This window comes from Streptomyces sp. AC550_RSS872, assembly GCF_019049285.1.
Taxonomy (GTDB): domain Bacteria; phylum Actinomycetota; class Actinomycetes; order Streptomycetales; family Streptomycetaceae; genus Streptomyces.
The window spans coordinates 1-56,492 of the sequence record NZ_JAGMUL010000140.1 but is presented as its reverse complement, the minus strand read 5'-3'; the positions used below and the strand labels follow the sequence as shown (position 1 = coordinate 56,492).

Genomic DNA, 56,492 nt, shown 5'->3' with positions numbered 1-56,492 from the left:
CTCCTCGCCTCGGTGGACTTGGTGTCGTCCGCCTTCGGTCGCGACGTCGAAGAGGGCGCGCTGCTCCCCCTGGAGGGCCACCACTGGTGGCACGTCCTGCTCGCACCCTTGTCGCTGGGGGCCCTGGCGCTGACCGTGGTCGGCTCGGGTCACCTCATCACCGCCCTCGCCCACCGCCTCCTGGGCCCCTCCCCCGCCGAGCGACTCGCCGCCTTGGAGGAGCGCACCGAGCAGCTCCTGGAACGCACCCGTATCGCCCGTGAACTCCACGACTCCATCGGCCACGCCCTGACCGTCGCCGTCGTCCAGGCGGGCGCCGCCCGCGCCGCCGGCGATCCCGCCTTCACCGACCGTGCCCTGGAGGCCATTGAGGAGACCGGGCGGGCCGCCCTGGAGGATCTGGAGCGGGTCCTCGGCGTCCTGCGAGAGTCCGGCCGGCCGGTCAGCAGCCGGCCGACGCTCACGGACGCGGACCGGCTGCTGGAGTCCGCGCGGGCCTCCGGCACCAAGGTCGACATCGACATGACCGGGCCGTTGGACACGGTGCCCGGGCCGGTATCCCGGGAGGGCTATCGCATCCTGCAAGAGTCGCTGACCAACGTGCTGCGGCACGCGGACTGCGCCCCGGCACGCGTCCGTGTCGCCGTCGCGGACGGCACGCTCACCCTGGAGGTCCGCAATCCGCTCGCCGATGACATACCCGGGCCCGGCAGAGGCAGCGGTCTGCGCGGGATCCGCGAGCGCGCGGCACTGCTGGGCGGACACGCGCGAACCGGCCCCGACCAAGGGGACTGGCAGGTGCATGTCGAGCTGCCATTGAGTTGATCTAGGCTGGCCGGATGCCGGTCACCGTTCTCCTCGTCGACGACGAACCCCTCGTACGCGCGGGTCTGCGGGCCGTGTTGGAGGCGCAGCCGGACATCGAGGTGGTCGGTGAGGCGGCCGACGGGGCGGCGGTGATTCCGCTGGTACGGCAACTGCGGCCCGACGTCGTGGCCATGGACGTACGGATGCCGCTGCTGGACGGGATCGAGGCCACGCGCGCGGTGCTGCGGACGGTCGACGCACCGCCGAAGATCGTCGTCGTCACGACCTTCGAGAACGACGAGTACGTGTACGAGGCGCTGCGGGCCGGCGCCGACGGCTTTCTGCTGAAGCGGGCCCGGCCGGCCGAGATCGTGCACGCCGTGCGACTGGTCGCCGAGGGTGAGTCGCTGTTGTTCCCGGCGTCGGTGCGGCAGCTCGCCGCTCAGTACGGCGACGACGGCGGGAACAGGGCGGCGCGGGCGGTCCTGGACCGGGCCAGGCTGACCGACCGGGAGGCCGAAGTGCTGCGGCTGATGGCAGGCGGCCTGTCGAACGCGGAGATCGCCGCCCGGCTGGTGGTCGGGACCGAGACGGTGAAGTCCCATGTGAGCGCCGTTCTGGCGAAGCTGGGGGCGCGGGACCGCACGCAGGCGGTGATCACGGCATACGAGTCGGGGTTCGTGACGCCGGGGTGACAGCCGGCGGGGACAGGCCGGCCGGACCGACCAGTAGGTCGTCGGGGTGCCCGCCTCTCGCCGGGGTGCGCCGCGGCGAGTACCATCCGCCCAACATGCGCACGAGCTGGGAGGACGGACGTTGGGGCAGCTGACCGGCGGGGACCCCTCGCTGCTGCGAAGGATCAACTCCGCGGTGGTGCTGCACGCGCTGCGTGCCACGGACGCCGCCACACTGACGGAGATCACCCGGGTGACCGGACTGTCCCGGCCGACCGTCGAGGGCGTCGTCGAAGGGCTCATCGAGGCGGGGTACGTCGTCGAGAAGGCGGCCGACGAGAGTGTCGTGCGGCGGCAGGGCCGGCCCGCGCGGCGGTTCCGGTTCCGGGCCGAGGCGGGTCATCTGCTGGGGGTGGACATCGGCGCGCATCGGGTCGCCGCGCTCCTCGCCGACCTGGACGGCCGGGTGCTGGGCGCCATCGACAAGGACGTCGACGAGACGGCTCCGGCCGACGAGCGGCTGGAGCGGGTGCGTACGGCGGTCGCCGAACTGCTGCGCCGGGCGGGTGTGGCACGCGGCTCGCTGCGGGCCGTCGGCGTCGCGACGCCGGGCATCGTCGAGGCCGACGGGACCGTGCGGCTGGGCGCCGCGCTGCCCGAGTGGACGGGGCTACGGCTGGGCGAGCGGCTGAGCCGTTCCTTCAAGTGCCCGGTCCTGGTGGAGAACGACGCCAACGCGGCGGCCGTCGCCGAGCACTGGAAGGGATCCGCCACCGAGTCCGACGACGTGGTGTTCGTCCTGGCCGGGCTGAGCCCGGGTGCCGGTTCGCTGATCGGCGGACAACTGCACCGGGGGTTCGGCGGCGCGGCCGGCGAGATCGGCGCGCTGCACCTCCTGGGCCGCGAGGCGACACCGGAGACCCTGCTGTCCACCACGGACGAGCCACTGCGCCCTCTCGACGAGCGCGCGGTCGCCGAGGTCTTCGCCCAGGCCCGCAAGGGCGACCAGCGTGCCCTCGCGGCCGTCGACCGCTTCATCCAGCGCCTCGTCCACGACGTGGCCGCGCTCGTCCTCGCCCTCGACCCCGAGCTGGTCGTCGTCGGTGGCTGGGCCGCCGGCCTGGACGGCGTACTGGAGCCGCTGCGGCGCGAACTGGCCCGCTACTGTCTGCGCCCGCCGAAGGTCGCCCTGTCCCTCCTCGGCGAGGCGGCCGTGGCGACGGGCGCGCTGCGGCTCGCCCTCGACCATGTGGAGGAGCAGCTGTTCGCGGTGGAGGGGACGGTGACGGGGCGGCGCTGACGACGCACCGTCCGTGCCGGTGAACGCGACGCGCCCCGGAGTGGCTCCGGGGCGCGGCATGTGCGGGTACGGCGGTCAGGACGCCTGGCGCTCCGGGTCCTGGCGGATCTCCACGCGGCCGGAGTCACCGAAGGTCAGCCGGCAGGTGTCCGCGCGGTACGTGGCGACGGAGAGCGCGGCGGTGCGGCCCTCGGCGATGTAGCGGGTGGTGACGACGAGGACGGGGGCCCCGGGGAGGCGGTCCAGCTCCTTGGCGTCGTCCGCGCGGGCCGAGCCCAGCTCGACGGCGCTCTCCTGGCCCTCCAGTTCCATGCGCTGAAGCTCACGCAGCACGGCACGCGCGCGTGCCGCTCCGCACGGGGCGTCGATGGCGGAGAGGTCGGGCACCGACGACTCCGGGATGTAGAGCAACTCGGCGGCCACGGGCTGGCCGTGCGTCACGCGGGAGCGGCGCACGGTGTGCACGGGCTCGTCCCGGCCGCTGTCCAGGGCGGCGGCCACGGACGCGGGCGGCACCGCCTGCGTGCAGTCCACGGGCTGCCAGACGTCGTCCGGCGCTCCCGGCCAGGCGTGCTGCTCGCTGCCGACGGACACACCCACGCGCGGCGGGGCGACGGTCGTACCGACGCCGCGGCGGCGCTGGAGCCTGCCCTCCAGTTCGAGCTGTTCCAGGGCCTGGCGGAGCGTGGCCCTGGCGACGCCGAAGCGGGCGGCCAGGTCGCGTTCGTTGGGCAGAATCTCGCCCACGGTGAATTCGGAGTCCAGTGCTTCACTGAGCACGGTCCTCAGGTGCCAGTACTTCGGTTCCGGCACCGATTCCAGCTGCGTGGTCCCCACCCTGTCCTCCGCAATCGCCGTGGCCCAGCGGCGTTTTAGCGCCCTTGTTTATTAAAGGTTGTTGCACTTATCAGCGACCATAGGGCGGCCCTCACCCTTGGTCAATACCAATCCGGGAACGTTCACGGGCCGGCTCGGGCCGCCGCGCCCATGACGCGGCGGCGGGAGCTACGCCGTTGCCAGCGAGGTGAGCTTGTCGGGGTTGCGGATGATGTAGACCGCCTGGATCCGGCCGTCCAGGACGTCCAGCTGGAAGACGCTGTCGGGCTTGTCGCCGGAGTGCACCAGCACCGCGGGGCCGCCGTTGACCTCCAGGAACCGGAAGGACACGTCGGCGGCGCCCTTCTGCGCGGCGCCGATGAGGAAGCGGCCCACCTTGTCGGCGGTCTCCAGGACCCGCACCGGCGCCTTGGCCTTGCCGCCGCTGTCGCCGACGAGGCGGACGTCCGGGGCCAGCAGGGACATGAGCCCCTCCAGGTCGCCCTCCGCCGCCGCGGCCAGGAACCGTTCGGTGAGATCGCGCCGCTGGACGGGGTCGACCTCGTACCGAGGCCGCCGCTCGTCGACGTGCTTGCGGGCCCGTCCGGCGAGCTGGCGCACGGCCGCCTCGCCGCGGTCGAGCATGGCGGCGATCTCGGTGTACGGGTAGCCGAAGGCCTCCCTGAGGACGAACACCGCCCGCTCCAGCGGCGACAGCGACTCCAGGACGACGAGGACGGCGAGGGAGACGGAGTCGGCGAGGACGGCCCGCTCGGCGGTGTCCGGGACGGCGTCCCCGAAGTCGGTGACGTACGGCTCCGGCAGCCAGGGGCCGACATAGGTCTCGCCCCGCGCCTTGACCTGGCGCAAGCGGTCGATGGCGAGCCGCGTCGTGACGCGCACCAGGTAGGCGCGCGGTTCGCGCACCTCGGACCGGTCGGCGTTGGACCAGCGCAGCCAGGTCTCCTGTACCACGTCCTCCGCGTCGGCCACGCGGCCGAGCATGCGGTAGGCGACTCCCAGGAGGACGGGGCGATGCTCTTCGAAGACGTCGGTCTCGGTGTAGGTGGTCACTGTTCCATCCCATCCGACGCGTCCGGCGGTGTCCAGGCGAAATCGGCGCCACGGGCGCGGTCGTTCAACCATGAGGCGGGGATGGCACGTTGCGGGTCACACCTCCCCGAGGATCACCGGCCGCCAGGGTCTACCCGCCGGTAGCAATTGCTGACAAGCTGTCTACGGCCGTCCGTCGGCGTGTCCCAGACTCCGTCAGCGTGTCCCAGACGAGGAGCACCCCATGTCCGCCACCGTCTCCTTCCAGGTCGACTCCCCGCACGGCCCGCAGAGTGTGAGCGTCGACTACGCGCGCGTGGGAAGCGGTGAACCGCTGCTCCTACTGCACGGGATCGGGCACCACCGGCAGGTCTGGGACCCGGTGGTGGACATCCTCGCGACCGAGCGCGACGTCATCTCCGTGGACCTGCCCGGCTTCGGGACGTCCCCGGGCCTGCCCGACGGCCTCGCCTACGACCTGGCCACGACGACGGCCGTGTTCGGCGCCTTCTGCGAGGCGATGGAGCTCGAACGGCCGCATGTGGTGGGCAACTCTCTGGGTGGTCTGATCGCGCTGGAACTCGGCCGCGAGAAGCTGGCGCGGTCCGTGACCGCCCTCTCCCCGGCCGGCTTCTGGTCCGAGGCCGAGCGCCGCTACGCCTTCGGTGTGCTCCTCGCGATGCGGCGCATCGCGCGGCGGCTGCCGCTGCCCCTGGTGGAGCACCTTTCCCGGTCGGCGGCCGGCCGTACGCTCCTGACCAGCACGATCTACGCGCGCCCCGGCCGCCGGTCACCCGATGCCGTGGTCGCCGAGACGCTGGCCCTTGCGCGGGCCACGGGCTTCGACCAGACCCTCGGCGCCGGTCGGGCCGTCCAGTTCACCGACGACATCCCGGGGATCCCGGTCACCGTGGCCTGGGGCAGCAGGGACCGGCTGCTCGTGCGCCGCCAGGGTGTGCGCGCCAAGCAGATCATCCCCCGGGCCCGCCTCGTCCGGCTGCCCGGTTGCGGCCACTGCCCCATGAACGACGACCCTGCCCTGGTCGCGCGCGTCATCCTCGACGGCAGCCGCTGACTCGCGCGGGGTACGCACGCGTGCGGTGAGCCCGCGCGGGGTGCGCGTCAACGCGCCGGAGCCCAGGGCGACTCCGGCGCCGACCAGGGCACTGCCGAGGGCCTGGACGGCGCCGTAGGAGCCGGTTCCGACGAGCGGGGCGGTGCAGGCGGCGGCGACCGGGATGAGGCCGGAGAAGAGGGTGGCGCGCTCGGCGCCGATCCGCTGCATCCCGATGTACCAGCACACGAAGCCGACGACGGTCACGATCACGGCCTGCCACAGGAGAGCCAGGGTCTCGGTGGTGTCGGGCCGGCGCAGCCACGCGGTGCCGTCGAGGAGCAGGCCCGCCGTCGCGGACTCCACGGCAGCGATCCCGCACACCACGGCGGACAGCAGCCGCGGGCCCAGCGGGCGCAGGACGGGCACGGCCAGGACCGCGAAACCGACCTCGCCGATCAGCGCGCACACGGAGAAGGCGATGCCGACGCCGTCCGTGCGACCCCAGCCCTGCACGGTGAACGCGCCGACCGCGACGAGTGACGCCCCGTACAGGACCGTCCGTTGCGGTCGTCGCCGCCCGTCCAGCAAGGGCACGACCACGGCAACCACCACCGGAGCGCAGCCGACGAAGACGCCGGGGACGGCCGGTTCGGCGGTGCGCTCGGCGGCGATGACGGCCAGGTTGAAGCCGACCATGCCGACCGCGGCGAGGACGACGAGGCGAGCCCACTGACGCGCGGTGAGCGCGCGCAGCCGGGCCGCGGCGCCCCGCCCGGCGAGGGGGACGAGCAGGAGACAGGCGAGGCCGTAGCGCACGAACTGGCCGCCGGCGTACGGGTAGTCGCCGAGGAGGCTGTTGGCGGTGAAGGATCCTCCGACGAGGACGCAGGCGAGCGCGGCGAGGAGGGCTCCGCGCATGGTGGTCGTGTTCATGGGAGCGACGCTAGGAACCGGTGCGGTCCGCATTAAGGTCCACTTTCATGACGTCATCCAAGGCCAATCCGGCCGACGGCCCGGAGCGGCAGGTGGGCTCCGCCGCCTGGGAGTTGCTTCTGCCGGCCGCTTCGGCGCCCGCACGCACGCGTGGACGTTCGTTGCAGGCGGCGCTGCGTGAGGCGGTGCGGTCGGGGCGGCTGGCGCCGGACACGCGGCTGCCGTCGAGCCGGGACCTCGCGGCCGACCTCGGTGTGTCCCGCGGGTTGATCACCGAGGCGTACGAGCAGCTGACGGCGGAGGGCTATCTGCGCAGCGGCCGGGGTGCCGGGACCTGGGTGGGCGGTGCCGTACGGTCGGCCCGGCCACGCGCACGTGACCTCGCTCCGCGGGCCACCGGCGCCCTGGCCGACTTCGTCCCCGGTACGCCGGACCTGTCGATGTTCCCGCGCGCCGCGTGGGCGGCCGCGCAGCGCGGGGTGCTGGCCGGGCTGCCGCACCACGAGCTCGGCTATCCCGACCCGCGCGGCCTGCCCCGGCTGCGTACGGCGCTCGCCGAGCTGCTGGCACGCCGTCGGGGGGTGGTCGCTGATCCCGAGCGCCTGGTGGTCGTCTCCGGCGTGGCACAGGCGACCACGCTGCTCGGTTTCGTACTGCACGCGCGCGGCCTGCGCGAGGTCGGTGTGGAGAACCCCGGAAGCCCGCAACACGACGCCCTCTACGCGGCCGCGGGCGTCGCCACGGTGCCGCTGCCGCTCGACGACGAGGGGCTCGTCATGGGTCCGTTGCGGGAGTCGGGCGTACGCTCCGTCGTCACGACGCCGGCCCACCAGTTCCCCACCGGAATCGCCTATTCGGCCCGCCGCCGTACCGAGCTGCTCGACTGGGCGCGCTCCGTCGACGGATTCGTTCTGGAGGACGACTACGACGGCGACTTCCGGTACGACCGGGCGCCCTTCGGCGCGCTCCAGGGCCTCGACCCGGAGCGCGTCGCCTACGCGGGGTCGGTCAGCAAGTCCCTCGCTCCGGGGCTGCGGCTCGGCTGGCTGCTCGTACCGGAGGCACTGGCCGAGGACGTCGTCGAGCGCAAGCGGACCATGGACCTCGGGCACCCCACCCTCGACCAGGCGCTGTTCGCCAGGTTCGTGGAGCGCGGCGACTACGACCGCCAGCTGCGGCGGTGCCAGCGCGCGTACCGGGAGCGTCGCGACGCCCTCGTCTCCGCGCTGGAGGAGCACTTTCCTGGCGCGGAGGTGACCGGGATCGCCGCGGGTCTGCACGTCATCGCCGCGTTGCCGGAACGGTACGGGCCTCAGGAGCGGTTCCTCGCGCGTGTGGCCGCGGCCGGTGTGGCGGTGCGTCCGGTGACGGAGTACGCGCACGCGAACCACGCGTTCGGGGGCCACGCACCCGCGCGTGCCGGGGAGGGCGGGCAGCCGGGTGTGCGGCTGGTTCTGGGATACGCGCACCTGCCGCCGACACGGATCCGGGCGGGCGTACGGCTCATGGCCGAGGCGACCGCCACGCGCCGCCGCTGAGCACGACGCGCCCCGGACGCGCCGGTTCCCTCCCGGATGCGGTCAGTTGTTCACTTGTGGTTTCCGTGTGCGCTGCGGCGCACCAGTAGTTGTGGCACTGCACACTGGCCGGATCCCGCCCCTGGAGGCTTCTCCATGTCACACCGTTCGTTCCCGGGCCGTCGCAGCGTTCTGCGCGGCTCGCTCGCCGCTTCGGCGGCGCTCACGCTGCCCGCGGCGCTCGGCTCGGCACCGGCGTTCGCCCTGTCGGGGCGGCCCAGGGCGGGATGGGGCGTCCAGACGGGCGACGTGACCTGCGACTCGGGGCTGGTGTGGGTGCGGTCGGACCGTCCGGCCCGGATGGTCGTGGAGACGTCCGCGACCGAGTCGTTCCGCAATCCGCGCAGATGGCACGGCCCGCTGCTCGGCGCCGACACGGACTTCACCGGCACGACCCGGCTGCGCGGCCTGCCGTCCGGCGAGCAGATCCACTACCGCGTGCTGCTCGCCGACCCGGACGACCCGCGCCGCACGGGTGAGCCGGTCACCGGCACCTTCCGTACGGCCTCGGCGCGGCGGCGCGACGGGGTGCGGTTCGTGTGGTCGGGCGACCTCGCCGGTCAGGGCTGGGGCATCAACCCGGACTTCGGCGGCTACCGGATCTACAACGCGATGGCCGCGCTGGACCCGGATTTCTTCCTGTGCAGCGGTGACAACATCTACGCCGACGGCCCGATCTCGGCCTCGGTCGCGCTGCCCGACGGCAGCACCTGGCGGAACATCACCACCGAGGAGAAGTCCAAGGTCGCCGAGACCCTGGCCGAGTTCCGCGGCAACTTCCGCTACAACCTGCTCGACGACAACCTCAAGCGGTTCAACGCCCAGGTCCCGTCCATCATCCAGTGGGACGACCACGAGGTGACCAACAACTGGTACCCCGGCGAGATCCTGGCCGACGCCCGCTACACCGAGAAGAACGTCGACGTCCTGGCCTCGCGCGCCCGGCAGGCGTTCTCGGAGTACTTCCCCATCTCGACGCTGCGCCGCCCCGACGGCAGGGTCTACCGCGTGGTCAACCACGGCCCGCTGCTGGACGTGTTCGTGCTGGACATGCGCACCTACCGCAACGCCAACTCGCCGGACGAACAGCCCACCGACGCGCAGGGCATCCTCGGCGCCGAGCAGCTGCGGTGGCTCAAGCGCGAGCTCGCCCGCTCCCGGGCGGTGTGGAAGGTGATCGCCTCGGACATGCCGCTCGGCCTGGTGGTACCGGACACCGGCGACGGCAAGCCGAACGTCGAGGCCGTCGCGCAGGGTGACCCGGGTGCGCCGCTGGGGCGGGAGCTACAGATCGCGGAGCTGCTGCGGTTCATCAAGCACCGCGGTATCACGGGCACGGTGTGGCTGACCGCCGACGTGCACTACACCTCGGCCCAGCACTACCAGCCGTCACGGGCGGCCTTCACCGACTTCGAGCCGTTCTGGGAGTTCGTCTCCGGCCCGCTCAACGCGGGCGCGTTCCCGGCGAACACGCTGGACAACACCTTCGGTCCGGACCGGGTGTTCATCAAGGCGCCGACGACCGCGAACGTCTCGCCGGCCGGCGGCTACCAGTTCTTCGGCGAGGTCGACATCGACGGCGACAGCGGCGAACTGACGGTCCGGCTGCGCGAGTCCGACGGCACCGTGCTGTTCACCCAGGTCCTGCAACCGGGCCGGGTCGGTCAGTAACTCCCGTAGCCTGGACCTCGTGCCGCGCACCGGTGTCATCCCACGGTGCGCGGCACGATCGTACCCGGCCTGCCGAACTCCCCGTTCGCGAGCCCGTTTTCGCTGGTCAGAGCGATTGTCAGTGGTCGCCTCTACGGTTTTTCCATGACGCGATCCTTGCAGGCCGTGGCCTACTGCCGACCCTCCGTGCCGGAGTCCGCGGCGGACGGACAGCGCCTGGGGCTCGAGACCTCCCGGGGTGCGACGCCCTCGGGCGTCGAGGACCATCCGCGGTTCTTCGCGGGCTTCCTGACGTTTCCTCAGGTGGCCTCGGCCGGACTGCTCGCGGTGGCCGACGTGGCGGCCACCAGCGGCAGCTGCGGGCCTCCCTCGACCCGGTCGTGACGGGCAACGGCGACCGGCTGCGCTTCGAGTCGTTCTCCGGCTGCTGCGGGGTGTACGCCCGTCTGGATGTGCTGGAGCCGGGCCTGGACGGCGGTGAGGTGGGGCACGGCACGACGAACGTCGACGTCAACAACCCTCTGCGCGAGGCCCTGTCCAGGATCGGCGCGGACGATCCGCTGCATCTGCGCGTGGGACCGGAGGAGCCGGCGGTGACCACGCTGGACGGCCCGGTCGTGGAGAAGAACGTGCCGCTCCCGGACCGCTGGCTGCGGGGCTTCGCGGAGGCGCAGGTCATAGCGGCGGGCTTCGATCTGCGGGCCGAGCTGTCGGCCGCCGAAGCCGTGCGGTTCCTGCGGGCGCTGCCGCGCGGTGGGGCGCGCGGCACGTCGGTGGGCGCACGGTGGGTGGTGCCGTCGGGCAGCGGCGGGCTGCGGCCGACCACGCGTGCGGTGCCCGGTGCGGTGTGTCTGGCCCGGCCCGGAGCGGCTGGCCGCGCTCCAGCGGGTGCTGCGGCATGCCACCGCCCTGCGGGTGTACGGCCCCGCGGTCACCGGCGGCGCGGCCGCTACGGCCAGTGCCTGGGAGGTGGTGCTGCCGAGCATGCGGCTGACGCTGACCCTGTCGCCCGACGCCTCGCGTGGCTTCTCCGGCGAGGGCGGCGTCCTCGACGCGCTCGCCACCGACGAGGCCGCCGAGGACGCGGAGCTGATCGCGGTGCTCCTGGCATGGGAGCCCCGTGTCGACGTGGCCGACCTGGCAGCCGCCTCGGGCCTCACGCCCGAGGGCGTGCGGGCGGCCCTGGTCCGCCTGGGCACGTCGGGGCGGGTCGGGGCGGGTCGGATACGACACGGCGGAGGCGGCGTACTTCCACCGGGAGCTGCCGTACGACGCCGAGCGCGTGGAGCGGCACAACCCGCGGTTGCGTTCGGCCCGGGCGCTGGTGGCGGCGGGCGCGGTGACGCTGGACGGCGCCGTCGGGACTGTGACGGCGCAGGACGGGCATGTGCACCGGGTGCGCGACGAGGCGGACGTGCTCCGTTGCAGCTGCCTGTGGTGGGCGAAGTACCGGGGCGGGCGCGGGCCGTGCAAGCACGCCCTGGCGGTACGGATGGTGCGGCGCGGCATCGCCGCGGCGGAGCGGGACATGGCACGAGTCGACGGGGGTGCGCGATGGGTTCACTGATGGAAGCGGTACGGGCCGGGCGGACGGCCGAGGCGGTGAGCCTGCTGGACGGCATGACGGACGCCGAACGACGGGCGTGCTTCCCCGAGTTGAGGGCACTGCGCAAGGAGCTGAGGGCGGACCAGTGGACGGCGCAGGCCCGCCGCGCCTGTCCCACCCTGCATGCGGCGGGGACCGCGTGTCAGACCGGTGCGGCCGGCGTGGCGAGCTGGCTCGCGGCCTCCGACATGCGCTGGTGGCCCGCGTCGCCGGGGGTGCTGATCCACCTCCTGGGCGACCGGGCTCCCGGCTGGCTCGGCGACGTGGTGCACCGACTGGCCGAGCGTCCGCTCAGCTCACGGTCGGCCGCTTCGGCCCGGTGGCTCGGGGATCTCCTGGCCGTCGCCGCGGAGTGCGCCGAACGCACGGGGCACGGGGCACAGGGGGAGATACCACACCTGGCGATGACAGCGGACCGCCGTGGCTCGTCCCGGCTGGTGGCCCAGGCCCGGCGGCTGCGCAGCGCGCCGGCGGAGGGCGTGGCCGCCTGACGAGACCCGCCACCGCCCCGGCCGATCACCCTCGGAGCCCCACCCCGCACCGCACTACGTTATTGAATAGGCGACAAACCCGGCATAAGCCTTCTTTACCGCCCGGTCACAATGCGTTCGTGATCACGCAACACCCGTCCTTCACAGTGGCTGCATGAGTCGAGACATGTCTGATGTGACGCGGACGAGGCACGGGCGCCCCGTGCACCACTGGCGACGCAACGTCATCCACCTGGCCGCACTCCTCACGGCGGTGGCCGTGATCGACGGCATCACGCACCTGAGCGGGAAGGGCCCCGGCGGACCGGCGTTGCTGCTGGTTCCGGCGACGGTGCTGGTCGCCGCGGCCGGGTTCCGCTCATGGTGGTCACGCCGCCACGGTCACGCTCCGCCGACGCGCGATACCGGTGCCCGGCCGCCCTCCGCGGAGCAGGCCGGGTCGTCGGAGCAGTCGCGGGAGACGTCCGCGACGGTGTCCGAGGAGAGCGCGTTGTGGCGAATGCGGACGACGGTGAGGGACGCACCGGGGTCGCTCGCGGCGCTGTGCACGGCGCTCGCCGGGCTGCGGGTGGACATCCTCAGCCTCCAGACCCATCCGCTGGCCGAGGGCACGGTGGACGAGTTCCTGCTCCGTGCGCCCGGTGGGCTCGCGTCGGCCGAGATCACCGAGGAGGTCTCGGTGGCCGGCGGTACCGGGACCTGGATCGAGCGGGCCGACGCCCATGACCTGGTGGACGCGCCGACCCGGGTACTGGGTCTCGCCACCCGCACCGCCCTGGACGCGGCGGAACTCCCGCTGGCGCTGCGGCAGTTGCTGGGCCGGTGCACCATCCGTTCGCTGCCTGTCGCGCCGGCCGGTGGCGGCCGGGGACCGAAGGCGGTGCCGGTGGAGGGGGCTCTCGAGGACACCGTGATGCGGCTGCGGGCGCCGGAAGGCGGAGTGATCACCGTGGAGCGGCCGTATCTGCCGTTCACGCCGACCGAGTTCGCGCGGGCGCGGGCCCTGGTGGAGCTGGACGCCCGGCTCGGTCCGCGCGTGCCGCGCAGCCAGGACGTGCTGACGCTGCCCGAGGGCAATGACATCACCGTGCGCCGGGCGGACACCGGTGACCTGCGGGCCGCGAAGGAGATGCACGAGCGGTGCTCCGCACGGACGCTCGGGATGCGGTACCACGGGCCGGTCGGTGACGCCGACCGCTATCTCGGTCACCTGCTCAGTCCGCGGTTCGGGCGGACGATCGCCGTGCAGACCGCATCGGGGCGCATCGTCGGGCTCGGTCATCTGCTGTGGGACGGGGACGAGACGGAGGTCGCGCTGCTGGTCGAGGACGCGTGGCAGCGGCGTGGGATCGGCGCCGAGCTGCTGCGCAGGCTGGTGGGGATGGCGGTGGAGGCGCGGTGCGCGAGTGTGTACGCCGTGACGCAGTCGTCCAACACCGGGATGGTCGCGGCGATGCGCGGGTTGGGGCTCCCCCTCGACTATCAGATCGAGGAGGGGACCCTCGTCATCACGGCCCGTCTGGATACGGCGGTGGAGGAGCCAGTCACGGAACGGCTGTCCCGTGCGGGTGAGTGGGGGAAGGCCTGAGCGCCGTTCGGGCTAGGGCCTGGCGGCGGCTGCGGCGGGTTCGTTGTGGCTGGTCGCGCAGTTCCCCGCGCCCCTTTCGGGGCGCGGCCGCACTCCCAGTGCCGCATCCAGGTCGGCCCACAGATCGTCGGCGTCCTCCAGCCCCACCGACATCCGCAGCAAACGGTCGCTGACCCCGGCGCCCCGCCTGTCGTCCGCGTCGACTATGCGGTGGCTGATGGAGGCCGGGTGCTGGATGAGGGTGTCGACGCTGCCGAGGCTCACGGCGGGCGTGATCAGACGGACGCCCGCGATGACCTCGTGCGGGTCCCCGTGGACCTCGAAGGCGATCATGGCGCCGCCGATGCGGGGGTAGTGGACGCGGGCGACGCGCGGGTCGGCGGTGAGGCGGCGGGCGAGTTCGGCGGCGGTCTCCGCGGCGGCCCGGACGCGGACGGGAAGGGTGGAGAGGCCGCGCAGCAGGAGGTAGCCGGCCAGCGGATGCAGGACGCCGCCCGTGGCGAACCGTACCTGCCGGAGCCGTCCGGCGAACTCCTCGTCGCAGGCCACCACGCCCGCCATCACGTCCCCGTGTCCGCCGAGGTACTTGGTGGCGCTGTGCAGCACCAGCCGTGCACCGTGTTCGGCGGGCCGCTGGAGCACGGGCGTGGCGAAGGTGTTGTCCGCGAGCAGCGGGACGGATCCGCAGGCGTGCGCCACCGCACGCAGGTCCACCTCGGCGAGCGTGGGGTTGGCCGGGGACTCGACCATCACCAGGCCGGTGTCCGGACGCAGTGCCTCCGCGATGCCGGCCGGGTCGGTCCAGGTCACCTCCGAGCCCAGCAGCCCGGCGGTGAGCAGATGGTCGCTACAGCCGTACAGGGGACGTACGGCGACGACGTGGCGCAGGCCCATCGAGGCCCGTACGAGAAGAACCGCGGTCAGGGCCGCCATCCCGCTGGCGAAGGCGACCGCCGCCTCGGTGCCCTCCAGGCGGGCGAGGGCGGTCTCGAAGCGGGCGACGGTCGGGTTGCCGAGACGGCCGTAGACGGGCGGGCCGTCCGGTTCGGCGCCGGTGGTCGCGAAGGCGTCGATGCGGGCGGCCTCGCCGCGGCTGTCGTAGGAGGGGTAGGTGGTGGACAGGTCGATCGGCGGGGCGTGCAGTCCCTGCCGGGCGAGGTCGTCGCGGCCGGCGTGGACGGCCTCGGTGGCGAGTGCTCTGGATGCGGTGCGTACCTCGTCGTACCCGTGCATACCGGCGTATGCCTCCCTGCTCGCTGAGTCCATGGAGCGGAAGACTGAACAGCGGGCGGGCTCCATGGGTGGAACCCCGTGTTACGTTCGGCACATGGCCGAATCTGTCGCACTGGATCCGGTCGATCTGCATCTGCTGCGGCTGTTGCAGAACGACGCCCGGACCACGTATCGCGACCTCGCCGAGCAGGTCGGGGTGGCGCCGTCGACGTGTCTGGACCGGGTCACGCGGCTGCGGCGTTCGGGCGTGATTCTCGGCCATCAGCTCAGGCTGGACCCGGCCAAGCTGGGCCGCGGGCTTCAGGCGCTGCTGTCCGTGCAGGTCAGGCCCCATCGGCGGGAGTTGGTGGGGCCGTTCGTGGAGCGGATCCGGGCGCTGCCGGAGTCGCTGACCGTGTTCCATCTGACCGGGCCGGACGACTATCTCGTCCATGTCGCGGTCGCGGACATGGCGGATCTCCAGCGGCTGGTGCTCGACGAGTTCACCTCCCAGCGCGAAGTGGCGCGGGTGGAGACGCGGTTGATCTTCCAGCAGTGGGACTGCGGGCCGCTGCTGCCACCCGGCGCCCCGGAGAACAAGCCCTCAGCGAAATCCGTCTGACGCGGGCAGGCACCGGCGAAACCGGGCTGACGCGGCGGCGGTCGCCGTACGAGGATGGCCCGTATGTCTGATACCCACAGCCCGCTGCCCCGTGAGGTCGCCGACGCGTATGTCGACGCGCTCATCGCCCTCGACCCGATCACCGGTACGTATCTCGGTGTGAAGGAGAGTTCGAGCCGGCTCCCCGACCTCTCGCCCGCGGGCCAGGAGGCACTCGCGGAGCTCCAGCGGGCCACCCTCGCGCGACTCGACGAGGCCGAGCGCGCGCCCGCCGCGGACAGTGACAGCGAACGCCGGTGCGGGCGCCTGCTGCGCGAGCGGCTCACCGCGGAACTCGCCGTGCACGAGGCCGACGAGGGCCTGCGCTGGGTCGGCAACATGGCCACACCCGCCCACTCGGTCCGTGAGGTCTTCACCGTCACGCCGAGCGGGACCGACGAGGACTGGGCCGCCATCGCCGAACGGCTGCGGGCGGTGCCGACCGCGTACGCGGGGTACCGCGAATCGCTCGCACAGGGGCTGGAGCGCAAGCTGTACGCGGCCCCGCGGCCGACCGCCACGTTCGTCGACCAGCTCACCGAGTGGTCCGACACGGGCGAGGGCCGCGGTTGGTTCGAGGACTTCGCCTCGGCCGGTCCCGAGGCGCTGCGCGCGGAGCTGGACGAGGCCGCCCGCGGTGCGACGGCCGCCGTGGTGGAGCTGCGGGACTGGATGCGCGACGTGTACACGCCGGCGATCGAGGGCGCGCCGAACACGGTGGGCCGCGAGCGGTACGCCCGCTGGGCGCGCTACTTCAACGGCACGGACCTCGACCTCGACGAGGCGTACGCCTACGGCTGGGCCGAGTACCACCGTCTGCTCGGCGAGATGAAGCAGGAGGCGGAGCGGATCCTTCCGGGCGCCGCGACACCGTGGGTGGCGCTGGCACACCTCGATGAGCACGGCAAGCACATCGAGGGCGTCGACGAGGTCCGTGACTGGCTTCAGGGCCTGATGGACGAGGCGATCGAGAAGCTGGACGGCACGCACTTCGAACTCGCCGAGCGGGTACGGAAGGTGGAGTCGTGCATCGCCCCGCCCGGCGGCGCGGCGGCGCCGTACTACACGCCCCCGACCGAGGACTTCTCACGTCCGGGCCGTACCTGGCTGCCGACGATGGGGCTGACCCGGTTCCCGGTCTACGACCTCGTCTCGACCTGGTACCACGAGGGCGTGCCGGGCCATCACCTCCAGCTCGCGCAGTGGGCGCACGTCGCGCAGGACCTCTCCCGCTACCAGGCCACCGTCGGCCATGTCAGCGCCAACTGCGAGGGCTGGGCGCTGTACGCGGAGCGGCTGATGGACGAGCTCGGCTTCCTCACGGACCCGGAGCACCGGCTGGGCTACCTCGACGCGCAGATGATGCGGGCGGCCCGCGTCATCGTCGACATCGGCATGCACCTGGAGCTGGAGATCCCGGCCGACTCGCCGTTCCACCCGGGTGAGCGCTGGACTCCGGAGCTGGCGCAGGAGTTCTTCGGCTCGCACAGCAGCCGTCCGGCGGACTTCGTGGAGAGCGAGCTGACCCGGTATCTGACGATCCCGGGCCAGGCCATCGGCTACAAGCTCGGCGAGCGGGCGTGGCTGCTGGGCCGCGAGCAGGCGCGCGAGCGGCACGGCGACGCCTTCGACCTCAAGACGTGGCACATGGCGGCCCTGTCCCAGGGTTCGCTGGGCCTGGACGACCTGGTCGACGAGCTGTCCGCGCTCTGATCAGCGCCGGAAGCCGCCCTCGGAGTTGATGACCTCACCGGTGATCCAGCCCGCCTCGTCCGTCGCCAGCCAGGCGATGAGGCGGGCCGGGTCGTCCGGCATGCCCCACCGGCCGGCGGGGAAGGCGGCCGCCACGGCCTCGTACGCCTCGCCGGTCAGGTAGCCCGTGTCCACGGGGCCGGGGTTGACGGTGTTCACCGTGATCCCCTGTTCGGCGAGCGTGGTCGACAGGGAGCGGGTGATCGAGGCGAGGGCGCCCTTCTGAAGGGCGTACGCGATCTCGCCGGGCATGCCGCCCGCGATGTCCTGGCCGGAGGTCATCATCACGACGCGTCCGCCAGGGCCGGCCGGTCTGAGCCGGGCGTGCGCCTGGACGAGGAGCAGTACCGCGCGGGTGTCGACCGCCCAGTGCGTGTCGAGCATCTGGGCGTCGATCTCGTCGAGGGTGCCGTCGGAGCCGCTGACGGCATGGTTGGCGATCAGGATGTCGAGCCGTCCGCCGAGCTCCGAGGCGGCCGTGGCGATCAGTTCGGCGGGCGCGGCCGGGTCGGAGAGGTCACCCGGTCCCGCGAGGACCTGGGCATCGGGGTCACCGAGCGCCGCGCGGACGGAGGCGAGGACCTCCTCGGGTCGGTCGGCTCCCCAGGGCATGGCGTCGTCGTGCGGCACATGGTGGTGCAGATAGACGCTCGCCCCGTACGCGGCGAGCCGCCGGGCCACGGCATGCCCGATGCCGGCGCGTCTGCTGGCCCCCGTGACGAGAGCGGTCCGGCCACGCAGGGGCAGCGGGTCGCGGCGCAGGTCTTCGGGGGCGGGGTGGGGGAATCGAGGCATGACAGATCATCATGGGGAACGGCCGGCCTTGGCGCACCTGGTTATTCGGGGTGCGGCAACCGCTCGAGCCGTACGAGCCCCAGCCACGTCTCCGGTCCGGGCTGCACCTGCGCGGCGCACACGGCGTACGCCCCCGGTTCCAGGGCCACCCGCAGATGGTCGGTCCGTTCGGTCTCGGGGCCCGGCCAGGCGGAGTCGAAGACGACCACCGCACCTGGCACCTTCCAGCGCACCTCGGGTTCCCAGACGGCCGTGCTGAGGGCGGCCGGGACCCGGGCCAGCAGGTCCGCTTCGGAATCGGCCGCGCACCAGCGTACGAAGACACCATGGTCGGGCAGATAGGCGGTGGAGGCGGGCTCGTCGCCCAGTACCAGGGCCGCGCTGTCGCCCACGGGCAGAAGGCCGACGGACCCGTCGACCTCGCAGGCCCGGTCGTAGTCCGAGGCGGTCTCGTCGCCGTCGGCGCCCGCCCAGAACGGCAGCACCGCCTCCGGTATCGCTATCAGGGGGCCGCCGCCCGACTCCACCCACTCCACCGCGCCCGGTTCCGCGTATCGCACCATGGCAGCAGAACCTACACGCACAGTGGGCTCACCGGCCGGCGTGCCCAACTCGCGGATCAGCAGCCGCAGTTCTCCGCGTCCACCGGAGCCGTCAGCGGGTCGGCGGCACGCCGCTCGCGGCCCTCCCAGGTCTCGTACGCGAAGCCCTCGCGCGCCCAGTACTCGAAGCCGCCGAGCATCTCCTTGACCTGGTAGCCGAGTTCGGCGAGGGCGAGGGCGGCGCGGGTCGCGCCGTTGCAGCCGGGGCCCCAGCAGTACGTCACGACGGGCACGGACCTGTCGAGGATTTGCCCGGCCTGCTCGGGGATCAGGGCGGTGGGGAGATGGATCGCGCCCGGGATGTGGCCCTGGTCCCAGGACTCGGTGGAACGGGAGTCCAGGACGACGAAGCCGGGGTCGCCCTCGGCCGCGAGGGCGGCGGCGACGTCGGAGACGTCGGCGTGGAAGACGAGGCTCGCGCGGAAGTGGGCGGCGGCCTCGGCCGGGCTGGCGGGAGCGACACGTAGAACAGGGTTGGCGGTCGTGGTGGCAGCGTTCGTCATACCCACCAACCTATGACCGATGATCCACTTCCAGAAGGCGCAATCCCCGGCACTCCTCTTGATCCACCGGGGATTCCCCTGCTACTTCTCCCCCATGACCACGTTTTCCCCGGACGCCACCGACTGGCGCATCCTCGACGTCCTCCAGCGCGAGGGCCGCGCGAGCTTCGCCGAACTGGCGCGTGCCGTGTCCATGTCCGCGAGCGCGGTCACGGAGCGGGTGCGCCGCCTCGAGGAGGCGGGCGTCATCCAGGGGTACGCCGCCGTGGTCGACCCCGAGCGGCTGGGGCTGCCGATCCTCGCCTTCGTACGCCTTCGGTATCCGAACGGCAACTACAAGCCCTTCCACGACCTGGTCGCGGCGACGCCCGAGATCCTGGAGGCCCACCACGTCACGGGCGACGACTGCTTCGTCATCAAGGTCGCGGCCCGCTCGATGCGGCACCTGGAGGAGGTGTCCGGGAAGATCGGCACACTGGGCTCGGTGACGACGAGCGTGGTCTACTCGTCCCCCCTGCCCAGGCGCCCGCTCGGCCAGTGACCCCGCCGATGTCGACCGCCAGGACCAGCCGTCGAGCAGGGGACGCGGCTGAACGACCGGAGATCGAGGACCGAGCCGTACGTCACCCGGCGGGTTCGATACGAAGGACAGCGGCGGCGGCGAGGACCTCGACGACCTCGAGGCTCATGGCGTCGTTGATGGTCGCGGCTGTCCCCTCGTCGCAGCGCAACCCGACACCGCCGCTGCCCTTCGAGGACACGCCGCCGCCACCGGAACAGCCCGCGACGCTGTAGCCCGACCCCGTCAGCGGCGCGACCATCTCGACCGAGCGTCCGGTGATCGCCGTCACCTCGATCGGCCCGAGGCCGTACGTTTCCGGCACCGTCACGACGTCCCCCACCGCGACCTCGATCTCGCACGTCCCGTCGGCGCATGGCCCGGTCGGCGAGGGCGACGGCGTGGGGTCGGGCGCCGGTGACCCGGAACCGGACACGCCGGGCCGGCCCTCGGCGGGAGACCCGTCCGGGGAATCCGAGGAACACGACGGGAGAGCGGCGACCACGAAAGCGACCACAGCGGCGACGACGGCGGTGGATGACGTTCTACGCATCATGCTCGCCAGGGAACTCCTCCCCCGCCGGGACCGGTCCCGGCGGGCACGGCCGCGCGGCGGGTGGGGAGCCTTACGCGTCCCGCTGCCGCAGCACCGACCCCGATCTCCCCTTCACGACCTCCAGCTGCGCGTGGATCCGCCGCCGCAGATCGGCGACATGGCTGACGATCCCGACGCTGCGGTCGCGCTCGCGCAGGGAGTCGAGGACGTCGAGCACCTCGTCGAGGGTCTGGTCGTCGAGGCTGCCGAAGCCCTCGTCGATGAAGAGGGTGTCGAGACGGACACCGCCGGCCTCGTCGGTGACGACGTCCGCGAGGCCGAGGGCGAGGGCCAGCGAGGCGAAGAACGTCTCCCCGCCGGACAGTGTCGCCGTGTCCCGCTCGCGCCCGGTCCAGGCGTCGACGACGTGCAGCCCGAGCCCGCTGCGGCCACGGCCGGCCCGGTCGTCGGAGTGCACGAGGGTGTAGCGGCCGGACGACATGCGCTTCAGACGTACGGTAGCGGCGGCGGCGACCTGTTCGAGACGCGCCGCCAGCACATACGACTCCAGGCGCATCTTGCGTTCGTTGTCCGCCGAGGTGCCCGCGGTGAGGGCGGCGAGGCGGGCCACGCGGTCGTACTCCTCGCGCAGTGGGGCGAGTTGGCGTACGGCGGCGGTCGCGCGCGCGGACAGCCGGTCGAGTTCGGTGCAGCGCCGGGCGGCCGCGTCGTGCGCGGAGGCGGCGTCGCGGGCCCGTCGGACCGCGGCGGAAGCGGCCCGCTCGGCGGCCATGACGTCGGCGGGCGCCTGCTGGGCGGCGGCCGCGGTGTCGGCCTCGGCGAGGACGGCCCGTACGGCGGCCTCCTCCGACTGCCAGGCGTCCAGCCGCCGCCTGAGTTCGCGGTGCGCGGCGTCGTCGAGGATCGCGGCGGCCGCGGCCCGCGGGGTGTCGAACCCGGCGCGGAAGGCGGCGTCCGCGAGGCGGGCGTCGGCGTCCTTGAGCCGCTGGGCGGCGTCCTCGGCGGCGCGCACGGTGTCGGCGGCGTCGGTGAGCAGCTGGGCCCGCCGCTGAAGTTGGGCGGCGCGCGCGGCCACGCTGTCGGCGGCGCCCCGGGCCTGGGCCAACTCCGCCTCCAGAGCGGCCCTTTCCCGGTCCAGCCGCTCGCGGTGTCCCACCCGGGAGGCCACCCTGACGGCCGCCTGCTGCCGGTCGGCGGTCCGTCGCTCGTACTCCGCCTCGGCTCGGCGCAGCTCCTCGTGCGCCGGGTGCAGCGCGGACGCGTCCCGGCGGGCCTGCGCGTAGAGACGCTCCAACTCGTCGCAGTACGCGGTGAGTTGCTCGGTCGGCGTGTCTCCGGCCTCGGCGGTGGCGGCGGCGAGTGCCTCGCGTACGACGCCCAGGTGCCGTTCCTTCTCGGTGTGCCGCTCCTCCGCCTGCTGGTAGGCGGTCAGCGCGCGCTCCTCCGCCTCCCGGTCCACGTGTCCGGCGTCCTTGCGGGCGGGGGCGGGGTGGTCGGTGGCGCCGCAGACCGCGCAAGGCGCGCCGTCCTCGAGCTGGGCGGCCAGTTCGGCGGCGATGCCGTTCAGCCGCCGCTCCTTGACGTCGAGCCAGTGGGCCTTGGCCTCCAGGACCTGCTCCTGGGCGAGTCGGGCCTGGTCGGCGGCCGCGTCCGTGTCGCCGGCCAGCTGGTCGCGCAGCCGGGCGGCGCCGAGCCGCTGCTGGGCGGGCTCGCGCTGTACGGCGAGCTGCTCGGCGCGGGTCGCGGCCTGCTGGGCGGTGTCCATACGGGTCTGGAGCGCGACGCGGCTCTCCTCCCACCCGGAGAGCCAGTCCTCGGCGTCCTGAAGCAGGCCCTCGTCGGCCCGTTCCTGTCGGTCCAGCTCGTCGCGCTCGTCGGCGAGGTCGGCCAGCCGCTGCTCGGCGCGGCGGGCCGACTCCAGTCCGCCCAGTTCCTCGGCGGCCCGGCGCGCGGCGGCGGCGAGTCCGGCGGCGCCGGCGTCGGCGAGGGTCTCCGGCAGCAGTCCACGCGCGCGTGCCTCGGCCCCGACCGCCCGTCGGTGCTCCGTCTCGGTGGCCTCGCGCAGTTCCAGCGCGGGTGCCACGGCCGCCGCCTTGCGGGCCCGCTCCATCCGGTCCTGCGCCTGCCGATGGCCGTCGGCCCGCTCCTCGAGCACCCGGGCCCGCTCCCGCGCGTCGGCGAACCGCCGCTGGAGCCGGGCCACCTCGCGTACGTCGCCCAGGAGGCGGTCGGCGGCGGCCTGAGCGGATTCGGCGGCGAGGAGGCGGCAGTGGGCGACGGTGAGCTCCTCGCGGGCGGTGCTGCGGGCGACGGCCGCGGCGCCGAGGACGGCGTCCGCCAGGCCCGGCTCGCCCGGTGCGAGGTCGGGCAGCGCCATGGCGTCGCCCGCCGCCTGCTGCATCCGGTGCGCGTCGGCGAGCAGCGCGGCGTCGCCGTCCCGTACCTGGGCCTCGGCGGCGCGTCGGCGCTCGGCCAGGCGCTTTTCGACCTCGGCGAAGCGGCGGGTGTCGAAGAGGCGGCCCAGCAGCCTGCCGCGGGCCTCGGCGTCGGCGCGCAGGAAGCGGGCGAAGTCGCCCTGGGGCAGCAGGACGACCTGGCAGAACTGCTCGCGGCTCATGCCGAGGAGCTGGGTGATCTCCTCGCCGATCTCCTGGTGCGAGCGGCTGAGGTCCTTCCAGGTCCCGGCCTGTGGGTCGTACTCGCGCAGCCAGCTCTGCGCCTTGTCGAGCGTCGTACCCGAGCCGCGCTTCTTGGGGCGCTCCCAGGGCGGCTGTCGCGTAATCTCCAACCGGCGTCCGGCGACGGTGAGTTCGAGGCGGACCTCCGTGCGCGTGCCGGCCGCGGCGTGGTCACTGCGCAGGGCCATGCCCTGGCCGCTCTGGCGGGCGCCCGGCACGGAGCCGTAGAGCGCGTAGCAGACGGCGTCCAGGACGGAGGTCTTGCCGGCGCCGGTCGGTCCGTGCAGCAGGAAGAGCCCGGCCGCCGACAGCGCGTCGAAGTCGACGCGCTGAGAGCCGCCGAAGGGCCCGAAGGCCGTCACATCGAGGCGATGCAGCCTCATCGCGCCACCTCCCGCACGGCCTCGTCGGCCCGCACCGCGTCGAAGGCGTCCCGCAGCACGCCCTGTTCGTCCTCGTCGGGCCCGGCCCCGCGCACATGCGCGACGAAGTCCTCCGCGATCTCCTGCTCGCTGCGGCCCGCGAGCCGCTGCGCATAGGACACCTCGGGATCGTCCGGCGCCCGATCGGGGTCGAAGACGAGGCTGAGCGTGTGCGGGAAGCGCTCGGCGAGACGGGCCATCGGGTCGGCCGGGCGCACCGTGTCCGTGAGTGTCGCCTCGACCCATGCCTCCTCGTGCGGGGTGAGCCCGGGGTCGGCGAGCAGTTCCTCCAGCGTCCCGCGGATCCGGGCCAGCGCGCGCGGCACCGGGCAGTCGACGCGCTCGGCGGTGACCGTGCCGTCGGCGTCCAGGTCGACGAGCCACATGCTCTTGCGGTGATCGGCCTCCGAGAAGGAGTACGGCAGGGGCGAGCCGGAGTAACGGACGCGTTCGGTGATCGCCTGGCAGCCGTGCAGATGGCCCAGCGCCGCGTAGTCGACGCCGTCGAAGACCCCGGCGGGCACCGCGGCCACCCCGCCGACGGTGATGTCCCGCTCGCTGTCGCTGGCCTCGCCTCCGGTGACGAAGGCGTGCGCGAGGACGACCGACCGGGTGCCACGCGCGCGTGCGGCGAGATCGGCGCGCACTCGGTCCATGGCGGCGGCGAGCACGGCCTCGTGTCCGGGTTTGTCCACGCCGAACTCGTCCTTCACCAGGGCGGGTTCCAGATAGGGCAGCCCGTAGAAGGCCACGTCACCGAAGTCGTCCCGCAGCACGACCGGCGTACCGCACGCCGCCGGTTCGGTCCGCAGATGAACCCCCGCACGGCCGATCAGCCCTGCTCCGACGCCGAGCCTGCGCGCCGAGTCGTGGTTCCCGGAGATCATCACCGTCGGCACACCCAGGTCGGCGAGCCGGTGCAGCGCGTCGTCGAACAGCTCGACCGCGGCGAGCGGCGGCACCGCCCGGTCGTACACGTCCCCCGACACGACCACCGCGTCCACGCCGCGCTCCCGCACGGTCGTGACCAGGTGACCGATGAACCCGGCCTGGGCACCGAGCATGTTCACCCGGTGGAACGCCCGGCCCAGATGCCAGTCGGAAGTGTGCAGGATTCTCAAGACGCCGCTCCGACCTGCATGTTTCCCCCCACTACGCCCCTGGACCCAGCACCGAACCAGCACCGTCCTCGCTATCAGTACCGACCACGCTAACGCCTGTCAGTACCTGATCCATCACGGACCTCAGTCTGCCGTCGGCATCCGACCGTCAGATGGCCGTAGACGTCCGCGGTGATCTGGATGGGTGCGTGGCCGAGCCACCGCGACACTTAAAGGAGGGAGACACCTCCCGGCGATGGCGCTACTGGCAAAGAAATGACGCAGCGCATAGCGCGAGCCGCGCACGGTCTTGCCGTCCACCGCAATCGCGCGCAGCACCGGGCGCGTGCCCTCGGTGGCGGGCCCGACAGCACGGGCCGTCAAGAAGGCGCCGCTCGCCTCGTCCAGGGCATCGCCGTCGAGGCGGGCGAGCAGGCGCCGCACAGTGGCCTGGTGCGGCACGGCAACGCTCCCGGTCAGGGTGTCGGGTGCGAAACCCAGGGCGAGCAGTGCCCACCGGGGTGCGTCCGCGATCCACTCGCCGATCGCGGCCAGGGAGCGAGCGCCGGCAGGCACGCTGGCAGCCGCCGCGCACAGCAGCGCAGACAGCGGGTAACGACGGCCGCGCCGGCCGCGCGGCTCCTCGGGCAGACCACCGCGCCCCACACCACCGGTGGCTCAGAGGATCTTGGTCGCGCCTATGCTGACCCCGCCAGGGTTGTTGGGCCAGGTGCAGGCGGTCCACTTGTTGATCGGCGTAGCGGGCGCCCACTCTCCGTCCCTGTACCTGGCAATGCTCGGCGTCACCAAATGCACAACCTGGCTCTCATCAGATAACCCACGCCCCATACGGGACGAGGGGCGGCATCCGTTGGGTACTGGAACGACACCGTGTTGTTGCCCGCCTTAACGAAATCTACACCGTAGATGACTACGTTCTGCTGGCCCGCGTTCTCAAAGCAGAGTATTCCGGCGTCGGCCCAGAATTCGAAGAAACTATACCTGCCAGGGTCGCATTCTGTCCTGTTGAGGGCATGCGCGGAAGTGGAAGTTGCAACTACAGCCGTCATGGCCCCCAGTACGGTGGCAATAGCGGCAGCTTCCACATTACCCTGGCGTCCCGAGTTCTACGGGACGACTACTCCCCGTCGGCGAACCTCCAGGCGTAATCCGCGGATTCATCCAAGCTGGCTTGGGTGTATACATCATCTGCACCCTGGATGGGACGGTACTGCAAAGCCTTACCGGTTATCCAGCTACTTACGAGGAAGTAGCCATTGCCCGCGTCCCTATACTCCCACTTCTGGTAGTCGCCGCCGTTGCACTCCATCCAGTACACGTCCCCATTGAAGTCGCTGTCGAGGCACTGATTCGTGTACGCCCGCTTGATCTGCGACCCCACCCGGCTCCACAATTGTGCTCCCTTGCCCCAGTCGCAGGGCGCGGCCCACACCTTGTCCGCGTTGTTATTGGCCTCGAGGCAGCGACCGGATTTACTGCCCCGGATCCAGGTGTTACCGGCGGCACTTGCACTCGTTGAGAGCAGTCCCACGTTGAGTCCCGCGACAACTGCTGCTGCAAGCGTGACCTGGAGCGTGCGTTTGAATGCTCGGTTCATCGTTTCCTCTTTCGTGTGGTCGTTGTTGGTGAATCTAAATCGGGAGAGCCGGCAAGTGGCTGGAGGAGTTGCTTGCCGGTCACAGTTCAGTTCTCTTCCGCCGGGCGGTGCAGTCGGCCGGTCATCAAGTTACATGCCTACTCGCCTACCGCTGGCAAATCGAATGCCGATTCAGTGGATCTACTAATGCCGCGATAACGCCCACCGGGGGCGCGCCTACTTGACGAAGTCGTTGGTCACTCGAGGTGGCCAGATCTCGGCTTTCATCATGCGACTTGCGTAGGTGCAAATTCATTTTCTCCACCTCAATCAGTCATTCATGGCAGCAGGACTGCAATTGGCCAGTGAGCAGTGAACGTCGGCCGCATTCACAGTCCAGGACCTTTTGAAGCCCTGTCAAGGTGTTCGGTCATTTTCTGCCTTTTTGCGGAAACGGGCTGACTTGGGATTTTATGAATGAGCCATGGACCGGCAATTGCGCGACAAGGATTCGACAACTCTCATCCTGTTCCGGACATGCTGAACGGCTCACTCGCCGCGCAGGGAGTCAGGACCGTCCGACTGCGTACACGTCCGACCCTAGGCAGCGAACGTGCCCGGCATCCTGCTCTCCACGTGTCAGCCCCTGGCCATGGCAGGGAGCGGCCAACGCTGTCGGGGGTTTACAGCCAGCCGCGTCGGACCGCCTCGGCGCCCGCCTGGAACCGGCTCTGCACCCCGAGCCGCTTCTGGAGGTCGGCTGTGTTGCGGCGGACCGTGCGCAGGGAGACGCCCATCTTGCGGGCGATGCCCTCGTCGGTGAGGCCGTCCGCGAGCATCCGCAGCAGAGCCGCCTCCCGGATGGTGGGCGCGTCCTCGGGGGCGTTCTGCGGTCCCGCGCCGAGCGGGACCGCGCTCGCCCAGACGATGTCGAACAGCTCCACCAGCGCCCGCACCATGCTCGGATACCGGATCAGCAGGGCGCCCTGCCGGCTGTCGTCGGCGTGGATGGGGATCACGGCTGCGGAGTGGTCGGAGAGGATCATGCGCATCGGCAGGGTGGGGGCGGTGCGTATCTCGCCTCCGCGAGATACGACCCAGGTCGCGTATTCGACGGTCACGGGGTCGTTGCGGACGCTGTCCAGGTAGACGGTGCGCATCTCCACCCCGCGCGCGAGGCTCTGCTTGGTCAAGGGGCGGCCTGCCTTCAGCGCGGCCGCGCTGAGCGCCCCGCCGGGCATGAAGGCGCATACCTCGACGCGCGCCTGGTGCTCCAGCTCAATCAGCCGCACCCGTACGGCGTCGACGTCTTCGAGCCGCTCCACCCCGCTGTCAGCGCGGCAAGCGGCAAGCGCCGCGTATTCGGAGCTGAGGGCGGCCAGCGCGACCCGCTCCTGCGACAGCCGGGCCCGCTGCTCGTCGAGTTCGGCCTCCTTGCGTAGCAGCAGCGGGGAAAGGACGGCCTCGGGGCTGGCAGGGACGAACCGGTGGTCGGCGGCCTCGTGCAGCAGCGAGAGCTGGGTGAGCCGGTCGAGTGCGGAACGGACGGCGGCGGCGGGCAAGCCGGTATCGAGGGCGATGTCATCGAGTGTCCGCTGCGGATTCAGCAATACGGATCGGTAGACGTCATGGGTCGAACAGTCGAGGCCGAGCGTCTCCAGCAATGGTTCCCCCCGCGAGGCTGGGTGACTGATGTCGACGGTATCCCACCGATCCCTGTCACCCCTCGGACTCACCTGACGAACCCGGACAGACCGCATTCATGCAAAGACCCTGGGTAGGGACCATGGCGCAAGACACGGGACGAAGGTCGACGGCCGAAACTGCTGTCACCCGCCCTGCAAGGGCGTCTCTGACCGGGTGTTTTCCAGGGAAGTTGTACGTTGACATGGCCTCCCCGGGTGGTTCCAGCCCTTTGGCGCTCTTTCCCGTCTGCCGTCGGCGAATCCCGTCATCGGACCCGTGTGTTAAGAAAGCGTCAATGCCCGGGCAGCAACGAACCCAGGCGTTCTGCTGTCGCGGCGATCTGAACCAGCGAACCAGGACGGTCGTTGAGCCAGCGCCCACAGAACCCGGACTTGCTCGGACAACGCTCGTGATCACCGCCTCGTTTGGCCGGGATCTTCTCCACTGGCAGCTCATGAGCTCGCTCGACCCACCTACGGCCAGCGGGATTTCGGCTCCGGCATCCCCCTGCCCGCCGGGGTGGCGTCTACCCATCGCGCGCCTCGGGTTCATCAGGTGGCATTTGACTCCGCATGAGCAGAAGCGCTTGCTGATCCATGTCGCGGCCGACGTTGCACAGCAGGATCACGGCCGGCGCGGGGATGAGCACCATGTCGGGTAACACGCCGAGCAGCAAGCCGCCCAGGGCGGCTCCGGCGATCGAGCCCGCGACCATGACCAGGGTGCAGCGTCGGTTGGCGCCGAGGACTGCGAAGCTGCCGTCGCGGCCGCAGCGGGCGAAGGCGACCAGCATGGTCGGCAGGGTGGCTTTGTCCATGAGAACGGGCTCTGGCCCACTTTTTGGGCTCTGTCGCTGATTTGGGGGTGCGTGACGATCAAGAGCAGGTGGGCATCACCTGTGCGTGGGGATGTCGTTCGCCTCGCCGACCTTCTTCTTCCGAGGGGCGGGGTGGCGGTAGAAAGAGTGGTTCTTGGCGACACTGAGGTCCGGCCTACTGTGCGGTCCACGGTCGGATCGGCTGCCTGCCCGGGATGCGGATGGAGATCCTCGCGTGTGCGCTGCTATTACTGGCGGTCTCTGTCGGACCATCCCGTTGCCGGACAACAGGTGCGGCTCGATCTGCGGTCACGTCGGGGCGCCGGCCCTGACCGCGGACGCGGTCGCCCTGGAGGCCCGGAAGGCGGCCGAAGCCGACGAGGTCGCGACTCCTGTCGTGTCTGCGGAGCCGGAACGGACGAACGTGACCTCACTGACCGCGCGGCGGCTGGACCAGCTGCCACCCGACGCCCGGCCGCTGCCCTCGGTCGCGGCCTACGAGCAGCTGCTGCGAGCCCGGCGGCCGGCCGCTCGCCCCGCCATCCAGAAAGAGATGCCGTGACCCTCAAACGACACCGCGGGCTGACCGAACAGGCCGCTGACGCCGCCGTCGACCAGGCGTGCCGCATGCTCCGGCTGCCCACCATCCGGCCCCAGTTCCCCGAACTGGCCGAAGCCACCGCCCGCGACCAGATGTCCTTTCGCGGCTTCCTCGCCGAACTGCTGATGGCCGAGTGCGACGACCGGGCCCGCCGCCGCTCCGAACGGCGCATCAAGGCGGCACAGTTCCCGCGGGAGATATCGCTGCGGGCCTTCGACTTCGACGCCAACCCGAACATCGACGCAGCCGTCATCCACACCCTGGCCACCTGCGAATGGGTCAAGAAGGGACTGCCACTCTGCCTGATCGGCGACTCCGGCACCGGCAAGTCCCACCTGCTGATCGTGCTCGGCACCGAGGCCGCCATAGCCGGCTTCCGCGTCCGCTGCACACTCGCCACCGAACTGGTCAACGAGCTGGTCGACGAGTTGGTCGACGCCGCGGACGAGAAGATCCTGACCAAGACCATCGCCCGCTACCGACGCGTCGATCTGCTCTGCATAGACGAACTTGGCTACATGGAGCTGGACCGCCGCGGCGCCGAGCTGCTGTTCCAGGTGCTGACGGAGCGGGGGGAGAAGAACTGCGTCGCCATCGCCTCCAACGAGTCGTTTGGAGGGTGGACAAAAACATTCACCGATCCGCGGCTTTGCGCGGCCATCGTCGACCGCCTCACCTTCGGCGGGAACATCATCGAGACCGGCACCGATTCCTACCGGCTCGCCCGCACCCGGGCCGCCCGGGCGCAGAGCGCAGCCTCAGGCTGACCCGTCCGAGCCTCAGAAACCGGCCAGAGACCGTGTTCAACGCTGTCCGTGCCACGACCGAGTGCGCGTGCGCTGAACACGCTAAGCCGGGCGGGGGAGCGAGTTGAGGCCGCCGATCGCGATGTCGGTGGCCCTTTGAACGGCTTTGTAGGTCTGCTCCGGCCTGTTGCCCCGCCTTTGGCATGCGGCGACGACGACCTTGATCGCCCCGACCAGCGATCCCACCGCCGCGGCGGCCTCGACGAGGTCCAGCTCGGGGCAAGCGAGGTGGAGCGCTTCGGTCAGCTGTAGTTGGATGTCGAACAGCAGGTGCAGTTCGCGCGCCTGAAGTGCCGGGACCGACGCGATCAGCCGGGTCCGAGCTGGGCCGACCTTCCGTGCCAACTCCGAGTCCGTGTCAGCGAAAACACTCTGGTCGATGACGCGCCGCAGGAGGTCGGCCACCGGTTCGCCGGGCTGCCGTTCTCCGATGATCTCGACCGCGCGCTCCAGCCGCGACCTGTCGTCGAAGAAGACGATGTCGTCCTTGCTGTCGAAGTAGCTGAAGAAGGTCCGTGTCGCGATGTCTGCGGTGGCCGCGATCTCCGCCACGGTTGTCTGGTCGTAACCCTTCTCGGCGAACAATCGCAGGGCGCCTTCGACGAGCGCTTGCCTCGTGCGCATCTTCTTCCGCTGGCGCAGCCCTGGGTCGCTGGTCACGACAGCACCTTACCGCACGTGCTGTAATTTTGCATTCATTGACGTTTTGCATTGAGTGCTGTTTTATCGGGAGGTCCGTACCGACCGAGGAGCGGCCGATGGAGAGCACGTCCCCGGCAGTAGTCATGCCCACGGCCCGCCAGAACCCGTTCGATCCGCCCGAGGAACTGCGCCGCCGGCAGGGGCTCGGCCCAATCCATCGGATGACCTACGTCGACGGTGGTCAGGGGTGGTTGGTGACCGGCTTCGCCGCAGCGCGGGCGATCCTGGCAGATCCCCGATTCAGCGCCCGCCCGGACCACATGCGCTCACCGATTGCCCAGCCGGCAACGGCGCCCGTGCCGCCGGGATTCTTCCTCCGCATGGACCCGCCCGAGCACGACCACTATCGGCGGTTGCTCACCGGTGACTTCACGGTGCGCCGGATAAAGCTCCTCGAACCGGAGATCGAAGCGATCGTCAATGACCAGTTGAACGCGATGGAGCTCACCGGGGGCCCGGCCGACCTGTTCAAGGCATTCGCGCTGCCGATCCCGTCACAAGTGATCGGCGAACTGCTCGGGGTGCCCTACTCCGACAGGCAGGGGTTCCAGCGGAACGCCGCCACGCTCTTGAACGTCGACCTCACACCGGAACGCAGGCAAGAGGCGGTCAGGGAGCTCATGGCATATCTACGGGACCTGCTGCGCCACAAGCGTTCCTGGCCAGAGGAAGATGTGCTCAGCGGGCTCGCTGCGCACGAGGGACTTACTGCGGACGAGAGGGCCGGACTGGCGCTCCTGCTCCTGATAACCGGGCATGAGACGACGGCGAACATGCTTGCGCTGGGCACTTTCGCTCTGCTGGCCAATCCCGCGCAGTTAGCCGAGGTCCGTGACAAGGAGGAAGACGCCCCTGCGGTGGTCGAGGAGCTGCTGCGTTATCTCACGATCATCCATCACGTGGTCCGCGTCGCGCTCGAGGACATCGAGCTCCACGGCTGTCTGATCAAGGCCGGCGAGTCCGTCACCGTCGCACTTTCCGCGGCGAATCGGGACGCTGACCATTTCGCCGACCCGGACGCGCTTGACCACACCCGCTCCACGGCCGGACACCTCGCGTTCGGTCACGGCCTCCACCGGTGCCTCGGGCAGCGACTGGCCCGAGCGGAAATGCGCATCGCCCTCCCCGCACTGTTTCGCCGCTTCCCGGCACTACGTCTCACTGTCGCGCCCGAGGAAGTACCACTGCGGTCGGCCATGACGGTCTGCGGCGTGCGTGAACTTCCGGTCACCTGGTAGGCAGATCAAGGTCGAGAAGAACGACGTGTGCTCGGCGACTTGCAGCGCGACGTCTGCGAGTTTGAGCAATGCCCCTTCACTGCCGGCTCCCCACCGCCCTCCGGCCCTTCAAGCACCGCCCGCCTCACCGCCCCCAGAGACCTCCCCGACCAACACGTCCAGCGGATACCCGCATCGGACCACGATCGTCTGGATCAGCCTCACCCAGGCGCACGGGATGGATCAGCATCCTGAACGCGGCGGATTATGGAGTGCCGCAGACGAGGCGGCGGGCGATCCTGCTCGCCTCCCGTACCCGCACCGCCGAGCCGCCGAGCCGCCGAGCCGCCGAGCCGCCGCCCACGCATACCAGGGTCGCCGAGCCTGAGTGGACCGGTGACCGGGAGACCCTGGCAGCGATCATTTTCGTGGCCACCTCCGGCTGCACCTGGCGGCAGTTGCCGCCGGTGTTCGGGCCGGCCTGGCCCACGGTCTACCGGCGCTTCGCCCAGTGGAGCCGGGCCAGGGTGTGGGCCAGGCTCCACCGAGTCATTCTCGACGAACTCGGCTCCAGAGGAGAGCTGGACTGGTCCCGGTGCGCGATCGACTCCGTCAGCGTCCGGGCGGTAAAAGGGGGCCACTGACCGGACCGAATCCGACCGACCGCGGCAAGAGCGGATCGAAAATCCACCTGATCACGGACCGGAACGGATTGCCCCTGTCGCCGGGCATCTCCGGTGCCAACGTGCACGACAGCCTCGGCCTGAAGCCACTGGCGCGGGGGATCCCGCCCGTCCGCTCCCGACGCGGCCCGCGCCGTCGGCGCCCAGCCAAGCTCCATGCGGACAAGGGCTACGACTACGACCACCTGCGCAGATGGCTCCGTAAGAGGGGCATCCGTCACCGCATTGCCCGTAAGGGCATCGAGCCCTCCACACGACTGGGCCGCCACCGCTGGGTCGTCGAGAGGACGGTCTCCTGGCTGGCTGGATGCCGGCGGCTGCATCGCCGCTACGAACGCAAGGCCGAGCACTTCCTCGCCTTCGTCGGTATAGCCGCAGCACTCATCAACTACCGCCGACTCACTTCGTAGACAACAGCGACTAGGATCTACCGGGACATCGCGTGTCGATCACCGGCTGGGTGAGGCATGGAGGTGTCGGGAGGTGCCTTCGGAGGCATTCCTTGTCAGTTGAGTTGAACCACACGATCGTCCACGCCCGGGACAACCGGGAGTCCGCGCAGTTCTTCGCGGGCCTGCTGGGCCTTGAGATCACCGCGGAATGGGGCCCGTTCATCGCGGTCGCCCTGAGCAACGGCGTCACGCTGGACTTCGCCACGATCCCCGCGGACCACATCGCCATGCAGCACTACGCCTTCCTGATCTCCGAGGAGGAGTTCGACGCGGCGTACGCGCGGATCAGCGAGCGCGGCATCGAGCACTACGCTGACCCGCACCGGCAACAGCCCGGCACGATCAACCACAACGACGGTGGCCGCGGGGTGTACTTCATGGACCCGGCGGGCCATGCCATGGAGCTGATCACCGTGCCATACGGCGGCTGGACCTCGTAAGCACATGCGCCGATCGCCGCACCCCAGCCCGGGGTGCGGCCCTCAATCGCTGCTTGTGCCCGATGTGCTCGCGGCCGGCGCCCTGCGATTACCTGAGCCACCGCCAGGCAGGGAACTTGCCCTCCGCGGTTGGCACCGAACGCTGACAGAGGACCCATAAGCCATCACCGGCACCAAAGGAAACGGTGTCTTACTCGAAGCCGACGACGTCGCTGGTGGAAAGAGGGTCTTGCGCGACCCAGGCGAGTGAAATCCAGCCATCGCTGCCGCTCTCAAAGAAGCCTTCGCAGCCTCATGACGCTGCGGCAGCTCACCCCGCTGTTCGGGGTGTCGAAGTCGGCCGCTGACCGCATCATCGGCCATGTCGGGCCGTCGCTCGCGCTCCAGCCCCGCAGGCGGTTCCGCAAAGACGCCGTGCTGATCGTCGACGGCACCCTGGTCCCCACGCGGGATCATACGGTTGCCGAGCAGTCGAAGAACTACAGGTACTCGACCAACCACCAGGTCGTCATCGACGCCGACACCCGACTCGTCGTCGCCATCGGCCGGCCGGTCACCGGCAACCGCAACGACTGCAAGGCATGGGAACTGTCCGGTGCGAAGCCGCCGTCGGCCGGACCACGGTCATCGCGGACGGCGGCTACAGGGGCACCGGCCTGGTCATCCCGAACCGCCGCGAACGCGGCCAGACCGAACTGCCTGCATGGAAGGAGGAGCACAACACCTTCCACCGCAAGGTCCGGGCACGCGTCGAGCATGTCTTCGCGCGGATGAAGACCTGGAAGATCCTTTGCGACTGCCGTCTGAAGGGCGACGGCGTTCACACCGCGATGCTCGGCATCGCTCGGGAGGCGGCTCCCCACCTCGCCGGCTCGGAGGATGCTCAGTCGAGACAGAACTCGTTGCCCTCGATGTCCTGCATCACGATGCACGACTCGTTTTCGTCATCGGCCAGCAGCGTTCGCACGTGTACCGCGCCGTGCGCGACCAGTCGTGCGCATTCGGCCTCCAGTGTGGCGAGGCGCTCCTCACCCACGAGTCCGGTGGCGGCCCGCACGTCGAGATGCACCCGATTCTTGACGACCTTGCCTTCGGGAACGCGCTGGAAGAGCAGGCGCGGGCCCGCCCCCGAGGGATCACTGCACGCGAAGTAGATGACCTGATCCTCAGGAGGCAGCGAGCGATGGTAGTCCTCCCAAGTGGCAAACCCCTCCGGGACCGGCGGTACGACATACCCCAACACCTCGCACCAAAAACCGGCGAGGCGCGCAGGTTCCGCGCAGTCGAAGGTGACTTGGAACTGTTTGATCGATGACATCGGCGCACCATAGCAGGGGGCTCTGTTGCTCATCTCCCGGTAGGGATCGGCACGTTGTCGGGAGGACAGCCCCTGCTATCCGCTGCTGTGTCGTGCGGTCGCAGGGGTGAACCGAGGTCGGTGCCTCCAAAAGGATCTTCTTGACGGCATCCGTACCGTCTGGTCCAGGCGCAGCGGAAGCTCCATCCAGGTGGAGTGCCTTCTGCGCCTTCTGTGCCCGCTTCACCAAGGTCGGCACCTTGGCGTTCTCATCGATGGCGATGCCCCATTCGCGCAGCACGCTTTTGGCCGTAGCCTCGATAAGTTGCTTGGCGCTGCCAATCGCGGCTGCCGGATCGTCGCCGATACTCCTGCCAACACGCTCCAGCTCGGCAAGGATGCCGGACGGGTCCGTCAGGTTCTCCAAGTTCCTGGCGACAACCGGCCGACGGATCCAGGAGAAACGCCCTCGCTCGTCGACCCCCAGGCCATCGCGCTCCAGCTTGACGGTCACCTCTTCCAGCCAGTTCCCTGCCCCCCACTCTGCCGGTAGAAGCGGATGAAGTCCTCGAACACGAGCAGCGCACGGGACACCTGCGCGTAGTCCGACCAATCGACCACTGCGGCATACGACTCGTACGTAACGCGCCGCACGCTCGTGTCGTCAGCCGCACGCTCGTGTCGTCATAGGACAGTTCGTCATCCGGGACGGGAGCGAAGTTGTGATTCTGCCAAGCTTCCGCGACCGGACGGACGGTCATGCCGGTGGCCAACGATGGGAATTCGTTGCGGGTGGCCCGGGCTCACCAGGTCGCGGCGATGCGAAGCCATGCTGAGAAGATACGACGCACCATCTTGGTGAAGCCGCCCCTTTTCCCCTGGACGGCCAGCGACCGACTACAGACCGCCAGCGGCAAGGTGCAAGCCGGGCTCGCGACTCCTCAGGCACTACGCGCGCCCGCCTGAAAGGCGTCTGCGCAAGACTGCACGATGCCGAAAGGCCCAACTGCGACCACAATGTCAGGCCAGGTCAGTGGCTCCGGAGGGCTCTCCGCCGCGATCGACACGGGCCAGGTCACCAGGGATGACGAGGGGTGCCCACAGGTCAGCAGCACCGACCACGCTGACGCCTGCCGGCACCTGGTCCGTCCGTCACAGGCTTCGGACTGCCATGGGTATCTGGCACCGGATACCCCTAGATGTCCGCAAGTGGCCGAGTTACGCAACGTGGCTCCGCGCCGAACTCCTCCCTGCCGGACGACGTCGGCGGCGCCGCGACGCGCGTCACGCGTCCCCGTACGCCTCTCCCCCGAGCTCGAACCCCGCCGATCCCGCGGTCGCGTCCGCGAGCCACGCCCGGAACGCCTCCACGTCCGCGTCCGGCAGGCCGATCTCGAAGGTGACCGCCTCCCCGTACCGCACGTCCCGCACCTCGCGCCCGGTCGAGCGCAGGTCGTTCTCGACCTTGCCCGCGCGCTGGTGGTCGACGGTCACCGTGGCCAGTCGGAAGCGGCGGCGTGTGAGCGTGCCGAGGGTGTCCAGCGCCTCGCCGACGGCCCCGCCGTAGGCCCGGATGAGCCCGCCCGCGCCCAGCTTGACGCCGCCGTAGTAGCGGGTGACGACGGCGACGACGTAGCGCATGTCGCGGCGCAGCAGCATCTGGAGCATGGGGACGCCCGCCGTGCCGCCCGGTTCGCCGTCGTCGCTGGCCTTCTGGACGGCGGCGTCGGCGCCGATGACGTAGGCCCAGCAGTTGTGGGTGGCGTCCGCGTGCTCCTTGCGGATGGCGGCGACGAAGTCCTGGGCCTCCTGTTCGGTGGCCGCCGGGGCGAGCGCACAGATGAAGCGTGAGCGGTTGACCTCGGTCTCGTGCACGCCCGCGTGGGCGACTGTGCGGTACTCGTCCTGCATCGGGCCAGCCTATGCCGACGTTCGGGGGACGCCGGTCCCGAGCCCCGGCCTGGTTCCCTGCGAGGCTCGCACGCGTCTCACCGTTTCTTGCCCCGCGCCACCATGACGCCCGTCAGCAGCGCCGTGCCGGGTGCGAGGGCCTGCCAGGAGGTGCCGTGCCAGGCCAGTACCGCGATCGCCGAGGTCGGGAACTTCGCACGGACCTCGTCCAGCGCGTCGTCGAGGCCGTCACCGGCGAGTTCGAGGACGAGTTCCTCCAGGCCGGGGTTGTGCCCGACCAGGAGCAGCGTCCGGACGGCGGCGGGCACCTCGTGCACGACCGCCAGCAGCTCGGACACGTCGGCGGCGTACAGCCGCGGTTCATGGCGTACGGGCGGCGGGGTGCCCCACTGGGCGGCGGCCAGTTCCCAGGTCTCCCGCGCGCGTACGGCGGTCGAGCACAGGGCGAGGTCCGGCAGGCAGTCGTTCTCGGCGAGCATCCGGCCCGCGACCGGGGCGTCCCGGTGACCGCGCGGGGCGAGCGGGCGTCGGTGGTCGGCGACGCCCTCCGGCCAGGCGGACTTGGCGTGCCGCAGGACGACCAGGCGGCGCAGCGGGCCCGCACCCATGCGCGCGGTCATGCCGGGGCTCCCAGGTCGCGGGCGAGGTCGAGGCCGAGCAGCCGGTCGGCATAGGCGTACGTCTCGAAGCGGGCGCCGTCCGGCAGGTCCGGCGCGCTCTCCACCCAGCGCAGGACGCCCAGGACCCCGGGTACGTCGAGGTCGTCCGCCCAGGCGGTACGGAGTTCCGCCCGCACCTCGTCGGGGATGGGCCGGGACGGCTGCTGCGCCCAGACGGCGACGGCACGGCGCCAGCGGACGAGGGTGTCGTGGGCCTCGGCGAGCGCGGCCACGTCGAGCCGCACGGGGACACTTCTGCGCACGGAGAGCAGCGCGAGGCGCAGGGCGGCGGGGTCGGCCTCCTCGGGCGGTGCCTCCGGGTGCACGGGCGCGACGGCGACCCGTACGCCTTCGGGTTCCGCGCCGCCCTCGCGTACGACGTGGAGGACCTGTGCCTCGCCGAGCCCCGACGCGGCGTCCCGGCCCTCCTCGAAGGGCCGGATGCCCAGCGCCGCGGCCCCGGCCCGGAGCTCCGCCTGCTGCCCCTCCTCGTCGAGGAGCGCCCAGACCGGCGTACCGCCGAGTTCCAGCGCGCGGACCAGGAGATCGGCGACGAGCAGCACCCGCAGGGCAGTGACGTCGAAGCCCTCGGTATGCGCCTCGATGCGGGTCAGGCCCCGGCGGGCGGGCGCGGCGTCGACGGGTTCGCCGGTTCGGGCGTCGATGATGCGCAGCACGGAGCGAGCGTAGGCGGACACGCGGTGTTCCGCAGCCATCCGGCCCGCTTTCGGTCAGCGTGGCGGGCGAAGGGGGAATCCCCGGGGGCCGTCGGCCGTTGTGGCTCTCGAGGGCAGCTGGACGGCAGCTGTCCGAGGCGACCACTGGGAGGCCGAGGGTGTACGGCGACGAGGCAGCGGTCCGCAGGATCCTCACCGAACTGGGCGACACCTGGGCCGTCGTGGGCCTGTCGTCGAACCAGCGGCGGGCGGCGTACGGGGTCGCCGAGGTGCTCCAGCGCTACGGCAAGCGCATCGTGCCGGTCCACCCGAAGGCGGAGACGGTCCACGGTGAGCAGGGCTACGCCTCCCTGGCGGACATCCCCTTCGACGTGGACGTGGTCGACGTCTTCGTGAACAGCGACCTCGCCGGCCCGGTCGTCGACGACGCGGTGGCCAAGGGCGCCAAGGCGGTCTGGTTCCAGCTGGGCGTCATCGACGAGGCGGCGTACGACCGCGCCCGCGCGGCGGGCCTGGAGATGGTCATGGACCGCTGCCCGGCGATCGAGATACCGCGCCTGGGCTAGGCCCTGTCGTCAAGTTCCCGCCTGCCGCGCGGCGCCATGCACGCTCCCCCACCCTCGGACCGCGCTTCGCACGGCTCGGGCGGGAGGCACCCCCACGCCGCCGCGCGGCCCGCCCTTCGGGCGGACGACGGGAATTTGACGACAGGGCGTAGAGCCACACCCCAGCAGCACCCTGCGCCCGTCCCGGAGCCTCCCCTCCCTCGCCGGCCAGCCCCATAATGCTCGGGTGACCTCCACCTCCGCCTCCCCCCACCCCAACTCCGGCTGCACGCAACGCTTTCCGGTCGTCGTCGTGGGCGCCGGTCCGGCCGGCCTCACCGTCGGCAACATCCTGCGGGCGGCTTCCGTCGACTGTCTGGTCCTGGAGACCGAGACCCGCCAGTTCATCGAGCAGCGGCCGCGGGCCGGGGTACTGGAGGAGGGGGCGGTACGCGGACTTCAGCGGCGCGGTCTCGCGGACACTCTGCTGGAGCGGGCGCAGCGGCACACGGAGTGCGAGTTCCGGTTCGCCGGTGAGCGCTACCGGTTCGAGTACGCGCAGCTCACGGGCGTTCATCACTGGGTCTACCCGCAGCAGTTGCTGGTGACGGACCTGGTGCGGGAGTACGCGGACGTGCGCGCGGGGGCCATGCGTTTCGGGGTGCGGGACGTGGAGCTGCACGACCTCGACACCGACCGTCCATCGGTGTCGTACACCTGCCCCGAGACGGGCCGACGGGAGGTCGTGCACTGCGACTTCGTCGCCGGCTGTGACGGGGCGCGCGGGGTGACACGCACGGCGCTGCCCGCCGACCGCGCTCACATCTCCCGCAGCGACTACGGCATCGGCTGGCTGGCGCTGCTCGCCGAGGCGCCGCCGTCCTCCGACTGCGTCCTGTTCGGCATGCATCCGAACGGGTTCGCCGGACACATGCCGCGCAGTGCCGACGTGACCCGCTACTACCTGGAGTGCCCGCCCGGCGACGACCCGGAGAACTGGTCGCAGGACAGGGTCTGGACGGAGCTCCAGCAGCGGCTCGGGGCGAACGGCGCGCCACCGCTGACGGAGGGACGGCTGATCGAGAAGCGCGTCCTCGACATGCACAACTACGTCGTCGAGCCCATGGTGTTCGGCCGTCTCTTCCTGGCCGGTGACGCCGCCCACCTCACCGCCCCCATCGCCGCCAAGGGCATGAACCTCGCCCTGCACGACGCCTTCCGGCTCGGCGACGGTCTCGTCGCGTACCTCACCAAGGGAGACGGCACCGGTCTGGACGGCTACTCGGCGGCATGTCTGGGCCGGGTGTGGGACTGCCAGGAGTTCTCGCACTGGCTGTCCGAGGTCTACCACGGCACGTCGTCGGGCGACCCGTACCGCGCGGGCACCACGCTCGCCCGCCTTCGCCGTATCTTCGGCTCCCCGACGGCCGCGAGGGCGTTCGCGGAGCAGTACCTGGGCGAGAACGCCGACTACTGACGGCGTCAGTCGTGCAGGGGCCGGTCGCTGAGCCGGTGGTCCGCGACGTTCAGCGCCTCGTCGACGAGGCGGCGCAGATGGCCGTCGCGGAGGGAGTAGATCACCCGGCGCCCCTCCTTGCGGGTGTTCACCAGCCCCGCGAGACGCAGCCGCGCCAGGTGCTGGCTGACGGCGGGCCGGGCCGCGCCGCAGGCCTCGGTGAGCGTCGTGACGTCGGCCTCCCCTGCCGTCAGGGCGTGCAGCAGGGTGAGGCGGGTGCGGTCGCCGAGCAGGGCGAGGAGTTCGGCGGCCAGCGCGAACTGTTCCTCGCCCGGGGTGCGCGGGTGCGTATCGCTCGCAGGTGACAGGTGCATGCGTGCGCTCATACGCACATAATGGTGTCATGGGCGGTCACGCGTCCACTCCCACGTACCTGAAGGGGATCGCTGTGAGCGACGGGCACTCGCACGGGCACCACGACCACCACGCCGAGCACGGGCACGGGCACAGGCACGGGCACAGGCACGGGCACGGGCATCCCTCGTCCCCCCTCCGCCATCGCCTCGCCCACCTGCTCAAACCCCACTCCCACGAGACCGCCGACAAACTCGACTCCGCCCTGGAGTCCTCGGCCCGTGGCATGCGCGCCCTGTGGGTCTCCCTGGCCGTGCTCGGGCTGACGGCGCTCGTGCAGGCGGTCGTGGTCATCGCCTCCGGGTCGGTGGCGCTGCTCGGCGACACGGTGCACAACACCGCCGACGCGCTGACCGCCGTACCGCTGGGGATCGCCTTCGTGCTGGGCAGGCGCGCGGCGACACGGCGCTTCACCTATGGCTACGGACGGGCCGAGGACCTCGCGGGCATCGTCATCGTGCTGACGATCGCCGCGTCCGCTGCCTTCGCGGCATGGACGGCCGTCGACCGGCTCCTGGACCCGCGCCCCGTGCAGCAGATCCCGGCCGTGGCGGTGGCGGCGCTGGTCGGGTTCGCGGGCAACGAGTGGGTGGCCCGGTACCGGATGCGGGTCGGCCGTGCGATCGGCTCGGCCGCACTGGTCGCGGACGGCCTGCACGCCCGTACGGACGGGTTCACCTCACTGGCCGTGCTGTTGAGCGCCGGGGGTGCGGCGCTGGGGTGGCAACTCGCGGACCCGATCGTGGGGTTGGCGATCACGGCGGCCATCGCGCTGGTGCTGCGGGACGCGGCGCGCGAGGTGTTCCGGCGTGTGATGGACGCCGTGGACCCGGCACTCGTGGACCGGGCCGAGCGGGCGCTTCGGGAGGTCGCGGGGGTGCTGGAGGTGGGCGAGTTGCGGATGCGCTGGATCGGGCACCGGCTGCGCGCCGAGGTGGCGGTCGTCGTCGACGGGCAGGCGACGGTACGGCAGGCGCACGCCATCGCCGTCGACGCCGAACACGCCCTGTTGCACGCCGTACCCCGGCTCACCGCGGCCCTGGTGCACGCCGATCCGGCACCGGTGCCGGGCGAGGCGGATCCGCATCTCGCCCTCGCCCACCACACCGCGGCCTGAACCCGCGTACTCAGGCGACGCCGAGCCCCTCCAGCACGACGGCCCCCGGGAGCTCCGCGAACGCCTTGCCCGGCACCAGCAGCTTGCCGCGCCGGCGCCCGCTGCCGACCAGGACGTACGGCAGGTCGACGACGGCCGAGTCCACCAGCACCGGCCAGCCGTCGGGCAGTCCGATCGCAGTGATGCCGCCGTACTCCATGCCGGTCTCGCCTGTCGCCGTGTCCATCGAGGCGAACGACGCCTTGCGGGCGCCGAGTTGACGGCGCACGACGCCGTTCACGTCGACCCGGGTGGTGGAGAGCACGATGCACGCGGCCAGCGTGGTCTCGCCGCCCCGCTTGCCGGCGACGACCACGCAGTTCGCGGACTGTTCGAGCAGTTCCTGTCCGTAGTGCTCGACGAAGACCGCGGTGTCGGCCCACTGCGGATCGGTCTCGACGTAGATGATCCGGTCGGCGGGGACGCTGCCGTGCCAGCCGCGCACGGCGTCGGCGACCGGGCGGGTGAGTTCGTCGAGGCACTCGGGGGCGGGGGTGGCGTCGTCGAAGCGTCCGATGGGTGCGTCCATGAGCGCACGCTAACAGGACGTCCGGGGCCGTGACCCGGGCATCTCAGTGCACGAGCGGGACCGAGACCGTCAAGGTCATCTCCATCGGCACGTCGCCCTGATTGGCGTAGGTGTGCGGGGCGTTGGCCTCGAAGGTGACACTGGAACCGGCTGGGACGCGGTACTCCACGCCCTCGACGGTCAGGGTCAGTTCACCGGCCGTGACGTGGGCGATCTCGACGGTGCCGACGGGGTGCGGGTCGGAGCCGCTGTTCTCGCCCGGCATCAGTTTCCAGCCCCACATCTCCAGTGGGCCGGGGGCTTCCGTGCCCGCGAGGAGCTTGCTGTAGCTGCCCGCGTCGGTGTGCCACAGCCGGACCACCTGCTCGGGCGGGACCACGCGCACCTTGGGGCCCTGCTCGTAGTCGAGGAGGGTCGTGATGCTGACGCCGAGCGCGTCGCCGATCTTGACGACGGTGCCGAGGCTCGGGTTGGTGCGGGCCTGTTCGATCTGGATGAGCATGCCGCGGCTGACCCCGGCACGCGCGGCGAGCGCGTCCAGGGTGAAGCCGCGCTCGGTGCGCCAGCGCTTGACGTTGCGCGCCAGGGACTGGGTCAGCAGGTCGAGGTCCGACACATTCCGTCCTTGCGGAGTCCAATATTCTGGATGGCATAGTTCACCCGACTGCACTACCGTTAGGTGAACCCCATCGTGCACCGAACTGTACTGCGAGGCCCCCCGTGACAGCACTCTTCGCCCTGGCCACCAGCCTGCTGTGGGGGCTGGCCGATTTCGGCGGCGGACTGCTGACCCGACGCACCCCGGCGCTCACGGTGGTCGTCGTCTCGCAGGCCATCGCGGCCACCGTGCTCGGCGCGATCGTGGTGGCCACGGGCGGCTGGAGCGAGGCCGGACCGCAACTGTGGTTCGCGGTCGCCGCCGGCGCGGTCGGCCCGGTCGCCCTGCTCTGCTTCTACAAGGCGCTCGCCCTGGGCCCCATGGGCGTGGTCTCCCCGCTCGGCACCGTGGGCGTCGCCGTCCCGGTCGGCGTGGGCCTCGTCCTGGGCGAGCGGCCCGGACTGGTACAGGTCGCGGGGATCGCCGTCGCCGTGCTGGGCGTCGTCCTCGCGGGCGGACCCCAGCTGCGGGGCGCGCCCGTGCAGCGGCAGGCCATCCTGCTGACGCTGGTCGCGGCCTTCGGCTTCGGCACGGTGTTCGCGCTGATCGCGGAGGCGTCATCCACCCTCACCGGCCTGTTCCTGGCGCTCTTCGTACAGCGCGTGGTCAATGTGCTGGCCGGCGGTCTCGCGCTGTACGCCTCCGTGCGGCGCGGCGGCACCGCCCTCCCGGACGGCTCCTTCCCCTGGCGCTCACTGCCGGCGCTCGCCTTCGTCGGCCTCGCCGACGTCGCGGCGAACGGCACCTATGTGGTCGCCGCCCAGCACGGCCCGGTCACCGTGGCCGCCGTACTCGCGTCGCTCTACCCCGTGGTGACCGCTCTGGCCGCGCGCGGCCTCCTGCGGGAACGGCTCCAGGCGGTGCAGGCAGCGGGCGCGGGGCTCGCGCTGGTGGGCACGCTGCTGCTGGCGACCGGCTGACTCAGGACTCCACTTCCACTTCGGCGAGGTCGGCGGCCGCCTTCTCGTCCAGCTCCGCCAGCTTCGCCACCGTCTCCTCGTCCAGCCCGGCCAGCGCCTGGAGCTGCTCCGGTGTGATCCCGTCGGGTATCGGCACCGGCGCGGGCGTGCGCAGCGACGGCTGCCAGCCGTCGTCGGCCGTCCAGCGCCGTACGACACGGGCGGGCGCCCCCGCCACGACGGCGTGGTCGGGCACCGTGCCCCGGACCACCGCACCGGCCGCCACCACGACGTTCCGCCCGATCCGCGCGCCCGGCAGGATCACGGCCCCGGTGCCGATCCAGCACCCCGGGCCGATCTCGACCGGCTCCATCCGAGGCCACTGCTTGCCGATGGGCTCGTGCGGATCGTCGTACGAGTGGTTCGTGGACGTGACGTAGACGTACGGCCCGAAGTAGCAGTCGCTGCCGATGGTGACCGTCGTGTCGGCGATGACATGGCTGCCGCGGCCCAGCACGACCCCGTCCCCGATGCGCAGGATCGGCTCCGGGCCGAGGTCGAGTTCGGGCATCAGACCGGCCGTCAGCGTCACCTGCTCGCCGACGATGCAGTGCGAGCCGAGATGGATCCAGGGTTCGCCGAAGACGGTACCGAGCGGGAAGGCCAACCGGGTGGCCTCGCCGATCGAGCCGAAACGGAAGCGGCCCGGGCTGTCGGCCGTCACCGAACCTGTGCGCTGCACCCAGGCCCAGCCCGCGTGGACGGCGCGCTGTGTGAGGGTGCGCCGCCAGGACGAGAACGTGTTCTTGCGCTTGAGCACCCGCTCACCGTACTGAGCGTTCGGCGCCCTTATGAGATCGAGGTCCTGTGATCTTCGCCCCACCGGGTGGCGTACCGTTCGTCTACGACGTCGGCGGCGAGGAGAGGGCGATGACGCACAAGGCGCTGGTCATGGGTATCGGGGGCCGGGAACCGAAGATCGACGAGAACGCGTTCGTGGCGCCCACCTCGTCCGTGATCGGGGACGTGACCCTGGGGGCGGGGGCCAGTGTCTGGTACGGCGCGGTGCTGCGCGGCGACGTGGAGAAGATCTCCGTCGGCGCGAGCAGCAATGTGCAGGACAACTGCACGCTCCACGCCGATCCCGGCTTCCCGGTGACCGTGGGCGAGCGGGTGTCCATCGGGCACAACGCCGTCGTGCACGGGGCGACCGTCGGGGACGACTGTCTGATCGGGATGGGGGCGACCGTGCTGAACGGTGCGGTGATCGGGGCCGGGTCGTTGGTCGCCGCGCAGGCGTTGGTGCCGCAGGGGATGCAGGTGCCGCCTGGGTCGCTGGTGGCGGGGGTGCCTGCGAAGGTGAAGCGGGAGCTCACGGAGGAAGAGCGGCAGGGCGTGACGCTCAACGGCACCATGTATGCGGAGTTGGCCAGGGCTCACCGGGATGAGCTCGGGGGGTAGAGGCCGTGAGCGGTCTGCGGGTTGCACGTGGCTCGTCGCGCCCACGCGGCGGAGCCGCATATCGACACAGCCCCGCGCCCTTTGAGGCGTTTCAGTCCCCGGCGGCTACCAGCTCCGGGTCCTCGTGTGCCGTCTGGGCCTTGTTCGCCTTGCGCTTGATGATCAGCATGGAGGTGAGGCCGATCAGGACCGCCGCCACCAGGCCCAGCCAGGAGAAGCGCTTCAGCCAGGATTCGGCGACCACGCCCACGTAGTAGATGACCGCGGTCGTGCCGCCCGCCCAGAGGATGCCGCCGAAGACGTTGGCGATCAGGAACTTCCAGTACGGCATCCGCAGAACGCCCGCGAGGGGGCCGGCGAAGATGCGCAGAAGCGCGACGAAGCGCCCGAAGAAGACGGCCCACATGCCCCACTTCTGGAAGGACCGCTCGGCGGTGGCGATATGCCCCTCGCTGAAGTGCTTGGGGAATTTCTTGCCCAGCCAGGCCAGCAGGGGGCGGCCGCCCTTGCGGCCGATGGCGTAGCCGATCGAGTCGCCGATGATCGCGCCCGCGGTGGCGCAGGCGCCGAGCACGAAGGGATCGATGTCACCGTGCTGTGAGGCAAGCAGCGCCGAGGAGACCAGGATGATCTCGCCGGGCAGCGGGATGCCCAGGCTCTCCAGACCGATGACCACGCCGACCAGCAGATAGATGGCGAGCGGGGGCACCGTTTCGAGCCATTCCTGGACGTGCAACGCCGCTTCCTCTCCCTGTCCTGCACCCTGTGTTCCCGGCGCACGCTCGGCTGCGAGCGTGCGCCGGGGAAGCCTACCTGTTCTCCGAGACGGTCTCGGTGTCCCACAGGTTGCACTGGTGCTCACGGTGCACGGTGGTGCTCAGCACATTTCCGTCGGCGGACGCGGTGCGCAGCGCCAGTACCGTCCCGGGCCGGTCGGGCATCGCGGGCTGTCCGGCGGCGCGCGGCACCCCGTCCCGGACGAAGGAGCCCCAGTACTGGACCATCTGCCGGGCCAGTGTCCGCTGCTCGGTGTTCAGGGGTGACTCCAGGCCGAAGTGCTTGAAGAGGTACTGGAGCTCGTTGACGTGGGTCGCGCCGAATTCGAAGTCCGTTCCGAGGTCGCGCAGGGAGGCGAAGGGCGGGGAGGTGCGGTCGGCGAACTCGTACGCGTAGACCTTGCCGCGTCCGGCGAGCGTGCCGTCGAGGCGGAGCGCCGGGCAGGCGAAGAGCTGGTCGCCCTGGGCGGTGGCGTACGCGATGGTCGGGGACGGGTAGGACGTGAGGGGATAGCGCGCGAGTGCTTCGTCGCCGAAGTCCGTCCGCATGACCGTCGGGTACTGGTCGGTGGTGATCGGTGTGCCGTTCGCGTCGAACCGGGCGAAGGCGAACAGCCGGCCCTCGTCCTGGTTGGCCCCGTTCATGACCGGCACCCCGGCCGCGGCCCCCCGCTCGAACGCGTCCTTCGGCTGCCTGGGAAGGAAGGCGCCGCCGGTCACCGGCCCCCAGTCGAAGCCGTTCTGCGCGGCCAGGATCTCGGCGGCAGGCTTGGCGCGCAGACAGGCCAGGTCGGCGCAGCCGAGCTTCTCCGCGAAGGCGGCACCCTGGGACACGGCCGTCTCGTGCGCACGGGCACCGCAGTCGCGGTACGCCCCGCTCTGGATGATCCCCGCCCGGAACAGCCCCTTCGCCGTCGGCGAGGCCAGCTGGGTGCAGACCGAGCGGCCGCCCGCCGACTCGCCCGCGACGGTCACGCGGCCCGGGTCGCCGCCGAAGCGGGCGATGTTGGCCCGCACCCAGCGCAGGGCGGCCTGCTGGTCGAGCATGCCGAAGTTGCCGGAGACCCGGTCACGTGCCTCGCCGTCGAGCCCGGCCGTGGCGAGGAAGCCCATCGCGCCGAGGCGGTAGTTGACGGTCACGACGACGGTTCCGGTCCGCCTCGCGAAGGTGTCCGGGACGATGTCCTGCCCGGCCCCGGCGGTGAGTCCTCCGCCGTGCAGCCAGACCATGACGGCGCGCCGGGCGGCGCCCTCGGGTGCATACACATTGAGGTCGAGACAGTCCTCGGTGTGGCTGGGCTGCTCATAGCCGGGGTCCCAACCCGCCCCCTGCACACACTTGTTGCCGAAGTCGTCGGCCGTGCGCACTCCTTCCCAGGGCCGGACGGGGCGCGGGTCCTTCCAGCGGAGCTCTCCGACGGGTGGTTCGGCATAGGGGATGCCGAGGAACTGGCGTCCCTCGGCGGTGGTTTCGCCTCGTACCCAGCCCGCGGTGGTGCGGACGACGGGGTCGTCGGCGGCCTGCGTGGGGACGGGGGTGAGGAGCGCGGCCGCGAGGGCCATCAGCGCGACGGACATACGACGTTTCACGGGTCCACCTCCGCGTTCGTGAGCATGGGACACCAGTGGCGCGGCGGGAAAACTATGAACGTCAGTGACTCGTGTCAATGACGTGAACGAGAAACGACTGAATGCCGTCACAGGTCGAAAGGGGCAGGAAAGGGGTGCGAAGGGTTGAAGGGTCACCCCGGCCGGGGTGACCCCTGCCCTAGCGGAGGGCGGAGTCGAGCGTCGTCGTGACGGCGCCGATGACCGTGGACGCGGCGGCCGGCACCTCCGCGGGGAGGGCCACCACGGCGTCGACCTTGGTGGCGGGCTCGGCTTCCTCGCGGGGTTCGTCCTGGACGTACCGCGTCTCGTACGACGATTGCGGGTCCTCCTCCGGTGCGGCCGGCTCATCCTGCGGTGGGGCGGGGACGACGCCGTCCGGCGACTGGGGCTCGGGCGCCTCGGGTGCCTCGGGTGTGGTGTCCCGTCCCTCGGGCGGCTTCTCCTGCTGGAGCTTCTTCTCGGGGCTCTCCTCACGTACGTCCGCGAGCCCGCCGTCGAGCATCCAGCGCTGCGCCTCGGATCCGTCCCGCTCGTCGAGCACCACGCTCGCGTCCTTGCCGGACGCGACCGCCAGGCCTTCGGACCCGCGCGGCAGGAGTTCGCCGTGGACGGTGAGGTCGTAGCGCACCTCGCCGGCGTGCGCGAGGCAGTTCGCCAGGACGACCGTGCGCGCGTCGGCGTCGGCGTCGGCGTCGGCGTCGGCGTCGAGGCAGAGGGTGGGGTCGGCGGCGCTGCGCAGGAGGCCGTTGTCCCGGTACGACCACTGCTGGGACACGGCGGACGTGCACTGTGCCAGCTCGGCCCGGGCGCCGGCGCGGACCTCGCCGTCGCGGAGGTCCAGGCACAGGCCGCGGTCGAGGTTGCGGAGTCTGCCCTGGGCGATCTCGACGGGCTCCTCGGCCGAGGCGGCCGACGGTGATCCGCCGGACGAGGGCGGGGACACGGCACCCGGGTGGACGGTCTGGCCGCTGGGCGCGCCCCAGGTGGCGTGCGGGCCGGGGACGCCGTTCTCCTCGGTCCAGCCCTTGGCGGTGAGAACCGTGACGAGCAGGGCGAGGGCGGTCACGCCGACACCCACGGCGACGGCCTTGGCGCGTCCGCGCGGCAGGTCGAGCCGCTCCGGGCGGTGGCGTCCGCCGCGTCGCCGGCGGTCGCACGAGGCCGAGCCCGAGCCGCCCCGTCCGGGCCGGGAGTCGAGATAGCGCCGGGCGCCCCAGCCGAGCACGGTTTCGGCGAGCAGCACTTCCAGGCCACCCTCGAAATGGCTGAGCTGCTCGGCGGCGTGCCGGCAGTATCGGCACGCCGTCAGATGCTGCTGGACATCGGGCAGCAGGGCGCCGCCCCGGCGAATCGGGACGTCGAGGAGGCGGTTGTAGTAGCGGCATTCCTGGGTGGGTGCGAGTTCGCGGTGGGCGCGGACGCAGCCCGTGCGGAATTGCTCGCGGGCTCCTTGCAGCGCCGCCGATGCGGTGGCCGCGTCCACTCCCAGCAGACCAGCGGGTATGGTTATCGGTTCGGCTTCGACCTCGGTGTGCCAGAGGAGGCATTGCGAGGCGCCGGGCAGCCCCCGGAATGCGCGCTCGGCGATTTGCCGCCTTTCGGGCGTCACAGGCCGCGCGGCCCGCAGCCCGCGCCCTCCGGTCGGTTTGCCGAGTTCCGGCAGCAGGGCGGAAATACCCTCGTCGGCCGCCCACTCCTTCACCAGATCCCGTACGGCGGCGAGGAGCTGGGGGCGCAGCGCGCCGCCGGCGGGCCGGCCGAGCACGCGATGGAACGCCGCGGCGGCCACCATGGCGGCCGAACTCTCCGTGGAGACCAGGCAGATGGCCGCGTAGTCGTGGGTGACGCGCCAGTGGCGGGCCATCAGCAGGGCGACGGCACGGGCGTGCGCATCGGTTTTGCCCAGGCTCGCGACGAGATCGCGGTCGGACTCTCCGGGGCTCACCCCGGGCCGTGGCGGGTACGGCGGTCGTGGGGGGTAAGGGGATTGCACTGAACCATTTCCTTCCCAGCCGCAGGACGGCAAGGGGAATGCGCGTCCGTCGGAAAGCAGGTGCTTGATTGGTGCATACCTAAGCCGTGTCGGATGGGGAACCGGCTATCGGGTCGCTCACTTTCGCACAAGCGACGCACAGGAAACAAGAAGTTCGAGTGACCAACGTTCAAAAAGCGAGGAATTCAGAAATGTTACCGGCGGTATCCGCACCGGCATTCGAAAGTGTCGCCGAGTCAAGAGCCAAGTTGTGTGCAGGCAAAGGCGGTTGGTCCACGGAATCTTCAACTCCGCATGTCGCACAGCAGGCTCCGGGGTTTCTCTCGGCCTGGGCCGGAGTTCGTGGGCCGGCTGCGGGAGTTCGTGGCGGGGCTGGAGGACGACGGGCACCGGCGGAAGCGGCTCGCCGCCTGAGCGCTCACGGCACGAAAAAGACACAGGGGCCCCCATGGGGCCCCTTCTCGCCTCGGTACGGCCGGCTCAGCCGTTCGGCCGCAGGGTCCAGACGACGGTCATCTCACCGGTGACGGAGCCGTCCCCGCGCTGGATCTCGATGGCCACCGGGAACTCGGGACGCTCCCCCGCCTCCAGCTGGGCGACGACCTCGGCGGCCGGGCGGCCCAGCGTGGCCGTGGCCGTGACGGCGCCCATGGCGAGCTTCTTGTAGGAGATCTCGGCGCTGACGGCGAGCGGCACGGCCCGCGAGAGCTGGTCGCCGAACGCGGCCAGCACGATCGCGCCGCTGGCGGACTCGCCGAGCGTGAACATCGCGCCGGCGTGCGGCCCGCCCACGTGGTTGTGGTACTCGCTCTGGTCCGGCAGGGCCACCACAGCCTTGTCCGGCGCGGTCTCCAGGAACTGGAGGTTGAGGGTCCGGGCCATGGGCACGGTGGCGGCGAGCATCTCGCCTATGGACATCTGGTCTGCGCTCATGGCGGTCATGTTACCCACGAGTAGGGGTAAGGGACAGGTCATGTGACGAGCGTCGTATCGCCTCGTGCGGAACGCCGCATCGGTCACGTGACCTGCAATTCACTTGGCAGATCGAGAGCCGGGCGGCGATAGTCGGCCGGTGACTTCCGCCGTCGGCCTCCCGCGCCCTTCCCGCCGTCCCTCCTGGGCGGGCCGCAACTACAGCCTGCTGACCGCCTCGGCGTTCGTCACGAACCTCGGAAGCCACGGTGCGCTGATCGCCGCGGCGTTCGCGGTGCTGGAGGCAGGCGGTGACGGCGGTGACGTGGGGCTCGTGGCCGCGTCCCGCACCCTGCCGCTGGTGCTCTTCCTGCTGATCGGTGGCGCCGTCGCGGACCGCCTCCCGCGGCACCGTGTGATGGTCGCGGCCAACGCCCTCAACTGCCTCTCGCAGGCCGCCTTCGCCGTGCTCGTCCTGGCCGGGGAGGCCCGGCTGTGGCAGATGATGCTGCTGACCGCCCTCGGCGGCACCGGGCAGGCGTTCTTCAGCCCGGCGGCCGAGGGGATGCTGCTGTCGTCCGTCCAGGGGGAGCAGGCGAGCCGGGCCTTCGCCGTGTTCCGGATGGCAATGCAAGGGGCGGCGGTCGGCGGTGCCGCGCTCGGTGGTGCCATGGTGGCCGCGATCGGGCCCGGCTGGGTGCTGGCGGCGGACGCGGCCGCGTTCGCGGTCGCCGGTTCGCTGCGGACGTTCCTCGACGTGAGTCACATTCCGGCGCGCACGCCGGGCGGCGGCATGCTCGCCGATCTCCGGGAGGGCTGGCGGGAGTTCGCGGGGCGGCCGTGGCTGTGGGGCGTGGTCGTCCAGTTCTCGATCGCCAACGCGGTCGTCGCGGCGGCCGACGCGGTCTACGGCCCTCTCGTCGCCCGGGACCACCTGGGCGGGGCGGGCCCCTGGGGCCTGGCCCTGGGGTTCTTCGGGGCGGGCACGGTCGCCGGCGCCCTGCTCATGACCCGCTGGAAGCCACGCCGCCTCCTCCTCGCCGGCACCCTGTGCGTCTTCCCCCTCGCCCTCCCCTCCGCCGCCCTCGCCGTACCGGTACCGGTCACCGTCCTGTGCGCGGTCATGTTCCTGACCGGCGTGACCCTGGAGGTCTTCGGCGTCTCCTGGATGACCGCACTCCACCAGGAGATACCCGAGGAGAAACTCTCCCGGGTCGCCGCATACGACTGGTTCGGCTCGGTCGCCCTGGTCCCCCTCGCAACGGCCCTGGCCGGGCCGGCGGAGACGGCCTTCGGCCGTACGCCTGCCCTGTGGGGCTGCGCCGCAGCCGTCGTCATCGTCACCGCGGCGGTGCTGTGCGTACCGGACGTGCGGAACCTGCGGCGCCGTACGAAGCCGGTGACGACCGGACCCCGACACGACTCGACGCATGCCGAAAGCGCCCTCGGAGGCCCCAGGTGACGGCACGCCTCCCGCGGGCGACCGGCTCTGACCAGCCGGCCACAGACGTCCTTCGGCCTACGACGCCGCACCAAACCGGTGACCACCGGCCCCCGACACGACCCGGCGCATGCCGAAAGCCCCCTCGGAGGCCCCGGATGACGGCACGCCTCCCGCGGGCGACCGGCTCTGACCAGCCGGCCACAGACGTCCTTCGGCCTACGACGCCGCACCAAACCGGTGACCACCGGCCCCCGACACGACTCGACGCATGCCGAAAGCGCCCTCGGAGGCCCCAGGTGACGGCACGCCTCCCGCGGGCGACCGGCTCTGACCAGCCGGCCACAGACGTCCTTCGGCCTACGACGCCGCACCAAACCGGTGACCACCGGACCCCGACACGACTCAACCGATACTGAAAGCCCCCTCCGGGGGCTCGGGTGACGGTACGGCGTCCTCGTCCTGGACCGGCCGTGCGCCCCCGATGAACTGCCGCAGGGCGAGCCCCTGTTCGACGCGGGCGGGAAAGGCGTCGGAGGCGGTGAGACGGGTCAGGGTGGCGGTGTCGAGGGGGCGGTGGGCGGCGACGAGTACGGCGTTGCCGAAGCGCCGGCCGCGGAGTACGCCCGGTTCGGCGATCAGTACCAGTTCCTCGAACAGCGTGGCATAGGTGGCCAGTTGAGAGCGCAGGAAGGCGAAGGGCGCGGCGTCGGCGAGGTTGGCCAGGTAGACGCCGCTCCTGCGCAGCACCCGCTCGGCCTGCTGGGCGTACCCCACCGACGTCAGATGCGCGGGCACCCGTGAACCGCCGAAGACATCGGCGACGAGCACATCGGCCGAGTCGTCCGGGGCCGACTCCAGCCAGGCTCGCGCGTCCCCGGCGTGCAACTGGATGCCGGTCCCGTCCGGAACCGGCAGATGCTCGGCCACCAGCTCCAGCAGCGCGCGATCGGCCTCGACGACGTCCTGCCGCGAGCCAGGCCGGGTCGCCGCCAGATAGCGGGGCAGCGTGAGCGCCCCACCGCCGAGATGCAGCACGTCCAGCGCCCGCCCCGCCTCGGCCACGGTGTCCAGGACATGGCCGAGGCGGCGCGCGTACTCGAACTCCAGGTACTCCGGTTCGTCGAGGTCGACGTACGACTGTGGCGCCCCGTCGACGGTGAGCAGCCAGGCCCGCTTCCGATCGACGTCGGGCATCAGTTTGGCGGTGCCGTAGTCGACGGCGCGGGTGACGGGTATGGCGTCGTTCACCTCCCCATTGTGCCGGGGGCTCTCTGCCCGAGGGGACGACGGCGCCCCTTTCAGGGGCGCGGGGAACTGCGCGACCAGCCACATACGGCCCGCAGTCCCCCACTCACCGAACCCCCCTCACACCACGGCTGACACGGTGCCTGCCCCAACAGTCCGCCCACCCTCACGGATGGCGAAACCAAGCCCCGGCTCCAGTGGAACCTCCCGCCCCAGCTCAACCGTCATCGTGACCGTCTCCCCGGGCCGGGCGACCCCCACCTCACCGAGGTCGATGTCCCCCACCACGTCCGCCGTACGGATGTAGAACTGCGGCCGATATCCGGTGGCCACCGCCGTCGTACGGCCGCCCTCACGCGCGGACAGCACGTACACCTGCGCGGTGAAACGCCGCCCCGGCACCACACTGCCCGGCGCGACCACGACGTGCCCCCGCCGGACGGTGTCCCGCGCAACCCCGCGCAGCAACAGCGCCACGTTGTCCCCGGCCTGCGCCTCGTCCATCGGCTTGCCGAACGTCTCCAGGCCGGTGACCACGGTCTCCAGCCCGGCCCCGAGCACTTCGACCCGGTCGCCCACCTTCACGGTGCCCCGCTCCACGGCCCCGGTGACGACGGTCCCCCGGCCCGTGATGGTGAGCACGTTCTCGACGGACAGCAGGAACGGCGCGTCCACATACCGCTCCGGCATCGGAACGTACGTGTCCACAGCGTCCAGCAGCGCCTCGATCGACGCCGTCCACTTCGGGTCGCCCTCCAGCGCCTTCAGCCCCGACACCCGTACGACGGGCGCGGCGTCGCCGCCGTAGCCGTGCTCGGTGAGCAGGTCGCGGACCTCCAGCTCGACGAGGTCGATGAGCTCCTCGTCGCCCGCGTCGGCCTTGTTGAGGGCGACAACGATGTGGTCGACGCCCACCTGCCGGGCGAGCAGCACGTGTTCGGCGGTCTGCGGCATGATCCCGTCGAGCGCGGAGACGACGAGGATCGCCCCGTCGAGCTGCGCGGCCCCGGTGACCATGTTCTTGACGTAGTCGGCGTGGCCGGGCATGTCGACATGCGCGTAGTGACGGGTGTCGGTCTCGTACTCGACGTGCGCGATGTTGATGGTGATGCCGCGCGCGGCCTCCTCCGGCGCCCGGTCGATCCGGTCGAACGGCACGAAGGTGCCGGAGCCGCGCTCGGCGAGGACCTTGGTGATGGCGGCGGTCAACGTGGTCTTGCCGTGGTCGACATGACCCATCGTGCCGATGTTCAGATGCGGTTTGGTGCGCACGTATGCCGTCTTGGACATGGCTGTACCTCGAAGTCTCTAAGAAGGAGATGGGGACCCCAAGGACTTGCCGACCCTCCCCCTGCGGGGTCCGCCGGACTGTCCGGGGAGGGTCAGCTTCGGGCGCCGTCGACGGCGGTCAGGAAGACGAGAACGGCAGCCTTCGGCGCATCCGCGACTGCGGATGCTGCGAGGAGGAAGGCGTGCCGGAACATGACGTCGATCATCGTCGACGCTTTGCCCGACGTCGAATGGTTTTTCGCGGTACGGGACCTACCGGACTTCAGGCGCCGACGTTCTTCAGCGCCTCCCGCACCGACAGCGGCGCGAACCGCCCCCGTTCCCGCGCGAGGAAGTCCCGTACGGCGTCCGGGTCGGTCTTGGCGTACTCGCGCAGCGCCCAGCCGATGGCCTTGCGGACGAAGAAGTCGGTGTGCCCGGACTGGCGCAGGCAGTACGCGAAGAGGCGCCGGGAGTCGGTGTGTTCCTTGTAACGCAGCTGGTGGAGCAGGGCGGTGCGGGCGACCCACAGGTCGTCGTCGACGATCCAGGCGTCCATGTCCACGGTGAGCGTCGGGTCGGCGGCGACGAGTCCGCCGACGACGTGGGCGGCGAGCAGGTCGACGGTGTCCCACCAGGAGACGGTGGTGATCAGCCGCCGGGTCACCGGAAGGAAGCGGGAGGAACAGCGCCCCACGTGCCGGCGCAGATAGTCGACGGCGAAGTAGTGGTACTCGCGCTCGGGCAGCTGCCAGCAGCGCAGGGCGACGGCGGTGCAGTCGGCCTCGTCGGGGCGCGGTGTGTCCTGGAGGACGGTGCGCGACAGGGCGCGGCGCTCGGGTGTGGGGATGCCGAGGAAGGGGGCGACGTCCTTCATGTACGCCTGTGCGGCGGCGGCCCGTTCCGGGTTCGCGGCGGCGGTGTACAGGACGGTGAGCCGCTCCAGGACCGTGTCGGCCAGATCACTGCGCGGAACTTCTGTTGTTCCCGCACCTGTGACGCTCATGAGACGAACCATACGGCGATCACACATCTTTCTCGGTTACTGTCGCCGAATGCTCGACGATGCCACCACCCGCTCTGGGGGCACCGCCACGGCCCCTCCCCGGGCCGCCGCCACGGAGCTCGCAGTCCCCGTACCCGTCCCCGTTGCCGTGCCCGCGGGTTTCGCCGCGCGCTGCACGAGAACGCTGCTCTCGCCGTGGTCCCGGCTGTCCCTGCTCGTGGTCCTGCTCGCGGCGGCGGCGTCGTCCGTGCTGCTCTTCGAGCCCCAGAAGCTCCTGGCGAACGGCTGGCCGCCCCAGGTCGAGGGCTCGACCGCGGTGGTGCTGTTCGCGGTGGCGTACGGCCTGGTCACGGTGGCCTTCGTGCCACGGCCGCTGCTGAACCTCGCGGCCGGCGCCCTCTTCGGCTCCGAGTGGGGCATCGGCGCGGCCCTGGCGGGCACGGTGCTGGGCGCGGGGATCGCCTTCGGGCTGGGCCGGCTGCTGGGCCAGGAGGCGCTGCGCCCGCTGCTGCGCGGCCGGTGGCTGAAAGCGGCGGACGGCCAGTTCAGCAGGCACGGTTTCCGCTCGATGCTGGCGGTGCGGCTGTTCCCCGGTGTGCCGTTCTGGGCCGCGAACTACTGCGCAGCCGTCTCCCGGATGGGCTACGTCCCGTTCCTGCTCGCGACGGCGCTCGGGTCGATCCCGAACACCGCCGCGTACGTCGTCGCCGGCGCCCGTGCCTCCGCTCCGACGTCTCCCGCCTTCCTGATCGCGCTGGCCTGTATCGCCGTACCGGCGCTGGCGGGCGTGGTGGTGGCGTGGCGGAAGCGGCACCATCTGCGCGACCGCTGAAGCGTTTCGCCAGCAACTGCTCCGCCCTACTCCGCCCTGCTCCGCCCTCTGGACCCTCGTCAAATCCCCTTCGTCCGCCCGAAGACGGGCCGCGCGGCGGCGTGCTCTCACCGTGCCGGGCGGGAGCCCTCGTACTGGTTGTACGTGGGTGCATGGCGCCAGGCGGCAGGCGGCAGGCGGCAGGCGGCAGGCGGCAGGCGGCAGGCGGGGAATTGACGACCGGGCCTAGATGTGCTGTCTGGGGACGTTGGTGACAGGCGACACGCCTTGGCTGGTCCTTGAACGAGGCGAGGGCCTCTGGGTTCGGTGTGGATTGCGAGATCTACAA

Annotated in this window: 52 protein-coding genes and 5 pseudogenes (1 of these 57 running past the window's edge); 26 read left to right on the top strand and 31 right to left on the bottom strand. The window is 71.3% G+C overall.

Translation table 11 applies throughout. The features are described 5' to 3' along the window. From KUM44_RS36400 to KUM44_RS36390, 3 genes are all read left to right on the top strand, one after another. Positions 1-825: the 3' portion of a sensor histidine kinase gene (locus tag KUM44_RS36400; protein WP_217214032.1), read on the top strand. The gene continues 345 nt to the left of window position 1, outside the view; the window shows 825 of its 1,170 coding nt (coding positions 346-1,170); the start codon falls outside the window, past its left edge; its stop codon occupies positions 823-825. Between the two features lie 14 nt (positions 826-839). After that, complete coding sequence (locus KUM44_RS36395) at positions 840-1,502, top strand: response regulator transcription factor (RefSeq protein ID WP_217214031.1); 663 nt, start codon at positions 840-842, stop codon at positions 1,500-1,502. A 121-nt stretch (positions 1,503-1,623) separates the two neighbouring features. Beyond that, positions 1,624-2,781 (top strand): ROK family transcriptional regulator, encoded by a 1,158-nt coding sequence (locus KUM44_RS36390; protein WP_217214030.1) that lies wholly within the window; start codon positions 1,624-1,626, stop codon positions 2,779-2,781. 75 nt (positions 2,782-2,856) lie between these two features. Here KUM44_RS36390 and KUM44_RS36385 read toward each other — a convergent pair whose 3' ends face one another. Beyond that, a complete protein-coding gene (locus tag KUM44_RS36385; RefSeq protein ID WP_217214029.1) occupies positions 2,857-3,618 on the bottom strand; it encodes a GntR family transcriptional regulator in 762 nt (253 codons plus the stop codon). A 168-nt stretch (positions 3,619-3,786) separates the two neighbouring features. After that, positions 3,787-4,671 carry an RNA polymerase sigma-70 factor gene (locus KUM44_RS36380; RefSeq protein WP_217214028.1) on the bottom strand — a complete coding sequence of 295 codons (885 nt, stop codon included), beginning with the start codon at positions 4,669-4,671 and terminating at the stop codon, positions 3,787-3,789. Positions 4,672-4,894: 223 nt separating this feature from the next. Here KUM44_RS36380 and KUM44_RS36375 point away from each other — a divergent pair, with 223 nt between their 5' ends. Beyond that, complete coding sequence (locus tag KUM44_RS36375; RefSeq protein ID WP_217214027.1) at positions 4,895-5,725, top strand: alpha/beta fold hydrolase; 831 nt, start codon at positions 4,895-4,897, stop codon at positions 5,723-5,725. A 75-nt stretch (positions 5,726-5,800) separates the two neighbouring features. Here KUM44_RS36375 and KUM44_RS36370 read toward each other — a convergent pair. Beyond that, a pseudogene (locus tag KUM44_RS36370) lies at positions 5,801-6,625 on the bottom strand (EamA family transporter); the annotation flags it as partial. Positions 6,626-6,687: 62 nt separating this feature from the next. On the opposite strand from KUM44_RS36370, the gene KUM44_RS36365 reads away from it, so the two are divergent. From KUM44_RS36365 to KUM44_RS36345, 5 genes and pseudogenes are all read left to right on the top strand, one after another. Next, on the top strand, positions 6,688-8,178 hold the full coding sequence (locus KUM44_RS36365; protein WP_217214026.1) for a PLP-dependent aminotransferase family protein: 1,491 nt from the start codon (positions 6,688-6,690) through the stop codon (positions 8,176-8,178). A gap of 135 nt (positions 8,179-8,313) precedes the next feature. Beyond that, a complete protein-coding gene (locus KUM44_RS36360; protein ID WP_217214025.1) occupies positions 8,314-9,888 on the top strand; it encodes an alkaline phosphatase in 1,575 nt (524 codons plus the stop codon). A 144-nt stretch (positions 9,889-10,032) separates the two neighbouring features. Then, positions 10,033-11,455, top strand: a pseudogene (locus tag KUM44_RS36355) (SWIM zinc finger family protein). Then, positions 11,443-11,793 (top strand): annotated as a pseudogene (locus KUM44_RS47810) (hypothetical protein); the annotation flags it as partial. The pseudogenes KUM44_RS36355 and KUM44_RS47810, both read left to right, overlap by 13 nt. 358 nt (positions 11,794-12,151) lie before the next feature. Continuing rightward, the gene (locus KUM44_RS36345; protein ID WP_254390630.1) at positions 12,152-13,573 is read left to right on the top strand and encodes a GNAT family N-acetyltransferase; all 1,422 of its coding nucleotides are present in this window, start codon (positions 12,152-12,154) and stop codon (positions 13,571-13,573) included. 12 nt (positions 13,574-13,585) lie between these two features. Here the strand turns inward: KUM44_RS36345 and KUM44_RS36340 are convergent, their stop codons facing one another. Beyond that, positions 13,586-14,839, bottom strand: coding sequence for a PLP-dependent aspartate aminotransferase family protein (locus KUM44_RS36340; protein WP_217214024.1), 1,254 nt, complete (start codon positions 14,837-14,839; stop codon positions 13,586-13,588). 61 nt (positions 14,840-14,900) lie between these two features. Between KUM44_RS36340 and KUM44_RS36335 the strand changes: the two genes are divergently transcribed. Together KUM44_RS36335 and KUM44_RS36330 are read left to right on the top strand one after the other, a co-directional pair. Then, complete coding sequence (locus KUM44_RS36335; protein ID WP_217214023.1) at positions 14,901-15,407, top strand: Lrp/AsnC family transcriptional regulator; 507 nt, start codon at positions 14,901-14,903, stop codon at positions 15,405-15,407. Positions 15,408-15,470: 63 nt separating this feature from the next. Next, positions 15,471-17,159, top strand: a complete 1,689-nt coding sequence (locus KUM44_RS36330; RefSeq protein WP_217214022.1) for a DUF885 domain-containing protein — start codon at positions 15,471-15,473, stop codon at positions 17,157-17,159. Here the strand turns inward: KUM44_RS36330 and KUM44_RS36325 are convergent, their stop codons facing one another. Genes KUM44_RS36325 through KUM44_RS36315 form a run of 3 tightly spaced genes read right to left on the bottom strand, consistent with a single transcriptional unit; the run spans position 17,160 to position 19,098 of the window. Then, positions 17,160-17,993 carry an SDR family oxidoreductase gene (locus tag KUM44_RS36325; RefSeq protein WP_217214021.1) on the bottom strand — a complete coding sequence of 278 codons (834 nt, stop codon included), beginning with the start codon at positions 17,991-17,993 and terminating at the stop codon, positions 17,160-17,162. It abuts the gene before it with no gap. Positions 17,994-18,034: 41 nt separating this feature from the next. Further along, positions 18,035-18,556 carry an immunity 21 family protein gene (locus KUM44_RS36320; protein WP_217214020.1) on the bottom strand — a complete coding sequence of 174 codons (522 nt, stop codon included), beginning with the start codon at positions 18,554-18,556 and terminating at the stop codon, positions 18,035-18,037. A gap of 56 nt (positions 18,557-18,612) precedes the next feature. After that, complete coding sequence (locus KUM44_RS36315; RefSeq protein WP_217214019.1) at positions 18,613-19,098, bottom strand: rhodanese-like domain-containing protein; 486 nt, start codon at positions 19,096-19,098, stop codon at positions 18,613-18,615. Between the two features lie 94 nt (positions 19,099-19,192). Here KUM44_RS36315 and KUM44_RS36310 point away from each other — a divergent pair, with 94 nt between their 5' ends. Beyond that, positions 19,193-19,639, top strand: a complete 447-nt coding sequence (locus KUM44_RS36310; RefSeq protein WP_062723023.1) for an Lrp/AsnC family transcriptional regulator — start codon at positions 19,193-19,195, stop codon at positions 19,637-19,639. Between the two features lie 82 nt (positions 19,640-19,721). Here KUM44_RS36310 and KUM44_RS46255 read toward each other — a convergent pair whose 3' ends face one another. The 8 genes from KUM44_RS46255 to KUM44_RS36270 form a co-directional block, all read right to left on the bottom strand. Beyond that, positions 19,722-20,213: a hypothetical protein gene (locus tag KUM44_RS46255; protein ID WP_254390629.1), complete on the bottom strand. Its 492-nt coding sequence runs from the start codon at positions 20,211-20,213 to the stop codon at positions 19,722-19,724. A 70-nt stretch (positions 20,214-20,283) separates the two neighbouring features. After that, positions 20,284-23,274: an AAA family ATPase gene (locus KUM44_RS36300; RefSeq protein ID WP_217214018.1), complete on the bottom strand. Its 2,991-nt coding sequence runs from the start codon at positions 23,272-23,274 to the stop codon at positions 20,284-20,286. Beyond that, on the bottom strand, positions 23,271-24,434 hold the full coding sequence (locus KUM44_RS36295) for an exonuclease SbcCD subunit D (protein WP_217214017.1): 1,164 nt from the start codon (positions 24,432-24,434) through the stop codon (positions 23,271-23,273). Before KUM44_RS36295 ends, KUM44_RS36300 begins: the two co-directional genes overlap by 4 nt. A gap of 123 nt (positions 24,435-24,557) precedes the next feature. Then, positions 24,558-25,079, bottom strand: a complete 522-nt coding sequence (locus KUM44_RS36290; protein WP_308402809.1) for a transposase family protein — start codon at positions 25,077-25,079, stop codon at positions 24,558-24,560. Between the two features lie 137 nt (positions 25,080-25,216). Further along, positions 25,217-25,483: a beta/gamma crystallin domain-containing protein gene (locus KUM44_RS47805; RefSeq protein WP_217214016.1), complete on the bottom strand. Its 267-nt coding sequence runs from the start codon at positions 25,481-25,483 to the stop codon at positions 25,217-25,219. Positions 25,484-25,551: 68 nt separating this feature from the next. Beyond that, on the bottom strand, positions 25,552-26,031 hold the full coding sequence (locus KUM44_RS36280) for a ricin-type beta-trefoil lectin domain protein (protein ID WP_217214015.1): 480 nt from the start codon (positions 26,029-26,031) through the stop codon (positions 25,552-25,554). A gap of 662 nt (positions 26,032-26,693) precedes the next feature. Next, positions 26,694-27,674 carry a helix-turn-helix domain-containing protein gene (locus KUM44_RS36275; RefSeq protein ID WP_217214014.1) on the bottom strand — a complete coding sequence of 327 codons (981 nt, stop codon included), beginning with the start codon at positions 27,672-27,674 and terminating at the stop codon, positions 26,694-26,696. A 548-nt stretch (positions 27,675-28,222) separates the two neighbouring features. Then, a complete protein-coding gene (locus tag KUM44_RS36270) occupies positions 28,223-28,513 on the bottom strand; it encodes a hypothetical protein (RefSeq protein WP_254390628.1) in 291 nt (96 codons plus the stop codon). A 277-nt stretch (positions 28,514-28,790) separates the two neighbouring features. On the opposite strand from KUM44_RS36270, the gene KUM44_RS36265 reads away from it, so the two are divergent. Together KUM44_RS36265 and istB are read left to right on the top strand one after the other, a co-directional pair. Continuing rightward, positions 28,791-29,075, top strand: a complete 285-nt coding sequence (locus KUM44_RS36265; RefSeq protein WP_217214013.1) for a hypothetical protein — start codon at positions 28,791-28,793, stop codon at positions 29,073-29,075. Continuing rightward, a complete protein-coding gene (gene istB, locus KUM44_RS36260; RefSeq protein WP_217214012.1) occupies positions 29,072-29,881 on the top strand; it encodes an IS21-like element helper ATPase IstB in 810 nt (269 codons plus the stop codon). The genes KUM44_RS36265 and istB overlap by 4 nt, the downstream gene beginning before the upstream one ends. Before the next feature lie 81 nt (positions 29,882-29,962). Here the strand turns inward: istB and KUM44_RS36255 are convergent, their stop codons facing one another. After that, positions 29,963-30,580 carry a helix-turn-helix domain-containing protein gene (locus tag KUM44_RS36255; RefSeq protein WP_308402808.1) on the bottom strand — a complete coding sequence of 206 codons (618 nt, stop codon included), beginning with the start codon at positions 30,578-30,580 and terminating at the stop codon, positions 29,963-29,965. 98 nt (positions 30,581-30,678) lie between these two features. On the opposite strand from KUM44_RS36255, the gene KUM44_RS36250 reads away from it, so the two are divergent. The 5 genes and pseudogenes from KUM44_RS36250 to KUM44_RS36230 all read left to right on the top strand — a co-directional run. Further along, positions 30,679-31,860, top strand: a complete 1,182-nt coding sequence (locus tag KUM44_RS36250; protein WP_217214011.1) for a cytochrome P450 — start codon at positions 30,679-30,681, stop codon at positions 31,858-31,860. Positions 31,861-31,928: 68 nt separating this feature from the next. Then, positions 31,929-32,156 (top strand): annotated as a pseudogene (locus KUM44_RS47800) (hypothetical protein); the annotation flags it as partial. Next, positions 32,139-32,932 (top strand): IS5 family transposase gene (locus KUM44_RS36240; protein WP_374202112.1). Its coding sequence is split into 2 segments (ribosomal slippage): positions 32,139-32,466 and positions 32,466-32,932, totalling 795 coding nucleotides; the frame shifts between segments, so codons are not numbered across the junction. The pseudogene KUM44_RS47800 and the gene KUM44_RS36240, both read left to right, overlap by 18 nt. Before the next feature lie 92 nt (positions 32,933-33,024). Next, positions 33,025-33,414 carry a VOC family protein gene (locus KUM44_RS36235; protein ID WP_217214010.1) on the top strand — a complete coding sequence of 130 codons (390 nt, stop codon included), beginning with the start codon at positions 33,025-33,027 and terminating at the stop codon, positions 33,412-33,414. Positions 33,415-33,699: 285 nt separating this feature from the next. After that, a pseudogene (locus KUM44_RS36230) lies at positions 33,700-34,286 on the top strand (transposase); the annotation flags it as partial. Between the two features lie 11 nt (positions 34,287-34,297). On the opposite strand, the gene KUM44_RS36225 reads toward KUM44_RS36230, so the two are convergent. From KUM44_RS36225 to KUM44_RS36210, 4 genes are all read right to left on the bottom strand, one after another. Then, the gene (locus KUM44_RS36225) at positions 34,298-34,732 is read right to left on the bottom strand and encodes a VOC family protein (RefSeq protein ID WP_217214009.1); all 435 of its coding nucleotides are present in this window, start codon (positions 34,730-34,732) and stop codon (positions 34,298-34,300) included. Positions 34,733-35,995: 1,263 nt separating this feature from the next. Then, positions 35,996-36,622, bottom strand: coding sequence for a YigZ family protein (locus KUM44_RS36220; protein ID WP_217214008.1), 627 nt, complete (start codon positions 36,620-36,622; stop codon positions 35,996-35,998). Positions 36,623-36,699: 77 nt separating this feature from the next. Then, on the bottom strand, positions 36,700-37,242 hold the full coding sequence (locus KUM44_RS36215) for a histidine phosphatase family protein (protein WP_217214007.1): 543 nt from the start codon (positions 37,240-37,242) through the stop codon (positions 36,700-36,702). Then, positions 37,239-37,997, bottom strand: coding sequence for a hypothetical protein (locus KUM44_RS36210; protein ID WP_217214006.1), 759 nt, complete (start codon positions 37,995-37,997; stop codon positions 37,239-37,241). Before KUM44_RS36210 ends, KUM44_RS36215 begins: the two co-directional genes overlap by 4 nt. A 119-nt stretch (positions 37,998-38,116) precedes the next feature. Between KUM44_RS36210 and KUM44_RS36205 the strand changes: the two genes are divergently transcribed. Beyond that, complete coding sequence (locus KUM44_RS36205) at positions 38,117-38,524, top strand: CoA-binding protein (protein ID WP_217214005.1); 408 nt, start codon at positions 38,117-38,119, stop codon at positions 38,522-38,524. A gap of 226 nt (positions 38,525-38,750) precedes the next feature. After that, on the top strand, positions 38,751-39,980 hold the full coding sequence (locus tag KUM44_RS36200; protein WP_217214004.1) for a 4-hydroxybenzoate 3-monooxygenase: 1,230 nt from the start codon (positions 38,751-38,753) through the stop codon (positions 39,978-39,980). A gap of 5 nt (positions 39,981-39,985) precedes the next feature. Here the strand turns inward: KUM44_RS36200 and KUM44_RS36195 are convergent, their stop codons facing one another. After that, on the bottom strand, positions 39,986-40,345 hold the full coding sequence (locus KUM44_RS36195; protein WP_217214003.1) for a metalloregulator ArsR/SmtB family transcription factor: 360 nt from the start codon (positions 40,343-40,345) through the stop codon (positions 39,986-39,988). Positions 40,346-40,407: 62 nt separating this feature from the next. Here KUM44_RS36195 and KUM44_RS36190 point away from each other — a divergent pair, with 62 nt between their 5' ends. Beyond that, entirely contained in the window at positions 40,408-41,490 is a 1,083-nt protein-coding gene (locus KUM44_RS36190) for a cation diffusion facilitator family transporter (RefSeq protein ID WP_217214085.1), read from the top strand. Between the two features lie 10 nt (positions 41,491-41,500). Here KUM44_RS36190 and KUM44_RS36185 read toward each other — a convergent pair whose 3' ends face one another. Together KUM44_RS36185 and KUM44_RS36180 are read right to left on the bottom strand one after the other, a co-directional pair. Further along, a complete protein-coding gene (locus tag KUM44_RS36185; RefSeq protein WP_217214002.1) occupies positions 41,501-42,058 on the bottom strand; it encodes a YbaK/EbsC family protein in 558 nt (185 codons plus the stop codon). A 43-nt stretch (positions 42,059-42,101) separates the two neighbouring features. Next, positions 42,102-42,674, bottom strand: a complete 573-nt coding sequence (locus KUM44_RS36180) for a helix-turn-helix domain-containing protein (RefSeq protein WP_217214001.1) — start codon at positions 42,672-42,674, stop codon at positions 42,102-42,104. A gap of 104 nt (positions 42,675-42,778) precedes the next feature. Between KUM44_RS36180 and KUM44_RS36175 the strand changes: the two genes are divergently transcribed. Beyond that, positions 42,779-43,636 (top strand): DMT family transporter, encoded by an 858-nt coding sequence (locus KUM44_RS36175; RefSeq protein ID WP_217214000.1) that lies wholly within the window; start codon positions 42,779-42,781, stop codon positions 43,634-43,636. A gap of 1 nt (position 43,637) precedes the next feature. Here KUM44_RS36175 and KUM44_RS36170 read toward each other — a convergent pair whose 3' ends face one another. After that, positions 43,638-44,435: an acyltransferase gene (locus tag KUM44_RS36170; RefSeq protein WP_217213999.1), complete on the bottom strand. Its 798-nt coding sequence runs from the start codon at positions 44,433-44,435 to the stop codon at positions 43,638-43,640. Positions 44,436-44,545: 110 nt separating this feature from the next. On the opposite strand from KUM44_RS36170, the gene KUM44_RS36165 reads away from it, so the two are divergent. After that, positions 44,546-45,076, top strand: a complete 531-nt coding sequence (locus KUM44_RS36165; RefSeq protein ID WP_217214084.1) for a gamma carbonic anhydrase family protein — start codon at positions 44,546-44,548, stop codon at positions 45,074-45,076. Between the two features lie 91 nt (positions 45,077-45,167). Here the strand turns inward: KUM44_RS36165 and KUM44_RS36160 are convergent, their stop codons facing one another. The 4 genes from KUM44_RS36160 to KUM44_RS36145 form a co-directional block, all read right to left on the bottom strand. Continuing rightward, complete coding sequence (locus KUM44_RS36160) at positions 45,168-45,812, bottom strand: DedA family protein (RefSeq protein ID WP_217213998.1); 645 nt, start codon at positions 45,810-45,812, stop codon at positions 45,168-45,170. 73 nt (positions 45,813-45,885) lie between these two features. Further along, complete coding sequence (locus KUM44_RS36155; RefSeq protein ID WP_308402807.1) at positions 45,886-47,442, bottom strand: carboxylesterase family protein; 1,557 nt, start codon at positions 47,440-47,442, stop codon at positions 45,886-45,888. Between the two features lie 178 nt (positions 47,443-47,620). Next, the gene (locus tag KUM44_RS36150; RefSeq protein ID WP_374202111.1) at positions 47,621-49,408 is read right to left on the bottom strand and encodes a ricin-type beta-trefoil lectin domain protein; all 1,788 of its coding nucleotides are present in this window, start codon (positions 49,406-49,408) and stop codon (positions 47,621-47,623) included. Positions 49,409-49,936: 528 nt separating this feature from the next. Next, a complete protein-coding gene (locus KUM44_RS36145) occupies positions 49,937-50,374 on the bottom strand; it encodes a DUF4442 domain-containing protein (protein WP_217214081.1) in 438 nt (145 codons plus the stop codon). A gap of 154 nt (positions 50,375-50,528) precedes the next feature. On the opposite strand from KUM44_RS36145, the gene KUM44_RS36140 reads away from it, so the two are divergent. Continuing rightward, positions 50,529-51,830 (top strand): MFS transporter, encoded by a 1,302-nt coding sequence (locus tag KUM44_RS36140; RefSeq protein WP_217213997.1) that lies wholly within the window; start codon positions 50,529-50,531, stop codon positions 51,828-51,830. 384 nt (positions 51,831-52,214) lie between these two features. On the opposite strand, the gene KUM44_RS36135 is transcribed toward KUM44_RS36140, so the two are convergent. The 3 genes from KUM44_RS36135 to KUM44_RS36125 form a co-directional block, all read right to left on the bottom strand. Next, complete coding sequence (locus KUM44_RS36135; protein WP_217213996.1) at positions 52,215-53,060, bottom strand: spermidine synthase; 846 nt, start codon at positions 53,058-53,060, stop codon at positions 52,215-52,217. A gap of 117 nt (positions 53,061-53,177) precedes the next feature. After that, positions 53,178-54,347, bottom strand: a complete 1,170-nt coding sequence (gene tuf / locus KUM44_RS36130; protein WP_217213995.1) for an elongation factor Tu — start codon at positions 54,345-54,347, stop codon at positions 53,178-53,180. Positions 54,348-54,609: 262 nt separating this feature from the next. Then, positions 54,610-55,332: a DNA alkylation repair protein gene (locus KUM44_RS36125; protein WP_217213994.1), complete on the bottom strand. Its 723-nt coding sequence runs from the start codon at positions 55,330-55,332 to the stop codon at positions 54,610-54,612. 49 nt (positions 55,333-55,381) lie between these two features. On the opposite strand from KUM44_RS36125, the gene KUM44_RS36120 reads away from it, so the two are divergent. Next, positions 55,382-56,164, top strand: coding sequence for a TVP38/TMEM64 family protein (locus tag KUM44_RS36120; protein ID WP_217213993.1), 783 nt, complete (start codon positions 55,382-55,384; stop codon positions 56,162-56,164). Positions 56,165-56,492 lie beyond the last annotated feature (328 nt).

What these genes read in the sequence shown, in the direction of transcription:
- KUM44_RS36335 (WP_217214023.1), top strand. Translation starts at nt 14,901, where the DNA reads ATGGCCGAATCTGTCGCACTGGATCCGGTCGATCTGCATCTGCTGCGG.
- tuf (WP_217213995.1), bottom strand. Translation starts at nt 54,347, where the DNA reads ATGTCCAAGACGGCATACGTGCGCACCAAACCGCATCTGAACATCGGC.
- KUM44_RS46255 (WP_254390629.1), bottom strand. Translation starts at nt 20,213, where the DNA reads ATGATGCGTAGAACGTCATCCACCGCCGTCGTCGCCGCTGTGGTCGCT.
- KUM44_RS36395 (WP_217214031.1), top strand. Translation starts at nt 840, where the DNA reads ATGCCGGTCACCGTTCTCCTCGTCGACGACGAACCCCTCGTACGCGCG.
- KUM44_RS36220 (WP_217214008.1), bottom strand. Translation starts at nt 36,622, where the DNA reads ATGCAGGACGAGTACCGCACAGTCGCCCACGCGGGCGTGCACGAGACC.
- KUM44_RS36280 (WP_217214015.1), bottom strand. Translation starts at nt 26,031, where the DNA reads ATGAACCGAGCATTCAAACGCACGCTCCAGGTCACGCTTGCAGCAGCA.
- KUM44_RS36145 (WP_217214081.1), bottom strand. Translation starts at nt 50,374, where the DNA reads ATGTCCATAGGCGAGATGCTCGCCGCCACCGTGCCCATGGCCCGGACC.
- KUM44_RS36225 (WP_217214009.1), bottom strand. Translation starts at nt 34,732, where the DNA reads ATGTCATCGATCAAACAGTTCCAAGTCACCTTCGACTGCGCGGAACCT.
- KUM44_RS36165 (WP_217214084.1), top strand. Translation starts at nt 44,546, where the DNA reads ATGACGCACAAGGCGCTGGTCATGGGTATCGGGGGCCGGGAACCGAAG.
- KUM44_RS36345 (WP_254390630.1), top strand. Translation starts at nt 12,152, where the DNA reads ATGTCTGATGTGACGCGGACGAGGCACGGGCGCCCCGTGCACCACTGG.
- KUM44_RS36310 (WP_062723023.1), top strand. Translation starts at nt 19,193, where the DNA reads ATGACCACGTTTTCCCCGGACGCCACCGACTGGCGCATCCTCGACGTC.
- KUM44_RS36125 (WP_217213994.1), bottom strand. Translation starts at nt 55,332, where the DNA reads ATGAGCGTCACAGGTGCGGGAACAACAGAAGTTCCGCGCAGTGATCTG.
- KUM44_RS36195 (WP_217214003.1), bottom strand. Translation starts at nt 40,345, where the DNA reads ATGAGCGCACGCATGCACCTGTCACCTGCGAGCGATACGCACCCGCGC.
- KUM44_RS36360 (WP_217214025.1), top strand. Translation starts at nt 8,314, where the DNA reads ATGTCACACCGTTCGTTCCCGGGCCGTCGCAGCGTTCTGCGCGGCTCG.
- KUM44_RS36300 (WP_217214018.1), bottom strand. Translation starts at nt 23,274, where the DNA reads ATGAGGCTGCATCGCCTCGATGTGACGGCCTTCGGGCCCTTCGGCGGC.
- KUM44_RS36120 (WP_217213993.1), top strand. Translation starts at nt 55,382, where the DNA reads ATGCTCGACGATGCCACCACCCGCTCTGGGGGCACCGCCACGGCCCCT.
- KUM44_RS36340 (WP_217214024.1), bottom strand. Translation starts at nt 14,839, where the DNA reads ATGGACTCAGCGAGCAGGGAGGCATACGCCGGTATGCACGGGTACGAC.
- KUM44_RS36215 (WP_217214007.1), bottom strand. Translation starts at nt 37,242, where the DNA reads ATGACCGCGCGCATGGGTGCGGGCCCGCTGCGCCGCCTGGTCGTCCTG.
- KUM44_RS36365 (WP_217214026.1), top strand. Translation starts at nt 6,688, where the DNA reads ATGACGTCATCCAAGGCCAATCCGGCCGACGGCCCGGAGCGGCAGGTG.
- KUM44_RS36250 (WP_217214011.1), top strand. Translation starts at nt 30,679, where the DNA reads ATGGAGAGCACGTCCCCGGCAGTAGTCATGCCCACGGCCCGCCAGAAC.
- KUM44_RS47805 (WP_217214016.1), bottom strand. Translation starts at nt 25,483, where the DNA reads ATGACGGCTGTAGTTGCAACTTCCACTTCCGCGCATGCCCTCAACAGG.
- KUM44_RS36375 (WP_217214027.1), top strand. Translation starts at nt 4,895, where the DNA reads ATGTCCGCCACCGTCTCCTTCCAGGTCGACTCCCCGCACGGCCCGCAG.
- KUM44_RS36320 (WP_217214020.1), bottom strand. Translation starts at nt 18,556, where the DNA reads ATGGTGCGATACGCGGAACCGGGCGCGGTGGAGTGGGTGGAGTCGGGC.
- KUM44_RS36185 (WP_217214002.1), bottom strand. Translation starts at nt 42,058, where the DNA reads ATGGACGCACCCATCGGACGCTTCGACGACGCCACCCCCGCCCCCGAG.
- KUM44_RS36315 (WP_217214019.1), bottom strand. Translation starts at nt 19,098, where the DNA reads ATGACGAACGCTGCCACCACGACCGCCAACCCTGTTCTACGTGTCGCT.
- KUM44_RS36270 (WP_254390628.1), bottom strand. Translation starts at nt 28,513, where the DNA reads ATGGACAAAGCCACCCTGCCGACCATGCTGGTCGCCTTCGCCCGCTGC.
- KUM44_RS36210 (WP_217214006.1), bottom strand. Translation starts at nt 37,997, where the DNA reads ATGGCTGCGGAACACCGCGTGTCCGCCTACGCTCGCTCCGTGCTGCGC.
- KUM44_RS36330 (WP_217214022.1), top strand. Translation starts at nt 15,471, where the DNA reads ATGTCTGATACCCACAGCCCGCTGCCCCGTGAGGTCGCCGACGCGTAT.
- KUM44_RS36325 (WP_217214021.1), bottom strand. Translation starts at nt 17,993, where the DNA reads ATGCCTCGATTCCCCCACCCCGCCCCCGAAGACCTGCGCCGCGACCCG.